Origin of the sequence: Corynebacterium stationis, from assembly GCF_001941345.1 — a bacterium.
GTDB lineage: Bacteria > Actinomycetota > Actinomycetes > Mycobacteriales > Mycobacteriaceae > Corynebacterium > Corynebacterium stationis.
The window spans coordinates 2298582-2355226 of sequence record NZ_CP009251.1; the positions used below are offsets into that span (position 1 = coordinate 2298582).

At 53.7% G+C, this 56645-nt stretch carries 52 protein-coding genes, 6 tRNA genes, 3 rRNA genes and 4 pseudogenes (2 of these 65 cut by a window edge); 21 read left to right on the forward strand and 44 right to left on the reverse strand.

What is annotated here, in order from left to right; all coding sequences use genetic code 11:
• Both ctaD and nrdF read right to left on the reverse strand, forming a co-directional pair.
• A protein-coding gene (ctaD, locus tag CSTAT_RS10675; RefSeq protein ID WP_075723470.1) for an aa3-type cytochrome oxidase subunit I crosses the window boundary here: on the reverse strand, positions 1 to 340 show its start. Its footprint begins 1358 nt before the window's first position; only the first 340 of its 1698 coding nucleotides appear in the window; it begins with the start codon at positions 338 to 340; its stop codon lies off the left edge, out of view.
• Between the two features lie 475 nt (positions 341 to 815).
• Positions 816 to 1805 carry a class 1b ribonucleoside-diphosphate reductase subunit beta gene (nrdF, locus tag CSTAT_RS10680; protein WP_066796064.1) on the reverse strand — a complete coding sequence of 330 codons (990 nt, stop codon included), beginning with the start codon at positions 1803 to 1805 and terminating at the stop codon, positions 816 to 818.
• A gap of 348 nt (positions 1806 to 2153) precedes the next feature.
• Here nrdF and CSTAT_RS10685 point away from each other — a divergent pair, with 348 nt between their 5' ends.
• Positions 2154 to 2867 (forward strand): FadR/GntR family transcriptional regulator, encoded by a 714-nt coding sequence (locus CSTAT_RS10685; protein ID WP_075723472.1) that lies wholly within the window; start codon positions 2154 to 2156, stop codon positions 2865 to 2867.
• Between the two features lie 109 nt (positions 2868 to 2976).
• On the opposite strand, the gene nrdE is transcribed toward CSTAT_RS10685, so the two are convergent.
• The 5 genes from nrdE to CSTAT_RS10710 form a co-directional block, all read right to left on the reverse strand.
• Positions 2977 to 5139 carry a class 1b ribonucleoside-diphosphate reductase subunit alpha gene (gene nrdE / locus CSTAT_RS10690; RefSeq protein WP_075723908.1) on the reverse strand — a complete coding sequence of 721 codons (2163 nt, stop codon included), beginning with the start codon at positions 5137 to 5139 and terminating at the stop codon, positions 2977 to 2979.
• 79 nt (positions 5140 to 5218) lie between these two features.
• On the reverse strand, positions 5219 to 5653 hold the full coding sequence (gene nrdI / locus CSTAT_RS10695; protein ID WP_066796069.1) for a class Ib ribonucleoside-diphosphate reductase assembly flavoprotein NrdI: 435 nt from the start codon (positions 5651 to 5653) through the stop codon (positions 5219 to 5221).
• 123 nt (positions 5654 to 5776) lie between these two features.
• A complete protein-coding gene (gene nrdH / locus CSTAT_RS10700; RefSeq protein ID WP_066796072.1) occupies positions 5777 to 6004 on the reverse strand; it encodes a glutaredoxin-like protein NrdH in 228 nt (75 codons plus the stop codon).
• Between the two features lie 560 nt (positions 6005 to 6564).
• Positions 6565 to 6687, reverse strand: a complete 123-nt coding sequence (gene ykgO / locus CSTAT_RS10705) for a type B 50S ribosomal protein L36 (protein ID WP_003847162.1) — start codon at positions 6685 to 6687, stop codon at positions 6565 to 6567.
• A gap of 233 nt (positions 6688 to 6920) precedes the next feature.
• Entirely contained in the window at positions 6921 to 8255 is a 1335-nt protein-coding gene (locus tag CSTAT_RS10710; protein ID WP_075723474.1) for a sugar porter family MFS transporter, read from the reverse strand.
• Positions 8256 to 8362: 107 nt separating this feature from the next.
• Here CSTAT_RS10710 and nadE point away from each other — a divergent pair, with 107 nt between their 5' ends.
• Entirely contained in the window at positions 8363 to 9175 is an 813-nt protein-coding gene (gene nadE, locus CSTAT_RS10715) for an ammonia-dependent NAD(+) synthetase (RefSeq protein WP_075723475.1), read from the forward strand.
• On the opposite strand, the gene CSTAT_RS10720 is transcribed toward nadE, so the two are convergent.
• The 7 genes and pseudogenes from CSTAT_RS10720 to CSTAT_RS10750 all read right to left on the reverse strand — a co-directional run.
• Positions 9172 to 9915: a fructosamine kinase family protein gene (locus CSTAT_RS10720; protein ID WP_075723476.1), complete on the reverse strand. Its 744-nt coding sequence runs from the start codon at positions 9913 to 9915 to the stop codon at positions 9172 to 9174. The two genes, nadE and CSTAT_RS10720, sit on opposite strands and share 4 nt — an antisense overlap.
• A 23-nt stretch (positions 9916 to 9938) precedes the next feature.
• Positions 9939 to 10529: a dihydrofolate reductase family protein gene (locus CSTAT_RS10725; RefSeq protein WP_075723478.1), complete on the reverse strand. Its 591-nt coding sequence runs from the start codon at positions 10527 to 10529 to the stop codon at positions 9939 to 9941.
• Between the two features lie 48 nt (positions 10530 to 10577).
• On the reverse strand, positions 10578 to 10904 hold the full coding sequence (locus CSTAT_RS10730; RefSeq protein ID WP_066796085.1) for a branched-chain amino acid transporter permease: 327 nt from the start codon (positions 10902 to 10904) through the stop codon (positions 10578 to 10580).
• Positions 10904 to 11467, reverse strand: a complete 564-nt coding sequence (locus CSTAT_RS10735) for an AzlC family ABC transporter permease (protein WP_244892841.1) — start codon at positions 11465 to 11467, stop codon at positions 10904 to 10906. The genes CSTAT_RS10730 and CSTAT_RS10735 overlap by 1 nt, the downstream gene beginning before the upstream one ends.
• Positions 11464 to 11634: a hypothetical protein gene (locus tag CSTAT_RS13870; RefSeq protein WP_228385263.1), complete on the reverse strand. Its 171-nt coding sequence runs from the start codon at positions 11632 to 11634 to the stop codon at positions 11464 to 11466. Before CSTAT_RS13870 ends, CSTAT_RS10735 begins: the two co-directional genes overlap by 4 nt.
• A gap of 179 nt (positions 11635 to 11813) precedes the next feature.
• Positions 11814 to 12466, reverse strand: a pseudogene (locus tag CSTAT_RS13335) (ABC transporter ATP-binding protein); the annotation flags it as partial.
• 35 nt (positions 12467 to 12501) lie between these two features.
• Positions 12502 to 12792 (reverse strand): annotated as a pseudogene (locus CSTAT_RS10750) (iron chelate uptake ABC transporter family permease subunit); the annotation flags it as partial.
• Between the two features lie 150 nt (positions 12793 to 12942).
• Between CSTAT_RS10750 and CSTAT_RS10755 the strand changes: the two are divergent.
• From CSTAT_RS10755 to CSTAT_RS10765, 3 genes are all read left to right on the forward strand, one after another.
• Positions 12943 to 13293, forward strand: coding sequence for a cupin domain-containing protein (locus tag CSTAT_RS10755; protein WP_075723484.1), 351 nt, complete (start codon positions 12943 to 12945; stop codon positions 13291 to 13293).
• Between the two features lie 104 nt (positions 13294 to 13397).
• On the forward strand, positions 13398 to 14624 hold the full coding sequence (locus CSTAT_RS10760; protein WP_075723485.1) for an NAD(P)/FAD-dependent oxidoreductase: 1227 nt from the start codon (positions 13398 to 13400) through the stop codon (positions 14622 to 14624).
• 132 nt (positions 14625 to 14756) lie between these two features.
• Positions 14757 to 15881, forward strand: coding sequence for an HNH endonuclease signature motif containing protein (locus tag CSTAT_RS10765; protein WP_075723486.1), 1125 nt, complete (start codon positions 14757 to 14759; stop codon positions 15879 to 15881).
• A gap of 102 nt (positions 15882 to 15983) precedes the next feature.
• Here the strand turns inward: CSTAT_RS10765 and CSTAT_RS10770 are convergent.
• A pseudogene (locus CSTAT_RS10770) lies at positions 15984 to 16172 on the reverse strand (SAM-dependent methyltransferase); the annotation flags it as partial.
• On the opposite strand from CSTAT_RS10770, the pseudogene CSTAT_RS10775 reads away from it, so the two are divergent.
• From CSTAT_RS10775 to CSTAT_RS10780, 3 genes and pseudogenes are all read left to right on the forward strand, one after another.
• Positions 16162 to 17218 (forward strand): annotated as a pseudogene (locus CSTAT_RS10775) (MmgE/PrpD family protein); the annotation flags it as partial. The pseudogenes CSTAT_RS10770 and CSTAT_RS10775 overlap by 11 nt on opposite strands.
• Before the next feature lie 96 nt (positions 17219 to 17314).
• A complete protein-coding gene (locus CSTAT_RS13945) occupies positions 17315 to 17617 on the forward strand; it encodes a phosphosulfolactate synthase (RefSeq protein ID WP_336469901.1) in 303 nt (100 codons plus the stop codon).
• On the forward strand, positions 17518 to 18069 hold the full coding sequence (locus tag CSTAT_RS10780; protein ID WP_336469889.1) for a phosphosulfolactate synthase: 552 nt from the start codon (positions 17518 to 17520) through the stop codon (positions 18067 to 18069). The genes CSTAT_RS13945 and CSTAT_RS10780 overlap by 100 nt, the downstream gene beginning before the upstream one ends.
• A 177-nt stretch (positions 18070 to 18246) precedes the next feature.
• On the opposite strand, the gene CSTAT_RS10785 is transcribed toward CSTAT_RS10780, so the two are convergent.
• The 4 genes from CSTAT_RS10785 to pgm all read right to left on the reverse strand — a co-directional run bounded on the left by CSTAT_RS10785 (position 18247) and on the right by pgm (position 21364).
• A tRNA-Ala gene (locus CSTAT_RS10785) sits at positions 18247 to 18322 on the reverse strand.
• A 108-nt stretch (positions 18323 to 18430) separates the two neighbouring features.
• The gene (locus CSTAT_RS10790) at positions 18431 to 19159 is read right to left on the reverse strand and encodes a thioredoxin domain-containing protein (protein WP_075723487.1); all 729 of its coding nucleotides are present in this window, start codon (positions 19157 to 19159) and stop codon (positions 18431 to 18433) included.
• Between the two features lie 104 nt (positions 19160 to 19263).
• Positions 19264 to 19752: a MauE/DoxX family redox-associated membrane protein gene (locus CSTAT_RS10795; protein ID WP_075723488.1), complete on the reverse strand. Its 489-nt coding sequence runs from the start codon at positions 19750 to 19752 to the stop codon at positions 19264 to 19266.
• A complete protein-coding gene (gene pgm, locus CSTAT_RS10800; RefSeq protein WP_075723489.1) occupies positions 19736 to 21364 on the reverse strand; it encodes a phosphoglucomutase (alpha-D-glucose-1,6-bisphosphate-dependent) in 1629 nt (542 codons plus the stop codon). The genes CSTAT_RS10795 and pgm overlap by 17 nt, the downstream gene beginning before the upstream one ends.
• 95 nt (positions 21365 to 21459) lie before the next feature.
• Between pgm and CSTAT_RS10805 the strand changes: the two genes are divergently transcribed.
• Together CSTAT_RS10805 and CSTAT_RS10810 are read left to right on the forward strand one after the other, a co-directional pair.
• Positions 21460 to 21843, forward strand: a complete 384-nt coding sequence (locus CSTAT_RS10805) for a CrcB family protein (RefSeq protein WP_075723490.1) — start codon at positions 21460 to 21462, stop codon at positions 21841 to 21843.
• Positions 21836 to 22219, forward strand: coding sequence for a FluC/FEX family fluoride channel (locus CSTAT_RS10810; RefSeq protein ID WP_075723491.1), 384 nt, complete (start codon positions 21836 to 21838; stop codon positions 22217 to 22219). Before CSTAT_RS10805 ends, CSTAT_RS10810 begins: the two co-directional genes overlap by 8 nt.
• Here the strand turns inward: CSTAT_RS10810 and CSTAT_RS10815 are convergent.
• The 7 genes from CSTAT_RS10815 to ramA all read right to left on the reverse strand — a co-directional run bounded on the left by CSTAT_RS10815 (position 22216) and on the right by ramA (position 33996).
• A complete protein-coding gene (locus tag CSTAT_RS10815; RefSeq protein ID WP_075723492.1) occupies positions 22216 to 24777 on the reverse strand; it encodes an ABC transporter permease in 2562 nt (853 codons plus the stop codon). The genes CSTAT_RS10810 and CSTAT_RS10815 overlap by 4 nt on opposite strands.
• Positions 24777 to 25559, reverse strand: coding sequence for an ABC transporter ATP-binding protein (locus CSTAT_RS10820; RefSeq protein ID WP_075723493.1), 783 nt, complete (start codon positions 25557 to 25559; stop codon positions 24777 to 24779). The genes CSTAT_RS10815 and CSTAT_RS10820 overlap by 1 nt, the downstream gene beginning before the upstream one ends.
• A gap of 281 nt (positions 25560 to 25840) precedes the next feature.
• Positions 25841 to 25959, reverse strand: a 5S ribosomal RNA gene (gene rrf / locus CSTAT_RS10825).
• Between the two features lie 158 nt (positions 25960 to 26117).
• A 23S ribosomal RNA gene (locus CSTAT_RS10830) occupies positions 26118 to 29193 on the reverse strand.
• A gap of 536 nt (positions 29194 to 29729) precedes the next feature.
• Positions 29730 to 31252: ribosomal RNA gene (locus CSTAT_RS10835) — 16S ribosomal RNA — on the reverse strand.
• Together the 16S, 23S and 5S rRNA genes form the textbook arrangement of a ribosomal RNA operon.
• A gap of 624 nt (positions 31253 to 31876) precedes the next feature.
• Complete coding sequence (gene murA / locus CSTAT_RS10840) at positions 31877 to 33145, reverse strand: UDP-N-acetylglucosamine 1-carboxyvinyltransferase (RefSeq protein WP_066796116.1); 1269 nt, start codon at positions 33143 to 33145, stop codon at positions 31877 to 31879.
• 11 nt (positions 33146 to 33156) lie between these two features.
• Entirely contained in the window at positions 33157 to 33996 is an 840-nt protein-coding gene (gene ramA / locus CSTAT_RS10845; RefSeq protein ID WP_075723494.1) for an acetate metabolism transcriptional regulator RamA, read from the reverse strand.
• A 296-nt stretch (positions 33997 to 34292) separates the two neighbouring features.
• On the opposite strand from ramA, the gene cysK reads away from it, so the two are divergent.
• Both cysK and epsC read left to right on the forward strand, forming a co-directional pair.
• The gene (gene cysK, locus CSTAT_RS10850; RefSeq protein WP_066796129.1) at positions 34293 to 35228 is read left to right on the forward strand and encodes a cysteine synthase A; all 936 of its coding nucleotides are present in this window, start codon (positions 34293 to 34295) and stop codon (positions 35226 to 35228) included.
• Positions 35229 to 35349: 121 nt separating this feature from the next.
• Positions 35350 to 35922, forward strand: a complete 573-nt coding sequence (gene epsC, locus CSTAT_RS10855) for a serine O-acetyltransferase EpsC (protein ID WP_066796132.1) — start codon at positions 35350 to 35352, stop codon at positions 35920 to 35922.
• A gap of 94 nt (positions 35923 to 36016) precedes the next feature.
• Here the strand turns inward: epsC and CSTAT_RS10860 are convergent, their stop codons facing one another.
• The 7 genes from CSTAT_RS10860 to CSTAT_RS10890 all read right to left on the reverse strand — a co-directional run bounded on the left by CSTAT_RS10860 (position 36017) and on the right by CSTAT_RS10890 (position 39371).
• Positions 36017 to 36340 carry a GNAT family N-acetyltransferase gene (locus CSTAT_RS10860; RefSeq protein WP_066839586.1) on the reverse strand — a complete coding sequence of 108 codons (324 nt, stop codon included), beginning with the start codon at positions 36338 to 36340 and terminating at the stop codon, positions 36017 to 36019.
• A 24-nt stretch (positions 36341 to 36364) separates the two neighbouring features.
• Positions 36365 to 36649 carry a GNAT family N-acetyltransferase gene (locus CSTAT_RS10865; protein WP_066796146.1) on the reverse strand — a complete coding sequence of 95 codons (285 nt, stop codon included), beginning with the start codon at positions 36647 to 36649 and terminating at the stop codon, positions 36365 to 36367.
• Between the two features lie 66 nt (positions 36650 to 36715).
• A tRNA-Phe gene (locus CSTAT_RS10870) sits at positions 36716 to 36788 on the reverse strand.
• A gap of 25 nt (positions 36789 to 36813) precedes the next feature.
• Positions 36814 to 36887, reverse strand: a tRNA-Asp gene (locus tag CSTAT_RS10875).
• A gap of 111 nt (positions 36888 to 36998) precedes the next feature.
• Complete coding sequence (locus CSTAT_RS10880) at positions 36999 to 38993, reverse strand: vWA domain-containing protein (protein ID WP_075723495.1); 1995 nt, start codon at positions 38991 to 38993, stop codon at positions 36999 to 37001.
• Between the two features lie 208 nt (positions 38994 to 39201).
• Positions 39202 to 39275, reverse strand: a tRNA-Asp gene (locus CSTAT_RS10885).
• Between the two features lie 23 nt (positions 39276 to 39298).
• Positions 39299 to 39371 (reverse strand) — tRNA-Glu (locus CSTAT_RS10890).
• A gap of 88 nt (positions 39372 to 39459) precedes the next feature.
• On the opposite strand from CSTAT_RS10890, the gene CSTAT_RS10895 reads away from it, so the two are divergent.
• The 6 genes from CSTAT_RS10895 (at position 39460) to CSTAT_RS10920 (ending at position 43071) form a co-directional block, all read left to right on the forward strand.
• Positions 39460 to 39792 carry a metal-sensitive transcriptional regulator gene (locus CSTAT_RS10895; protein WP_075723496.1) on the forward strand — a complete coding sequence of 111 codons (333 nt, stop codon included), beginning with the start codon at positions 39460 to 39462 and terminating at the stop codon, positions 39790 to 39792.
• Positions 39793 to 39877: 85 nt separating this feature from the next.
• Positions 39878 to 40393, forward strand: coding sequence for a methylated-DNA--[protein]-cysteine S-methyltransferase (locus CSTAT_RS10900; RefSeq protein WP_075723497.1), 516 nt, complete (start codon positions 39878 to 39880; stop codon positions 40391 to 40393).
• 36 nt (positions 40394 to 40429) lie between these two features.
• Positions 40430 to 40918, forward strand: coding sequence for an RNA polymerase sigma factor (locus CSTAT_RS10905; protein ID WP_075723498.1), 489 nt, complete (start codon positions 40430 to 40432; stop codon positions 40916 to 40918).
• Positions 40911 to 41501 carry a methylated-DNA--[protein]-cysteine S-methyltransferase gene (locus CSTAT_RS10910; RefSeq protein ID WP_075723499.1) on the forward strand — a complete coding sequence of 197 codons (591 nt, stop codon included), beginning with the start codon at positions 40911 to 40913 and terminating at the stop codon, positions 41499 to 41501. The genes CSTAT_RS10905 and CSTAT_RS10910 overlap by 8 nt, the downstream gene beginning before the upstream one ends.
• Positions 41498 to 42145 (forward strand): DNA-3-methyladenine glycosylase I, encoded by a 648-nt coding sequence (locus tag CSTAT_RS10915; protein WP_066797926.1) that lies wholly within the window; start codon positions 41498 to 41500, stop codon positions 42143 to 42145. Before CSTAT_RS10910 ends, CSTAT_RS10915 begins: the two co-directional genes overlap by 4 nt.
• The gene (locus tag CSTAT_RS10920; RefSeq protein ID WP_075723500.1) at positions 42142 to 43071 is read left to right on the forward strand and encodes a DNA-3-methyladenine glycosylase 2; all 930 of its coding nucleotides are present in this window, start codon (positions 42142 to 42144) and stop codon (positions 43069 to 43071) included. Before CSTAT_RS10915 ends, CSTAT_RS10920 begins: the two co-directional genes overlap by 4 nt.
• Here CSTAT_RS10920 and CSTAT_RS10925 read toward each other — a convergent pair.
• The 5 genes from CSTAT_RS10925 to CSTAT_RS10945 all read right to left on the reverse strand — a co-directional run bounded on the left by CSTAT_RS10925 (position 43056) and on the right by CSTAT_RS10945 (position 47064).
• Positions 43056 to 43523: an SgcJ/EcaC family oxidoreductase gene (locus CSTAT_RS10925; RefSeq protein WP_075723501.1), complete on the reverse strand. Its 468-nt coding sequence runs from the start codon at positions 43521 to 43523 to the stop codon at positions 43056 to 43058. The genes CSTAT_RS10920 and CSTAT_RS10925 overlap by 16 nt on opposite strands.
• Before the next feature lie 28 nt (positions 43524 to 43551).
• Positions 43552 to 44040 (reverse strand): hypothetical protein, encoded by a 489-nt coding sequence (locus tag CSTAT_RS10930; protein WP_066796186.1) that lies wholly within the window; start codon positions 44038 to 44040, stop codon positions 43552 to 43554.
• 40 nt (positions 44041 to 44080) lie between these two features.
• The gene (locus CSTAT_RS10935) at positions 44081 to 45193 is read right to left on the reverse strand and encodes a cytochrome P450 (RefSeq protein WP_075723502.1); all 1113 of its coding nucleotides are present in this window, start codon (positions 45191 to 45193) and stop codon (positions 44081 to 44083) included.
• A 105-nt stretch (positions 45194 to 45298) separates the two neighbouring features.
• A tRNA-Lys gene (locus CSTAT_RS10940) sits at positions 45299 to 45371 on the reverse strand.
• Between the two features lie 187 nt (positions 45372 to 45558).
• Positions 45559 to 47064, reverse strand: coding sequence for an acetyl-CoA hydrolase/transferase family protein (locus tag CSTAT_RS10945; protein WP_075723503.1), 1506 nt, complete (start codon positions 47062 to 47064; stop codon positions 45559 to 45561).
• A 234-nt stretch (positions 47065 to 47298) separates the two neighbouring features.
• Here CSTAT_RS10945 and dusB point away from each other — a divergent pair, with 234 nt between their 5' ends.
• Complete coding sequence (gene dusB / locus CSTAT_RS10950) at positions 47299 to 48444, forward strand: tRNA dihydrouridine synthase DusB (protein ID WP_075723504.1); 1146 nt, start codon at positions 47299 to 47301, stop codon at positions 48442 to 48444.
• A gap of 109 nt (positions 48445 to 48553) precedes the next feature.
• Positions 48554 to 49282, forward strand: coding sequence for a phosphate signaling complex protein PhoU (gene phoU / locus CSTAT_RS10955; RefSeq protein ID WP_075723505.1), 729 nt, complete (start codon positions 48554 to 48556; stop codon positions 49280 to 49282).
• A 137-nt stretch (positions 49283 to 49419) separates the two neighbouring features.
• Here phoU and pstB read toward each other — a convergent pair whose 3' ends face one another.
• The 5 genes from pstB to mshD all read right to left on the reverse strand — a co-directional run bounded on the left by pstB (position 49420) and on the right by mshD (position 54705).
• Entirely contained in the window at positions 49420 to 50193 is a 774-nt protein-coding gene (pstB, locus tag CSTAT_RS10960; RefSeq protein ID WP_066796200.1) for a phosphate ABC transporter ATP-binding protein PstB, read from the reverse strand.
• A gap of 39 nt (positions 50194 to 50232) precedes the next feature.
• On the reverse strand, positions 50233 to 51150 hold the full coding sequence (gene pstA / locus CSTAT_RS10965) for a phosphate ABC transporter permease PstA (protein WP_075723506.1): 918 nt from the start codon (positions 51148 to 51150) through the stop codon (positions 50233 to 50235).
• Between the two features lie 14 nt (positions 51151 to 51164).
• Positions 51165 to 52235 (reverse strand): phosphate ABC transporter permease subunit PstC, encoded by a 1071-nt coding sequence (pstC, locus tag CSTAT_RS10970; RefSeq protein ID WP_075723909.1) that lies wholly within the window; start codon positions 52233 to 52235, stop codon positions 51165 to 51167.
• Positions 52236 to 52419: 184 nt separating this feature from the next.
• Positions 52420 to 53538 carry a phosphate ABC transporter substrate-binding protein PstS gene (gene pstS / locus CSTAT_RS10975; RefSeq protein WP_066796206.1) on the reverse strand — a complete coding sequence of 373 codons (1119 nt, stop codon included), beginning with the start codon at positions 53536 to 53538 and terminating at the stop codon, positions 52420 to 52422.
• A 237-nt stretch (positions 53539 to 53775) separates the two neighbouring features.
• Complete coding sequence (mshD, locus tag CSTAT_RS10980) at positions 53776 to 54705, reverse strand: mycothiol synthase (RefSeq protein ID WP_075723507.1); 930 nt, start codon at positions 54703 to 54705, stop codon at positions 53776 to 53778.
• Between the two features lie 73 nt (positions 54706 to 54778).
• Between mshD and CSTAT_RS10985 the strand changes: the two genes are divergently transcribed.
• A complete protein-coding gene (locus CSTAT_RS10985; RefSeq protein ID WP_083640839.1) occupies positions 54779 to 55624 on the forward strand; it encodes an LmeA family phospholipid-binding protein in 846 nt (281 codons plus the stop codon).
• A 9-nt stretch (positions 55625 to 55633) separates the two neighbouring features.
• Here the strand turns inward: CSTAT_RS10985 and CSTAT_RS10990 are convergent, their stop codons facing one another.
• Positions 55634 to 56645 carry the 3' portion of a diacylglycerol/lipid kinase family protein gene (locus CSTAT_RS10990; protein WP_156845159.1) on the reverse strand. 14 nt of this gene lie beyond the right edge of the window, so 1012 of the gene's 1026 nt are visible here — the last part of the coding sequence; its start codon lies off the right edge, out of view — the gene reads right to left on this strand; its stop codon occupies positions 55634 to 55636.

Genomic DNA, 56645 nt, shown 5'->3' on the forward strand with positions numbered 1-56645 from the left:
CACCGATTTGCAGCGGAAGCACGAAGTTCGCAAAACCCCAAACGACTGGGGTTGAGAACAGCAACAGCATTACGGTGCCGTGCATGGTGAACAGCTGGTTGTACTGTTCATTGGAAAGGAACTGGAGACCCGGGGTGAAAAGCTCAGCGCGGATCAGCAGTGCCATCAAGCCACCGAGGAAGAAGAAGCCAAAGGACATGATGATGTACATGATGCCTAGCTGCTTGTGGTCGGTGGTGGTCAGCATCATCCAGGCCTTTGAACCGGGTTTTCCATTTCCGGAAGGCTCTGGACGAGTTGGCTGGACATAATCGTCTAGCCGTGGCGCCACAGCGGTCATTGTTTTCCTCCTGAATACAAAGCACGACAGAACCAAACCTGAAGTGCTTAAAGGTTTACCTGCCTTATATTAGGCACTATTTTCCCTTATTGCCAGCTCATCATAATCTTCCCTCCCCCGTCTGATTAGGGCTTTGTTACTAAAGTGACGCTGTTGTCCCAGTACGGACGGGGCGCACGAATGAGCCTTCAAAACGGTTCCATAAATTTAGGTGGGATACGCCACAGTTTTCCGTTGAATTCCCTGGCAAAACCTCCCCCAACTCCGCGCTTCAACCCCCCAGTTGTTGTCATCCAATAGAATGATGCGCGGCCATTAGCAAAGCTTGCCAAGAATAAATTCAGGGGCATTTTCGCCGATCACAAGCATTTTCGATACTTTGGGCAAGGCCCACGATCGCGAAAGCGGCGGAGGCTCACTACGTGAAGCATCCGCCGCTTATCAGGGAATAACCACCTATGCCTAGCAGGCTATCTTAGAAGTCCCAGTCATCATCGGTGGTGTCTTCAGCCTTACCAATAACGTAGGAAGAACCAGAACCAGAGAAGAAGTCGTGGTTTTCATCAGCATTCGGGCTCAGCGAAGACAAGATCGCTGGCGACACCTTGGTCTCATCAGTTGGGAAGAGTCCTTCGTAGCCCAAGTTGTTTAGCGCCTTATTAGCGTTGTAGCGCAGGAAACGCTTAACATCTTCGGTCCAGCCCAAGTCATCGTAGATGTCCTCGGTGTACTCAATCTCGTTTTCGTACAGATCGTACATAAGGTCGAAGGTGTATGCCTTGTATTCTTCCTGCTCAGCCTCAGAAAGCTTCTTCACACCCTGCTGGTACTTGTAGCCAATGTAGTAGCCGTGTACGGATTCATCACGAATAATGAGGCGAATAATATCAGCGGTATTAGTCAGCTTCGCGCGCGAGGACAGGTACATCGGCAGGTAGAAACCGGAGTAGAACAAGAAGGATTCCAAAAGTGTGGAAGCTACCTTCTTCTTCAGTGGGTCATCACCGTTGTAGTAAGACATGATGATCTTTGCCTTACGCTGAAGATTTTCGTTTTCTTCAGACCAGCGGAATGCTTCATTAATCTGCGGAGTCGATGCCAAGGTCATAAAGATATTGGAATAAGACTTCGCGTGTACGGATTCCATGAAGGCAATGTTGGTGTACACCGCTTCCTCATGCATGGTTTCAGCATCGGGCAGCAAAGAAATTGCGCCCACCGTGCCCTGGATGGTGTCCAAGAGAGTCAAGCCAGTAAACACACGCATGGTGGCCAGCTGTTCTTGCGGAGTCATCTTGTTCCAGCTCTGAATGTCATTGGATACTGGAATCTTTTCTGGCAACCAGAAGTTACCAGTCAGACGGTCCCAAACTTCCAAGTCTTTCTCGTCGGGAATGACGTTCCAGTTAATCGCTTTTACCGGATCTGTGTGGTTAGCGATGTACTCGTCATATTCATTCGACACGAAATCAACCTACCCTGCTCTACCTCGAAAGTTTTATTATTTCAGCCTCCCAGCATACCCAATAACTAACCCTTCAGCCGCCTCGGGTGCCGCATCTCAATGAGGCAGCTTCTTCCGGCTCATTTCATGAAGACCCTGGCGAACGAACCCGTGTTTACCTGCGGATAATGCGATTCTGCTTGCGCTTTGGCGCCTTCGTAAGCAAGCCACATTCGGCATACATTCGCTACGCTTTTCGCTTATCGATGAAGTTTGCTCGTTAGCTACTGAACCCAGTATCCACTCATGGCGCAAAATGAGCCATACTAGGTTTGTACAAACGCCGAATTACTGGGAGGTTAAACGTTTATGACTGATTCACAGCGTGTGCCTTTGGTGAACCCAGTTTTAGATTCTATTGGTACAGATATTGTGGCCGGCGTGATGGAAGTTGGGCAGACATTTACGTTGACAGATATTGAAAGAAAATTCGATGTCTCGCGCACGGTCGCCCGTGAAACTATGCGCACACTCGAGCACATGGGACTGGTTAAAACTTCGCCGCGCGTAGGCCTCACGGTTCTTCCCCAATCAAGTTGGGTCAGCTTCGATCCAACGGTGATTCGGTGGCGCTTAACCAACGATAAGGCTCGACAGGCACAGCAAAGATCACTCAATCAACTGCGCTTTGCCGTTGAGCCCATTGCGGCATCAGTTGCGGCGGGTGCGGCAACCAATGATGAGCGCGCGGAAATTCTGGCACTCGCTCACCGCTTGGTGGAATTAGAGGAGCGCCCATCATCGCGGGTAGGAGAAGCACTCGAAGTGGATCTCAAATTCCACACTCTGATTTTTACGGCTTCACATAATGAGATGTTTGTTTCCTTGGCGCCTTCGCTGCTCGCGATTTTGAAAGGTCGCTCAGTCTTCGGTTCCCAAAAGCGCAACCCCATTGGCAAGACCGCAGCCCTACACGTGGAATTGGCGGAAGCCATTAAAGCTGGAAACCACGTGGATGCGCAAAATATTTCGCGCCGCGTTCTTTTAGACAGCCGCGATGAAGCGGAGCAACTCTACCGCTAGCGCAGCAGTGAAAACGCTAAAAGCCTGAGGTAGCAACACATTATGTGAAGCTATCTCAGGCTTTCGGCTATCTTCGCGCGCTACTTATTGGCAGCGATGAAGAGCAGCTTTAGAGCATGCAGGAGACGCAACCTTCAATCTCGGTTCCAGCCAGCGCCATCTGACGCAAGCGGATGTAGTACAAGGTCTTAATGCCCTTGCGCCATGCGTAGATCTGCGCGCGGTTGATGTCACGGGTGGTCGCGGTGTCCTTGAAGAACAACGTCAAAGACAAGCCCTGGTCGACGTACTTCGTAGCAACTGCATAGGTGTCGATGATCTTTTCGTGACCGACTTCGTATGCATCCTGGAAGTAATCAAGGTTGTCGTTGTCCATGTGTGGAGCTGGGTAGTAGACACGACCAATCTTGCCTTCCTTGCGAATCTCAATCTTGGAAGCGATTGGGTGAATCGAGGAAGTGGAGTTGTTGATGTAGGAGATCGAACCGGTTGGTGGAACTGCCTGCAGGTTGCGGTTGTAGAGACCGTGCTCCATAACCTCAGCCTTTAGATCTGCCCAGTCTTCCGCACTTGGGGTGTGGATGGTGGAGTTAGCGAAAAGCTCCTTGACCTTATCGGTCTGTGGTGCAAACTCTGCTGGATCGTAGTTATCGAAGAATGCGCCGGAAGCGTAGTCGGAGTCCTTAAACTCACTAAAGGTCTCGCCGCGCTCCTTGGCAATCTTGTTGGAAGCACGCAGTGCTGCGTACAAAACTGCCGCGAAGTAAGCATTGGTAAAGTCCAAGCCTTCTTCAGAGCCGTAGTAGATGTGCTCGCGGCCCAAGTAGCCGTGGAGGTTCATCTGGCCCAGGCCGATGGCATGAGACTGGTCATTGCCGTGGCGGATCGATGGGACGGAATCGATAGCGGTCTTGTCCGCTACTGCGGTCAGGCCACGAATAGCAGCTTCGACCGTGCCGCCGAAGTCTGGAGAATCCATTGCCAAAGCAATGTTCATGGAGCCGAGGTTGCAGGAGATGTCACTGCCCATTTCCTCATAGCTCAAGTCATCGTTGAAAGAGGAAGGCGAATTAACCTGCAAAATCTCGGAGCACAGGTTCGACATGTTGATGCGACCAGTCTTTACTGGGTTCGCATTGTTTACGGTGTCCTCAAACATGATGTATGGGTAACCTGATTCGAACTGCAACTCAGCAACGGTCTGGAAGAAGTGACGTGCGTTGATCTTCTTCTTGGTAATGCGTGGGTCTTCGACCATTTCTGCGTAGTGCTCAGAAACGGAGATATCACCAAATGGCTTGCCGTAGACGCGCTCAACGTCATAAGGGCTAAACAGGTACATATCTTCATTGCGCTTAGCCAGGTCGAAGGTGATGTCTGGAATGACAATTCCCAAAGACAAGGTCTTGATACGGATCTTCTCGTCAGCGTTTTCGCGCTTGGTGTCGAGGAAGTTCAAGATATCTGGGTGGTGAGCGTTCAAGTACACTGCACCGGCGCCCTGACGCGCACCCAGCTGGTTAGCGTAAGAAAATGCGTCTTCCAGCATCTTCATGATCGGGATAATGCCCGAAGACTGGTTTTCAATGTGCTTAATTGGCGCACCGGATTCGCGGATGTTGCTCAGCAACAGTGCAACGCCACCGCCGCGCTTGGACAGCTGCAGGGAGGAGTTAATAGCGCGTCCGATGGATTCCATGTTGTCTTCGATGCGCAACAGGAAGCAGGAAACAAGCTCGCCACGCTGTGCCTTGCCAGCATTGAGGAAGGTTGGGGTTGCTGGCTGGAAGCGACCCGACATGATTTCATCAACCATGCTTTCGGCAACTGCGGTGTCACCGTCCGCGAGGAAAAGCGCAGTCATCGACACGCGATCTTCGAAGCGTTCCAAGTAACGACGACCGTCGAAGGTCTTTAGGGTGTAGGAAGTGTAGTACTTGTAGGCACCCAAAAATGACTTAAAGCGGAACTTGAAGCTGTAAGCGCGCTTAAACAGTGACTTAATGAATTCCCAGTCATAAGCTTCGATAACTTCTGGCTCGTAGTACTTGTTTTCAACTAAGTATTCAATCTTTTCTTCCAGGTCGTGGAAGTAGACCGTGTTTTGGTTAACGTGCTGCAAGAAGTACTGGTTGGCAGCTTCGCGGTCTTTATCGAACTGAATTTTGCCGTCTTCGTCATACAGGTTCAGCAGTGCGTTGAGAGCATGGAAGTCTAGCTTCTCGGAATTCTTTACCGGCTCGGCAACGGTTTTGCCCAATTGTTGAGTCACTTGAAGCACTCGGCCTTTCATTAGGTTTTGTCTAAGGTGTTGCGGTCGTAATACCTCATGGTAATCACGGCATTAAGTTTTAGCTGGCTTGTTTTTCAAGCCCCAGCTTGGCTGCGTTTTGTACTAGTCCCCCGCGGCAAATACGGACATCATCTTCGTTGCCCATCATCTCAAAGCGGTAAACATAAGGCACTTTGCACTTGGCGGAAATAACCTCACCAGCTTTTCCGAAATCAGCACCGAAGTTGCTGTTTCCTCCGGCCACTACTGCGCGGATAAAGCTGCGATTGTGCTCATTATTCAGAAATCGAATGACCTGTCGCGGAACAGGCCGGCTATTTTCACCAGTAAGTGAAACTCCGCCACCATAAGTTGGACACACCAAAACATAAGGCTCATTAACTATTAAAGGCTCGTCCTTTAACCGCAGCGGGATCCGCACATTCGGTAGGTCGAGCTTTTGCACAAAGCGATGGGTGTTGTCAGTGACGGAGGAAAAGTAGACGACCAGCACGGCCGACTCCCTCCTTTAAAACTTTCTAGATACTTCCAAGAATTACTTAGCCTCTGTGGAAGCAGTGCCGGGGTGCATTTTAGCGGGCGCTCACCCCGGGCTGCGCCCTTAAGTTGCGGCTATTTAAGCGGCCTGTAGCTGCTTGATGCGCTCTGGGCGGAAGCCGGACCAGTGCTCACCGTCTACCTCTACAACTGGAGCCTGAACGTAGCCCAGCGCCATAACGTAATCACGTGCTTCATCATCGAGGGAGATATCAACAGTGTTGTAAGCCAGACCAGCACGGTCAAGGGCTTTTTTAGTAGCGGTGCACTGGACGCAAGCTGGCTTGGTGTAAAGAGTGATAGACATTGTGCTGACCTAACCTTTGATATTCGTGCGAGCCGCTAAGTGGCCCTAGCGGAGGGATAAAGAACAATTCTCAAGCGGTGTTTGCTGCCCCGTTGAGCGATACCCACAACACTATACTTTGTGCCACTGACCTGCAACCATCACAACATGTAGTAGTTACACGCGTGGAATTACCAGGATGACCCCACATCACACCCCACATGTAGGCCGCCGGGCCAACGGGCAATCGCATCGATGAGAGTCTTTAAAAACTACATTCGCGAAACCACCTGCAGCTTTGCCGATTTTGCCAGTCTCAATGAGACAAACCTCACAGCACCCTCGCGCATGAAGCAACTTCTGCCCCATCTTCAACAGAGACCTCAGGGGTAACAGCTATTTAGTTTTGCGGCGAATTAATCTTAGCTGCCCGACTTCCCGCAGCTGCCATCAGGCGCAAGTGCCCCTCGCGACTGCTGCGGATCGGAGCAGCGGACATCGAAAAACTTGTGAAGGCAAAGCGAAGGCCACCCGAGTCATCACGAGGATAACTCGGGTGGCCTTTGCCTAAATCGCGTATCTTAGCCCTGACGAGCCTTGAAACGTGGATCCTTCTTGTTGATCACGAAGACCTTACCGTGGCGGCGAATAACCTGGGCGCCCGGCTTCTTCTTCAGCGACCGAAGCGACTTGCGAACCTTCATCGGGCGCTCCTTTCGTTATGCGCATCCTGATTCGCCGGGAGTGGCAAATCATCAGATTTACTGCGGTTAATACTGTTCAAGCACGCGCCGAAGTTTAAAGAAAACTCCGGTCATGACACGAGGGAAAATACTACCCTATAGCACCGTGAAGACAAAATAAGACAATCAACACGATGCTCGAATCTGTAGATCCCACTGCCCGCAAAGCCGGGGTCGAACCTATAAATTCAATGTCACTTATGAGCATAGCGGTTGTGCATCTCAGCCCCAACCTCGTCTAAAGACTTTCCCATCGTCTCTGGCACTAGTGCGCGGGTATAACCCATCGCAATAATGCCCAGCACGCCGAAAATGGCAAAGGCGACAGGTCCCGTAAGCCACTCAACCAGCGGTAGGAAGTACTGCGCCACAGCCCAGTTGGTCACCCACAAGCTTAAGCCAGCAATGCCCATGCCTAAGCCGCGGACTTGGGAGGGAACAAGCTCAGAAATGAGCAACCAGGTCGCAGGGGATACAGCTGCTTGTTGCGAGGCGATAAAAGTAGCCATGAAAAAGAGCGAGACCATGGCGAAAAAGACCGAGCCATTAGCAAAGGAATAGGCGCCCGCCAGGATAAATAGCGAGATGGTATTGCCGGCAAGACCAATGAGCAATAGTCGCTTGCGGCCGATGCGGTCTACTACCTTGATGCCGACCATGCAGGCGATAACGGAGACCACGCCGATCACAATGGAGGTATAGACCGAGTTCGTCGCAGAAATACCCACTTGGTTCATCATGATCGGCGCGAAGTAGACCACGGCATTAACTCCGGTGATTTGCTGGGTTAAGCCCATAAGCATCGCCAAAAGCACCGTGATGCGGATCCACCGCGTGGCTTTCAGGACCGACCATTCTGTTGAAGCGCCGCGGCTGCTTTCAGGCGGGGTGAGCTCTTCTAACCGCATGCCTAACCGTGCGGCGACTTTCTGCGCCTGGTCTACTCGTCCACGCGAGACCAGCCAGACGGGTGAATCGGGGACGAAGAGCATCCCCACAAATAGCATTGCGCCGGGTATTGCAGCTAGCCCAAGCATCCACTCCCAGCTGCCGGTTGTCGCAAGTGCGGAGTTAACCAAATAGGCGGCAAGCTGGCCGACCACGATCATCAAGGTATTAAGCGAGACCAGACGTCCGCGCATCGCCGGCGGCACTACCTCGGCAATGTACATCGGCGAAACAATGGAAACACCACCGACAGCTACACCTAGAAAGGTGCGTGCGGCGCCGAGGTCAAAGATGGATCCTGCCAGGGCGCACCACAATGAGCCGATGACGAAAATCGCTCCACCGATAAGCAAGGTTGTGCGCCTGCCCCAGGCATCGGCCGCACGACCGGCAATCAATGCGCCGACTGCGGCACCGACCAAGAGCATGGAGGTAACCCACCCTTCTTGGTGGGCGGTCATGGAAAAATCAGGGCTAATAAACAACAAAGCACCGGACATCACTCCAGTGTCATAGCCAAAGAGCAGGCCTCCCAATGCCGCGATTAGGGCAACTAGCTTTACGTATTTGTCGGTATTCACAACAGTCCATTAAAGCACCGCGTAAGGCTAAAACTTAGAGAGCAATCTGTACTGAATCCATCAAGATGACCACTAACAATAATTGCTGCTCGGGTTAGAATGACCACATGGATAATCTGCAGCGCACCATAATTAATACTTTAGGAACACAGCCCAGCATCGATCCGGCCGAAGAGGTTGCCCGACGCGTGGAGTTTTTGGTCGACTATCTCCGAACCACCGGCGCCGCAGGCTACGTTTTAGGCATTTCCGGGGGCCAGGATTCCACCTTGGCCGGCAAGCTTGCGCAAATCGCCGTCGATCAAGTTGAAGGCGCCGAGTTCTATGCATTGCGCCTGCCACATGGCGTGCAGATCGATGAAGATGACGCGCAGATGGCTCTCGAGTTCATCCAGCCGGACCACAGCCTCACCATCAATATCGAAGGCGCTACTGCCTCACTCAATGACCAGGTCGCGCACAGTTTAGGTGGGCAAGATTTAGGTGATTTCAACCGCGGCAATATCAAGGCACGCTTGCGCATGATTGCGCAGTATGCCGTAGCTGGCGAAAAGAATCTGCTGGTCATCGGCACCGATCATGCTGCCGAGAATGTCACAGGCTTTTTCACCAAATGGGGCGATGGCGCAGCAGACCTTCTCCCATTGGAGGGACTCAATAAACGCCAGGGCGCACAAATGTTGCAGCATCTTCAGGCCCCGGAGGACACCTGGCGCAAGGTTCCTACCGCAGATTTGGAAGATAACAAGCCAGGTTTGCCAGATGAGCAGGCACTTGGCGTTACTTATGCGCACATTGATGATTATTTAGAGGGCAAGCAGGTACCTCGTGAGTCCGCAGAGGTCATCGAAAAGCACTGGCGTCGCGGCGGGCACAAGCGCCATATGCCTGAAGGTCCGGTCAGCTTCGGCACCCTCTAATCCCCGTAACGTTGCACGACTTCTGCGGCGGCATCGGCTAGCGGGCGGTGATAAGCCGTGCCATGAGTCATCGCGTGTACGGCCAAGGGATGCAGCTGGTGCAGGGCAAAATCCACATCCGGGTTACCGTAGCCGGCAAGGATATCAACCAGGTGCGGGGTGCCAAAAAGCTCCAGCATCGCAAGGTCGGTGTGCGGGTGCCCGCCGTGCGCCGCCGGGTCAATCATCACCACGCCATCAGGGCTAAAAAGCACATTGCCTGCCCACAGGTCGCCATGGATACGCGCAGGTGGCACATCAAATTCGCTGGTATTCGCATGCTTGACGATGCTCTCACACGCCTTTTCCACCAACTGTTTAATTTCCGGCTGAAGACGTGCCCGGCGCGCGAACGGCAGCACACGTTGCTCGGTGTAAAACTCCGCCCAGTCATCCGTCGGGGTGCATGATTGCTCAACGCGGCCGATAAAGTTCTTTCCCGTCCAGCCTTTAGGCGGCGCGCCAAAGGCCTCTGCCCCGGCTTCATGGATGCCGCGCAAAATTCTGCCGAACTCAAATGCTGATTCTGGATCTGGGCGCACCGTCTCCACGCGCTGTTCCACAAGCGTTGTGCCGCTGACTTCCACGACCTTGACCACGGACTTTTCTGCTTCCGGCGTCGCCGCTGCCAACCACTTCAACCCTGCTGCTTCAGCGTGGGCTTGGTCAGGGGTATGCGTGGTTTTGGTAAAAGTTGCCATGAGACTTCACCCTCCTGTGTCTTTTACTTCTTTACGCGATAGATCATCTTTTGAATGCCGTTGGAATAGCGTGCGTGCTCTTCCAACTCCAGTTGCTGGGTGGGCAAGCTAACATCACTAAACATCCGCGTTCCCGCACCCAGCAGCAGCGGGAATACCAGCAGGTAATACTTATCGATGAGCCCCGCTTCCTGCAAAGCCCTCACCAACGTGGCACTTCCGTGGACCAGCAACGGGCCATCAAAGTCACGGTCAAAGTCTTTGCGACTTTGACCCGTCTTAAGGGCTTTCACCTCATCGAGTGAGCGCAGAATTGTTGCTGGCCAACGCTCATCATCGCCTTCTAAGGTCGTGGAGACAACAAAACGTGGCATGGCGTTATAGCCCGCAAATTCCTCCCGACTGGGCCAAATCGGAGCGAAGGCTTCATAGCTTTTACGCCCCAAGAGCAGAGCTCCCGCTTCCTCTTGCTCCGTGCCTTTTAACTCATAGGCAGCCGGGTCGAATTCCACATCGTTAAACGTCCACCCGGCGTTGCGGTATCCGGTTTCACCGCCTGGCGCTTCGATGACACCATCGAGGCTGAGCATCTCGGTCACTATTATCTCCCGCATGCCACCCCAGGGTACCTGCGAAAGGAATCTCGAATAGCTCGTAATTTTCTAGACGAGGTTGACCAATAAAAAGTACGTAGCTGTGCCCAGTCCAATGCTGAGCAAATTACGGCGGCCGAAGGCGAGGTGGGCGAAAATTGTCACGGCTCCTGCCACGAGCGCTTTCCAGACATTATCCAGATCACCGCCGATGCTGCTGCGAAATGTTGAGAGCGCCAAAATCAACAAGATGCCAGCGGGCATCCACACCGATATGAGGTTGATCGCCTTCGCGTTGCGCAGTGGCTTGAGCATCGCAAAAGGCACTGCGCGCAGAGCGAAGGTAATACAGAATACGATGGCGAGCACCGCCAAGATATAGCTCGTCTCTGGCATTACTTTCCCTTCCTTGCCACGAGTACATAACGAACTGCCAGCAGCACGATAAACCCGATCATCCCGAAAAATAGTGCTGGTTCTGAAACCACGACAAAAGCAACAGCAAAGCTGGCACTGGCAAGTAATACCGATGGAACTTGTTCTTTAGTCCGGCACGCATCTAGCGCTAGGGTGACGAACAAGGCACAGAGCGCGAATTCCAGCCCCTCCATCTTTCCGGGGATAACTCCCGCTAGGAGTACTCCGAGAATTCCGCTGCCGACCCAGTAGGTCTGGAAAGAAATCTGCAGCGCCAACAGTCGCCAGGAGGTCCAGCCCTTTGGTTCCGCTGCGGTGACGGCATAGGCTTCATCGATAAGCGCGTAGACCGAGTAGGTTTTAGCCACCGGATTTCGAACCACATGCAGTGGGAAAGTAAAGGCATAAAAGACGTGCCGGAAATTCACCAGCAAGGTGGTAACGCGATAGTCGCCAGTGGAGTAACAGCCACCATCATTCCCACCAGCAGCAGCTCGAGGGAGCCTGCGAAAGCGAATATCGACAGCGCGGATGCTACTCACCACGGCAAGCCCGATTGCACCACCAAAACACCAAAAGCGACGCCCAGCGAGATCATTCCAAGACCAGCGGCCAGGGACGCGCGTATCCCCTGGATTATCTCGCTGCGCTTGTCGATGTTTTCACCGTTAAGCTTCGTTTCTGTTTCCGTGAGGATTTCTCTATTCATAAGAAATAGTTTTGCAGGATCGGCGAGAAATTCGATTGCTTACTTCAATGTATGAGCACGCCGTATGCAATTGTTGAACTCGGATTGCCTATTTCGTGCAATATTGCACCACGGCAGTTTGAAGGTGAAGGAAAGTCGTAGGAAAGGCATGGACAAGGAACTGGATAAAATCGACCGCCGGATTCTGGGTCGGCAATGACTTTTAGAATCCACACCAAAACCGCGCGAACTAATTCTTCAGTGATCACATCAGTGGGGTTGCCGGTGGCTAAGACTTCGCCGCCTTTCATAACGATGATGTGATCGGCATAGCGGGCAGCCTGGTTCAAGTCATGCAGGACCGCCACCAAGGTATATTCGCGCTCGTGATTGAGCTTGCGGCACAATTCCAGCAGCTCAATTTGGTAGCTGACATCCAAAAAGGTGGTCGGTTCATCGAGAAGCAAGATTGGCGTTTGCTGCGCTAGCGCCATCCAGACGCGTTGGCGCTGGCCACCGGAGAGTTCATCGACACGCCTGCCTGACAGTTCCCTAATCCGCGTGGCATCCACGGCTTGAACAAGCTCTGGTGCGGGTAGCGCCCACGAGAAACCAAGTCGATGACTCGAATACCGTCCGATTCAACCGGTCCTTGCAGCAGCAAACCGACCTCGCGCGCAACTTCCTTCGTTGGCCGCGAATACAGCGACTGCCCATCCAGGCGAATCTGACCGTCTTGAGGTGCGATCAACCGCGTCAAGCTCTTGAGCAACGTGGACTTGCCGCACGCATTGGGACCGACAATAACGTTGAAACGACCATCGGGGATTTATAGATCAACCCCTGGACAAATGACTTTATCCGCGTATCCAAGCCGGGCGCTATCTACTAATAAACGTGTCGTTTACCTCGACCTTCTCTCATTAACAACCACAGGAAATACACGCCGCCGACGGATACAGTGACAATTCCTACTGGAAGTGGAGATTCAGGATCAATTCTTTGGGCCACCGTGTCCGCAAGGATTAACAGGAATGAGCCCACGGCTGCGGTGGGAGCCAGAGCCAGGCCATCCACGTGAACTAAGCGCCGGGCAATCTGTGGCGCGGCGAGTGCAGTAAAGGAAATCGGGCCAGCGGTGGCGGTAGCTAATGCCGTGAGGCCAACGTCAGCAACAAGATTTACTAACCTTAATTAGGCATGACTTGCCAACCAAAAGGCTTAGGACATTCCGCCCGTACCGTTACCAGTGCGAACAGTGATCATCGATGAGCGAATGCGTATAAACTCGAATTAAACCGTGTAAATACCTCGAGGCAAGGAGCTCCCATGGCTGATTCCAGCAATAACATTGTCAACCTTCGCGATTTAAGTGCCGAGTTGCTGGAAAAAGCAGCAACGGTCAAACATGGTCGCGCAACGCATTCTTTCCGGGCGGTACCAGGCGGTCATCTCACGCAGGTACTCCTTGCGCTCAAGGCCGGCAAGAGCCTGTCCGACCACGAAAATCCCGGTGAAGCGCTATTGCACGTCCTGCAGGGCACAGTCCAGGTCACGGTTGGCGAAGACGCGATTGAGGTGAAAGAGGATGAGCACGCCGTGGTTCCTCAACAACGCCACGGGCTAGTAGCTGTGGAAGACTCCGCGGTCTTGCTGACTGTCGTGCGTGATCTCTCCTGACTTAAATTCCAACTAAGCCCTGCTTACGCGCGTAGCATGGCGAATATGACCCACGCGGTCGACTTCGGAGCCGACCGCCCATTGTAAGTAATGAGGAGGATGGCATGAGTACCCCAAAAAATATTGTCATTATTGGTGGTGGCCTAGCCGGAGCCAAGACCGCCGAAGCACTGCGTGAGAAAGAATTCACGGGCTCGATTACGCTCGTCGCCGCAGAGGATCATCTGCCCTATGAGCGCCCACCACTGTCCAAGGAATACCTCGCCGGCAAGGGCTCTTTTGATGACGCAATTGTGAAACCAGCCGACTGGTATGAAGAAAATAATGTCACGCTGAAGCAGGGCGTTCGCGCAACCAAGGTTGATGCCGCAAACCATCAGGTCACCTTAGATGATGATTCGGTGCTTGACTACGACAAGTTGGTATTGGCAACCGGTTCAACGGTGCGCAAGCTTCCTATCCCGGGCGCGGATGCCGACAACGTCTACTACCTGCGCACTGTCGAGGATTCAGATGCCATTCGCGCTACCTTCGGCGACGATAAAAAGCTTGCAATTATCGGCGGCGGCTGGATTGGTCTGGAGGTCGCATCGGCGGCACGCGGGGCAGGTACCGCGGTTACAGTTCTGGAAGGCGCAAAGCTTCCGCTGCTGCGGATCCTCGGCGACACGGTCGCGCAGGTCTTCGCCGACTTGCACACCTCCAATGACGTCGATCTGCGCACGGAAGTAAAGGTCCAAGACATTGTGACCGAAGGTGGCCGTGCTGTGGGAGTTCGTCTTGAAGACGGCACGATTATTGAGGCAGACAATGTTGTCATCGGCGTCGGCGTTGCCCCGGCAGTGGATCTCGCCGAGGCAGCAGGTTTAGAGGTCGACAACGGCGTGCTTGTCGATGCCTCCCTACGCACCAGCGACCCAGACATCTTTGCGGTCGGCGATATTGCCAACCACGACCACCCAGTCCTAGGACATCGCATCCGCGTCGAGCACTGGGCGACAGCTCTTAACCAGCCGGCAACCGCGGCGGCGGCCGCATTGGGCGAAGATGTGCAGTACACCAACTTGCCTTATTTCTTTACCGACCAATTCGACTTGGGCTGCGAATACGTCGGCCACGCCACCGGTTCAGAGGAGCAGGTCTATATCCGTGGCGACCTTGAAAAGCGCGAGTTCGTTGCGTTTTGGGTCAATGATGACAACCAAATCCTCGCCGCGATGAACGTCAATATCTGGGATGTCCCCGATGAGGTCAAGCCACACATCGCGGAAGGCAAGAAGATCGATCCGGACAAGCTCGTCGATCCGAACGTGGCTTATTCCGACCTCTAACCCGCTCATTCGGGTCTAAAATACGGTGACTGTGGATAACTTCGCCTGTTGCGTGATGTGTCAACGTAGTTATCCACAGGTTTTTGACATTGCCCTAGCGCGGGCTTGTGTTTGCGTTTTAGTGTCGAAGGCATGGATAAATACGAAGAATTTATGGCTCTTACCAGCCAAGCAATAGGCATCTTAAAAGACATGTCTAAACGCTCGCCCTATGACATGGCAAGCGATGGCATGGCTCGCAAGACTGCAAAGAATTTCACCACGCTTGCCGATGTCCTTTTCGGCCCCACCGACTCACCTCGCCTACAACGCGAATCGGTAGCTCTCGCCGAAGAGCGAGGGTTAAGCCTTGAGTATTTAGAAATGGTGGAAAAGCACGCCAAGAAGCTGAAGAAGCGCGGTGCCGCGTGGCGCTTGCGTGCAGAACTTATCGCGTTTGAAGGCACCTTCGAAGAAGCCGAAGCCTACGCCAAGAAACGCGTGACTGAAGAAGGCGGCGACACCAAGAAGAAACCGGGTGTACGTCTTGGCCGCGTTGTAGACGGCCTGCGCACCATAAGTATTACCGATACCCAGCGCCGCATTACTGACTTAGAAAAGACGCTTGACGCCGCTATCAAAGACGATGACCAACCTCGCTCAGCGACGTTGCTCGAACCTTTCTGGGATTTAGTCGAAGGCACCGGCACTGGGCTTATCAAGCCGGAATACCGCACCGTGATTGCTATTGGTCTTGATGATTTCGCGAAAGTTTCCTGCGGCAAAGGCGAGGACGTCATTGTTGCTTTATCCGACGGCACGACCATGACGGGCGCTGAATTCATCAACGCTGCAATGGAAGGCGCACTCGGCGACAAACTCTACGTCGGGCTCTTCCACCCCACCGCCGGGCCTGTGAATCTCTACGAAGCCCGTTTCGCATCAGAGAAGCTGCGCACTCTCGCCATGGCAGAGAATCTCGTGTGCCCGTGGCCAGACTGCAATGTGCCGGCCGATAGATGCCAAGTCCACCACATCGACGCACACAAACACGGTGGGCATACCAAGCCATCGAATCTGACGATGCTGTGCAAGTATCACAACGGTGTCAATGACGATGACGGCCCGCGCAAGAAACGGAAGCAACCGAGTCCGGGTAAACCCAAGCGCGGCAGGATGCGCCGCCACCGCGGCAAAGTCCGCCTGCAGACCCCAGGCGGAAAGCTTGTGGGCAACACGCATGACCTGAGCTCAATGGGGGCGATGAACCTCATCTAAAACCAGGGCGATCCCCACAGCTAGCAAAAGCTAACTAGCCAACCGGGCTGGTTAGCCAATTCGGCGATCCCTTTTAAAAAAGCCGAGCGCATTTACCTGGGGCTATTTCCTGGTCGCGACGATAGCTACCGCATTCAGATGGTCACGGTAGGTGTTGAACGTCCGGCGCATCTGCAAAACGCGTTTGTGCGCGGCTGGGTTAAGCAGCAGGTTCTTCACAAAGCGCAGCGCTCCTACAAGCCCCTCGCCGGCGATGATGCGACGTGGCTGCAAAAGTGCCTTCGGCGCGGTACTCGCGGCGGCCGAAAGCTTCGGGGCTTCCGGCAAGCAGCTTCTCAGTGCGTTTGCCGTGGCCTACCAAGTGCACACTCGGCTTTCCGATGTCGCACCCGTTCGCGCCAAAGGTTTCGACCACACCACCCAGGGTGCGTTCGCCGCGGGTGCATCGGCAGCCAAGGCTCTTGGATTTCCAGCCGAGCAGATTGCCAACGCCTTAGCCATCGCCGGCACCGCGAATGTCGCGCTACGCGTGACCCGCACCGGCAACCTGAGCCACTGGAAAGGCCTTGCCTACGCATGTTTCCAAGGAAGGAACGTGGGCAGCGTTACTCGCCAGCCGCGGCATCACCGGCCCCGAGGAAGTCTTCGAAGGCAACAAGGGTTTCAAGGACTCTGTGTCCGGGCCTTTAGAAATCGACTGGTCGAAAGAAGACCTCGAAAGCGTTAAGCGCACCATCATTAAAAAGCACAACGCGGCGATTCACTCGCAGTCAGCTCTCGATGCAGCCTTAGAAATCCGCGCGCAGGAAGGCTTCAAGGCAGAAGATATCGACAAGATTCTCCTGACTACTTTTAATGTCGCCTACTCCATTATCGGCGGTGGTGAAGAAGGCGATAAGCAGCTCATTCGTACCAAGGAGGAAGCTGATCACTCACTGCCGTGGATGCTTGCGGTCGTGCTTCTCGATGGCCAGCTCAATCCTGAGCAGTACGAGCCCTCGCGCATCGCTGCCGATGACGTGCAAGCCCTGATGAAGAAGGTCGAAATTACTCCCTTGGATGAATTCTCCGACCGCTTCCCGGATCACATGCCCGCTGACCTCGAGGTCACGCTAAACGATGGCTCCGTGTTCACCGCCTCCCAAGATAGCTACCTCGGTTTCCACGACAATCCCCTGGATTGGGAGAACGCTCGCAAGAAGTTCGATGCCCTCGTGACTCCATTTACGGGCGAGGAGCTGCGCGAGGAAATCGCGACCATCATCCACGAACTCGATACCCGCCAAGTTTCGGACCTAACAGCAGCCTTGGCCAAAGTCTCACCCACCCGCAGCTAGAGAAAGGAACTCATCATGAGCAATGCAGTACCTCACAATGTATCTTTTAACTTCGTTCCCCGGGCATACCGTCCGGAAAAGCCACGCACCTTCGGCATGACCGAGATTCGTGCACCGTACTACTCCACCTTCGGCACGTGTCACCTTCAAGATGTCTTCGATGTCGCTGGCCAGTGGGTCGATGGCATCAAATGGGCTGGCGGTTCTTTCGCGCTTGTGCCCACTGAACAAGTCCGAGCTTTAGCGATATCGCGCATGAGAACAGCACTTATGTTTCTTCCGGCGGCTGGATTGAAACCGTGCTGCGCTACGGCGACGACGCGGTGGACCACTACCTCAAAGAAGCCAAGGAAGTCGGCTTCGATGTTATTGAGATTTCCACCGGATTTATCATGCTGAATACCTCTGGCCTGCAGCGCCTAGTCGAAAAAGTCGTGAAGGCAGGTCTTAAGGCGAAGCCTGAGCTGGGCCTACAGATTGGCTCTGGTGGTGACTCCGGTGAAGCCGAGCTCGCCGCCGAAGGTAAAAAGGACATCGGCGATTTGGTCGACCGCGGCAAGAAGGCCCTCGATGCCGGCGCTTCCATCATCATGATTGAATCCGAAGGTATTACCGAAAATGTTACCGAGTGGGATACTGGCGCTGCCGCTTCTATCATCAACGGACTTGGGCTAGAAAACGTCATGTTTGAAGCCGCCGATGGCCCGGTCTTTGAGTGGTACGTCAAAAACTACGGCAACGAGTGCAACCTTTTCGTTGACCACAGCCAAAACTTGCAGCTCGAAGGGCTGCGCCAAAACATCTGGGGCAATAAGAACACCTGGGGACGAGTAATTAACCCCGCACCTTAAAAAGCTAAGCCCTTTGCCTCAGATAACCCCGAAAGTGAGCTCATCTCACTTTCACGCTAACCCTTCTTTGCTGACGATGAGCAAGTTCCGTTGCCAGAGAGGGAAACGCGTTTTGCCCCAATTTTTTGCCGTCCCCCGGCACGAGAAAACCCGTTGACCTGTGCCAACGGGTTTATTTGGTGGAGCTAACGGGATTCGAACCCGTGACCCCCACACTGCCAGTGTGGTGCGCTACCAGCTGCGCCATAGCCCCGAGCGCTTAAATTTAAGCACTACGTACCTGATTAGGCACTTGTTACAAGATACACCGCCAGCGAAGAGTTATCCAAATCGCTGGCGGCGTTCAGCGGTGTTCACATGCTTAGGCGTTGTCTACTGCGTAGGCAACCCAGTTGTTGAGCTCGCCCTCAGGGATATCTTTGCCGTCGATGATTACGCGTGGCGAAGAAACCGAACCGGTCTGCTCTTCCAGCAGGTTGTAGTTCGCGGTAGCGATTTCCTGGCCGGTAGAAATCTCAGAGTTCTTAATCTCATCTACTACCTCGGAAGAAGCGCCTGCATCGGCTGCAGCATTTGCTACGTCTTCAGCGGACCAGTTGTTGTAAACCTTCTGCTGGTCAGCCATCAAGGTCTTGTGTACGTTCCACCAAGCCTTAGCCTCGCCTGCTTCAGCCAATGGGGTCACAGCTGCAACCGTCATGGTGGAGTGGCCTTCATTGGTGGTTGGGTCCTGGCCATCTAGGAAGTTGAGCTGGCGGATGTTGACGATCAAGTCGCCAGCCTCAACAGCATTTTTCATGTCTTCACCGGTATCTACCGACAGGTCGGAGCAGTGAGGGCAGGAGAAGTCTTCGTAGAGATCTACTTCCGGGGTATCTGCGGTTGCGTTATCAGAAGCCAGAACTACGGCATTATCTTCAAAGGAAACGTTAAAGGCTACGTCTTCAATCTCGGCGCCGCGGCTACGCTGCCCGTTGACCACGATGTAGATGATAACGACTGCGACAATAACAAGCAGAGCTACAATGCCCCACAGGAAACCGGCGCCGCTCTTCTTATTCGGATCTGTTACCTTGACAGGTTTTGCCATAAGTCTTCTCCAACTTTCTGGAACTAATTTTGGAAATTATTTTCGCACCTAAATGCTACTTTAAAGCCCCTTGAGGAGCCTTATTAAATGATGCAACTCACGGTTTAAGGGTAAATTGCGAGCTTCTTAAACGGACGGAAGATAGTCCAGCCGGATAGGAAGATATAGAAGAAGTCACGCAGGATCGTCATTGCGTAATTCATTGGGCCATCGGCAGCCGAAGGGTCTGCTTCAAAGCAACCGCAATCAATATTGAGACCGCGCAACCAGGCTTGTGCAATGCCGATGACAAACAGCGAAAGAACAATGATTGCGATCTTGTTTGCTGGTTTCAAAAACAGCCCGAGCAACAGCAAGACGCCACCCATGATCTCTAAAGGACCGATGAGCAGCGCTAAAAAATTGGACCATTCGCCGGTGAAAATATCGTAATTGCGGATGGACATCGCAACCGTGGCGTGTTGGTTCAGTTTGGATAAACCAGCTGTAATCCAGATATAAGCCATATAAAAGCGCGCGAAAGCACTCACGCAGTCCAGCAGGAACGCCTTGTTAAGATATTTCACCCCTGACACCTTAGTCGGTTGACGCATCCGCTAAAACCCGCGCCACGAGACTTTGAGCTTCTTCCTGCACTTTTATCAGGTGATTTTCATCAACAAAGGATTCTGCGTAAATCTTGTACTTATCCTCAGTGCCCGATGGCCGCGCCGCAAACCACGCATTGTCGGTGGTGACCTTCAACCCGCCAATGGCCGCGCTGTTGCCTTCTGCTTGAGTCAGCTTCGCGGTAATGGGCTCACCGGCAAGTTCCGTGGCCGAAATCTGTTCCGGCGACAGTGCTTTCAAGATGGCCTTTTGCTGACGGTTAGCTGGTGCATCCGTGCGTGCATAAACGGGCGCGCCGAATTCATCGGCAAGCTCGGCGTAGCGTTGCGATGGGCTCTTTCCCGTCACCGCGATGATTTCTGCCGCCAAAAGGTTCAAGATGATGCCGTCTTTATCGGCGGTCCACACAGAGCCATCGAAACGCAAGAAAGACGCCCCGGCAGATTCCTCACCGCCGAAGCCAATGCTGCCATCACTCAGACCATCCACAAACCATTTGAATCCAACGGGAACTTCCACCAGGTCCTTGCCCAAAGCTTCAACCACGCGGTCAATCATCGAGGAGGACACCAAGGTCTTGCCCACACCAGCATTGCCCCACTTGTCACGGTGGCTAAAGAGATAGTCAATCGCAACCGCCAAATAGTGATTAGGGTTCATCAAGCCGGCATCAGGGGTAACAATGCCGTGCCGGTCGGCATCAGCATCATTGCCGGTCGCTAAATCAAAGCTTGTCCGATTATCAATCAACGAGGCCATCGCGTGCTGGGAAGAACAATCCATGCGAATCTTGCCGTCGGTATCTAGGGTCATAAAACGAAAAGTCGCATCAACTTCCGGGTTCACCACCGTCAGGTTGAGGCCATAGTGCTTTGCGATGGCACCCCAGTAGTCCACGCTCGCCCCACCCATCGGATCCGCGCCAATGGAAATCTCGGACTTAGCAATTGCCTCCATGTCAATCACCGAGCCAAGGTCTGCCACGTAGTTATTCAGATAATCCCACGCGACGCAGCGGCTATCGAGCACACCGTCTACTGAGATGCGCTTGACCCCTGCCAGGTCTTGGCGCAAATAGTCATTCGCGCGCGCAGCAATCCAGTCGGTAGCATCCGCATCTGCTGGTCCGCCTGAAGGCGGGTTGTATTTGAATCCGCCATCACGCGGTGGGTTGTGCGACGGGGTAATGACAATGCCGTCGGTTCCTGGATTGGTCAAAATCGCATGGGAGACAGCTGGAGTTGGCGTATAGCGGCCATTATTATCCACGCGTACTTCCAAGTCATTGGCCAACAGCACTTCAAGGGCGGAGACCATCGCAGGTTCTGAGAGCGCGTGCGTATCCCGACCAATAAAAATAGCACCCTTGGTGCCCTGCGCAGCGCGGTAATCCACGATAGCTTGGGTAATCGCCAAAATATGGTCTTCATTAAACGCACAGTCCAAGGAACTGCCACGGTGGCCCGAAGTTCCAAAAGATACCGCCTGATCAGGGTCATCGACCTGCGGTTTGCGCGTGTAATACGCGCTCACCAGACTTGCGATATCAATGAGATCACTTGGTTTTGCTAATTGCCCTGCACGCTCATGCGCCATGGTTGCTCCTTAGTAGAAGTTCGTCTCCTACTAGTATTCCCTGTCCGGTCCGTCTTTGCAGTGCATCGGCATCAACCGGGTTTAGAATTGCGAGCATGAAAGAAGCACTCATCGTCGGCGCTGGGGCTGTTTTCGGTGCCTTTGCGCGCTGGGGTCTTAGCGTGGGGCTTGGTTCTCTCACGGCAGCAGCAGCGTGGCCGCATGCCGAGATTTGGCCCTTGCTGTTGATTAACTTCGTGGGCTCTGCCCTGTTGGGCTATTTGCAGCCGGGGATTTTTTGGGGCAAAGGTGTGCTGGGTGGATTCACCAGCTTTTCTACTTTCGCCACTGCTACGGTTGCGATGACAGCCTGGGGTGCACTCGGCCACGTCGCGCTTACGGTTGCAGGGTGCATCGCAAGCCATTTGCTGGGCGACGGCATCCGCACCCACCGCATTCGCCGCGCCGCGGACGGCTTCGAGGGAGAGCACAATGCTTGATACCGTTGTGCTCCTCGTAGCATTTGGCACAGCAGCTTTTATCGGCGGAACACTGCGTGGTCTCCTTGCCCAGTGGTTTCCACTTTATGTTGGGACCTTCGTGGCAAATATTTTGGCCGCTTTCGCTGCTGGCATGGCCATCGGCTTTTCGATGGCTCTCGACGATACCGGCGCTGCCAATTTCTTACAGCCGGTTATCGCCATGGGTTTCGCCGGAGCTTTATCGACGTGGTCAACACTGGCCTCCGAGCTTGCCTCCCTGATTAAAACCAAGCAGTGGCGCAAGCTCTCAATGTATCTGGGGCTTACCCTCGCACTCGGGCTCATCTTTGCCCACCGCGGAATCGTGTGGGCGCTGCGCATCTATAATGCTTAATCCGCGATGGCTTCGAGCGGCGGTGTTTTAGCCGCGCGTACTGATGGCCAAATAGCGGCCACCACGCCAACCACGGCGGATGCAACCAGCATGATGGCCAGCTGTGCCCATGGAACAACGGCGTTTTCTAGGCCTGTATCGGCAAGCACTTCGATAAATGCCCAGCCCAGGCCAAGACCGATCAGCATGCCCATGACCGCGCCGAAGACCGCAATTTGTACGGCTTCTAATGTAATCATGGTGCGGACCTGGCGGCGTTGGGTACCCACTGCGCGCAGCATACCGATTTCCTGGCGGCGTTCAATCACGCCCAAGGTCAAAGTATTGACGATACCGAGGATGGCGATGATAACGGCTAGTGCCAGCAAGGCGTAGAGAATCGAGAGCATCTGGTTGACCAAGTCAGCAGCCTGACCCGCGTATTCCTCACCAGTCATGACCTGGATGATGATGAGTTCCTTCATGGATTCTTCTAAGTTGGTGCGCAGCTGCATCAGGTCATAGCCTTCCTCAGCGTTGACGCCAACGAAAAGTAGTTGTGCAACACCAGAAGGAATAAGCTCTTCAAAGGCCGACTTCGAGACGGCAAATCCTTCAACAATGGGGTTCGGCTCGTAGATTCCGATGAGTTCGACTTCACCGGTTTCCACCGGATTCATCGGCGACGACAGCTCATAGGATTCGCCGACTTGCCAGCCATTAGTCTCAGCCACTGTGCGATTGGCGATGAATCCCGGATTGGCTTCCAAATCCATAGAGCCCTCCACTACATCAAAGGTCACCATTGATTCGGGGTTGCCTTCAATGAAGTTTGTCATCTGGAATTGGGGGCCGTAATCGAGCGCGGCTTTGGCATCGATAAGCACTGGCGTCATGCCGACCGCAACGGTGCTTTCCACGCCCTCTGTCTCGCGCGCCAATTCAGGCGTGTTCCCCGGGGCCGGGAAAGAACCATCCGTTGGTCCACTCAAGATGTAATCCGCTGACACATTATCTTCCATGAGATCTGCAATGGAAGAATTCATGGTCGCGCCAAGCATGCCAATCGCGGTCACCAGGGCAAGGCCCAAGGTGAGCGCAAAAGCCGTGGCCGATGTACGGCGTGGGTTACGCTGCGAGTTCGTGGCGGCCAATGCTCCAACTGCACCAAAAGGTGCACCGATGAGCTTGCCAAAGAGTGGAACAATTGGAAGGCTCAGCGCTGGGCCAGCCATGAAAAAGCCCACGATAACACCTAATGCTCCCACCCCAACCAGCGATGCACGGTTGCCCGTGGTGCCATCTGTCCACAAGGCTCCCCAGATTGCGAAGGCAATGCCTGCGCCCAAGATGACAAGGCCAATGATGGTGCGGACCTTCAACGAACTACCTGCGGCGGATTCTGTGGTGCGCATGGCTTCGACTGGCTCTACTGCGCCTGCACGCCGAGCTGGCGCCCATGCCGAAATAACCGTCACGATGGTGCCGAGGATGATTGGCACCACCACGGCGTTGACCGTGAGCCCCAGCCCGCCGCCCATCGGGAGATCCTGGGTGCTTAAGCCCAGCTTGATGAGCGCAACCAGGCCCATGCCGGCGACAACGCCGACAGCTGAGCCAATAATGCCGACGATGACTGATTCGGTAACCACCGAACGTGCAATTTGCCCGCGGGAGGCACCCAAGGCCCGCAACAAAGCGAATTCTTTGGTGCGCTGGGCAACGATCATCGAGAAGGTATTAGCAATGATGAAAGTACCCACCAACAGTGCAATCAGGCCGAAGGCGATGAGGAAGTAGTTAATAAACTGCATGCCTTCCGAAATCGCCTTGGTGATTTCTTCGGCAAGCTTCTCACCGGATTCAGCAGAGACCTCGTATTCGTTGTTGAGGTGTTCAACCAGCGCATCTGGAGACACGTTCTCAGCTGCAGAGACCGTCAGCGAACTTACGGATCCTGTAGACGTGAAACGTTCCAGGTAGCCGTCTTCAGCCATGAGCAGGCTAATCGATGACCCCATGCTCACCGGTGGTTCATAGATACCGGAGACTTCTACATTGACGTGCTCGCTCGGGGTGACTGCGATAAGTTCATCGCCAATAGCGATGCCATACTCATCAACCGCATCTTGGTTGATAACTACTTCATCAGGACCTTCAGGTGCATTGCCCTCTGCCATTGTGTAGGGCTCACCGACGTGGTCATCTTCAGGATAAAACGGGCCCAAAGAGGAGGCCCCGCCACCGGTTTGAAAAGCTTCGGAGTCTGCATCAGCAACAACTACTGTTTGGCTGCCGCCGACGTTGACAGCACCAACCTCTGGGTCCTCGGCAATTGCTTCACGGGTTTCAGCAGAGATGCCTTGGCCTTCGTTGGCAGGACTAACTGCTGCGTCCACTCCGTCGAACGATGATGAGATAGCAGAGTCGAAAGTATCCGACAAGGTCTTGGTGAACATGAAGGAACCAGCGATAAACGAGGTTCCTAAGACTACGGCCAAGACAGTTAGGGCGAGTCTGAGTTTATGTGCCAGAATATTGCGCAAAGATACCTTGCGCATGGTTTTACCGCTAGACATTAGCTCTCAATCTCCGCCATTACCTTGTGGATTTCTTCCATCGTGGGATCCTGCAATTCATTAACTAACTTGCCATCCGATAGAAAGACCACCCGGTCCGCATAGGCAGCTGCCTTGGCATCGTGAGTAACAATAACCACGGTCTGATTATCTTTATCCACCGCAGTACGCAGAATGTCTAGAACCTCGCGCGATGAGTTCGAATCCAAGTTACCGGTCGGTTCATCACCAAAGATGATTTCTGGACGTGACACGAGCGCGCGTGCACAGGCAACGCGCTGCTGCTGACCACCAGACAGCTCGGCGGGGCGGTGCTTGAGTCGATTCTTGATGCCTAGCCGAGTGGTGACTTCATCAAACCACGCACGGTCTACTTTCTTGCCGGCGATATCAGTTGGCAAGGTGATGTTTTCTTCTGCTGTCAGCGTCGGCACCAAGTTAAAGGATTGGAAAATAAAACCCAGGCGATCACGACGGATAGCAGTGGTTTCTTTGTCATTAAGACGCGATAAATCCGTATCTCCAATGAAAGCCCCACCTGAAGATACTCGGTCCAATCCGGCCATCGTGTGCATCAACGTGGATTTACCAGAGCCCGATGGCCCCATAATCGCGGTGAACTGGTTACGTGCGAATTCAATATTGATGTGGTCTAGTGCAACTACCGCGGTTTCCCCTTCACCGTATTGCTTGTGAAGATCAACAGCGCGGGCAGCAGCAACCACCGTGCCGGTGGGCTTCCCAGTCTCTGCTTCAGGGTAATCAGTGGGCTGGTTACTCATATATAAATTGCTTCTTTTAACTTCTAAGCGCCCACGTCTAGGGCCTCTGCCGAGCGTCTTTCGACATTTACCCTTGTAAATCTACCGGACGGTACCTGGTGGCGATATCAGGGAGTACCCCTATTTCTCCAGCGATGTCGGCACTGACAGAAAGGCCGTGGGAATTGCTCCCAAAAAAGGCACCTAGAATTCGAGGAAGATTGTAAAACGTCGAAAAGACCCGTGAAAAGAGGTTGTCTCTTCACGGGTCTTTTTTCGTATGTAGTTGTGTTTTGTTTAATTGTCGGCGGTAACTTACTCTCCCACACCCTCCCGGGTGCAGTACCATCAGCGCGGGCAGGCTTAGCTTCCGGGTTCGGAATGGGTAACCGGGCGTTTCCCTGCCGCTATCGCCACCGACAAATCATCGGAACAAACATGTTCTGATGCCTGGGGTGTTGTGTCAGATACTGCATAGTGGACGCGTACACACGGGCCTAGACCTGTGTGCTTGTTTTTTGTCTGTGCGACAAGAGTCTATTTTTCTCGTTACGTGTTACAAACCAACAAATGTGTTGGTTGTGTTTGTTTGTTGGTGTATTAGTACCAGTAGCCTTAACATCTTACAATGCGTACAGGTCTGGCCTATCAACCCTATAGTCTGTAGGGAACCTCAACAGAAACCTCATCTTAAAACAGGCTTCCCGCTTAGATGCTTTCAGCGGTTATCCCTTCCGTACGTAGCCAACCAGCCCTGCTCCTGGCGGAACAACTGGCACACCAGAGGTACGTCCGTCCCGGTCCTCTCGTACTAGGGACAGCCTTCTTCAAGTTTCAACGCGCGCGGCGGATAGAGACCGAACTGTCTCACGACGTTCTGAACCCAGCTCGCGTGCCGCTTTAATGGGCGAACAGCCCAACCCTTGGGACCTACTCCAGCCCCAGGATGCGACGAGCCGACATCGAGGTGCCAAACCATCCCGTCGATATGGACTCTTGGGGAAGATCAGCCTGTTATCCCCGGGGTACCTTTTATCCGTTGAGCGACACCACTTCCACAAGTAGGTGCCGGATCACTAGTCCCGACTTTCGTCCCTGCTCGACTTGTAAGTCTCACAGTCAAGCTCCCTTGTGCACTTACACTCACCACCTGATTGCCAACCAGGCTGAGGGAACCTTTGGGCGCCTCCGTTACATTTTAGGAGGCAACCGCCCCAGTTAAACTACCCACCAGGCACTGTCCCCAACCCAGATCATGGGCCAAGGTTCAGGTATCCAATCCGATCAGAGTGGTATTTCAACAACGACTCCACCACAACTAGCGTTGCAGCTTCACAGTCTCCCACCTATCCTACACAAACCGAACCGAACACCAATACCAAGCTATAGTGAAGGTCCCGGGGTCTTTTCGTCCTGCCGCGCGTAACGAGCATCTTTACTCGTAGTGCAATTTCACCGGGCCTGTGGTTGAGACAGCAGAGAAGTCGTTACGCCATTCGTGCAGGTCGGAACTTACCCGACAAGGAATTTCGCTACCTTAGGATGGTTATAGTTACCACCGCCGTTTACTGGGGCTTAAATTCTCAGCTTCGAAACCACAAGGTTTCTAACCGGTCCTCTTAACCTTCCAGCACCGGGCAGGCGTCAGTCCATATACCTCAACTTAACGTCTTCGCATGGACCTGTGTTTTTGATAAACAGTCGCTTCCCTCTATTCTCTGCGACCACCCCACGCTCCACCAGTAAATAGTATCACGTAGCATGGTCCCCCTTCTTCCGAAGTTACGGGGGCATTTTGCCGAATTCCTTAACCACAGTTATCCCGAACGCCTTAGTATTTTCAACCTGACTACCTGTGTCGGTTTGGGGTACGGGCCATATACACACATCGCTAGAGGCTTTTCTCGACAGTACAGGATCACCAACTTCACCAAAAAGGCTCCGCATCACGCCTTAGCCCTAAATAAGTGACGGATTTACCTATCACTTGGCCTACACGCTTACACCAACAATCCACTAAGTGGCATGGCTACCTCACTGTGTCACCCCATCGCTTGGACCACATATCAGGCCCCACGCACGCACACAAAACCAGTAACCCGAAGGCAACCAGAACATGCTTGTGGGTGGTTAGTATCAATGCTTTACCACGGGCGCGCATATACGGGTACCAGAATATCAACTGGTTGTCCATCGACTACGCCTGTCGGCCTCGCCTTAGGTCCCGACTCACCCTGGGAAGACGAACTTGACCCAGGAACCCTTAGTCATCCGGCGGGACAGATTCTCACTGTCCAATTCGTTACTCATGCCTGCATTCTCACTCGCACACAGTCCACAACTCCTTACAGTATTGCTTCAACCCATGCACGACGCTCCCCTACCCAAATATCAAAAATATTTGCCGCGGCTTCGGCGGTGTGCTTGAGCCCCACTACATTGTCGGCGCAAAACCACTCGACCAGTGAGCTATTACGCACTCTTTCAAGGATGGCTGCTTCTAAGCCAACCTCCTGGCTGTCTTCGCGATCTTACATCCTTTTCCACTTAGCACACCCTTAGGGGCCTTAACCGGCGATCTGGGCTGTTTCCCTCTCGACTATGAAGCTTATCCCCCACAGTCTCACTGCCGTAGAACACAACTGGCGGCATTCGGAGTTTGGCTGATGTTGCTAAGATGATAGTCCCGCTCAACCAACCAGTAGCTCTACCTCCACCAGGCTACTACGACGCTGCACCTAAATGCATTTCGGGGAGAACCAGCTATCACGGAGTTTGATTGGCCTTTCACCCCTACCCACAACTCATCCCCGCAGTTTTCAACCTACGTGGGTTCGCGCCTCCACGACGTCTTACCATCGCTTCACACTGGCCATGGGTAGATCACCCCGCTTCGGGTCCAGAACATGCCACTTGCCACCCTAGTTAGGATTCGGTTTCCCTACGGCTACCCCACACGGGTTAACCTCGCGACATGCCGCTGACTCGCAGGCTCATTCTTCAAAAGGCACGCCATCACCCACACAAGGGGCTCTGACGGATTGTAGACACATGGTTTCAGGAACTATTTCACTCCCCTCCCGGGGTACTTTTCACCATTCCCTCACGGTACTCATACACTATCGGTCACACTGAGTATTTAGGCTTACCGGGTGGTCCCGGCAGATTCACAGCAGATTCCACGAGCCCGCTGCTACTCGGGCACCACAACACACACCACACATCGTCTTCACCTACAGGGCTCTCACCTTCTACGGCCGGGCATTCCAACCCACTTCACCTAACAACACATAGCGCGCTCTGCTCTGGTAGAAACAGAAAATCATGGCCCCACAACACCGCATGCACAACCCCTACCAAGTATCACATACACACGGTTTAGCCTCATCCACGTTCGCTCGCCGCTACTAGCAGAATCATTATTATTTTCTCCTCCTGCAGGTACTAAGATGTTTCACTTCCCCACGTATAACCCCCACACTGACTATGAATTCATCAGCAGGTACCTACCCATAACGGCAGGCGGGTTTCCCCATTCGGACATCCTCGGATCAACGCTTAATTGACAACTCCCCGAGGCTTAACGCAGCCTTACACGTCCTTCATCGGCCCAGTATGCCAAGGCATCCACCATGCGCCCTTAAATAACGAACACACACCCCACAACCACCCAGCCAAAAGACCAAGCAACTGCAAGGGTGAACAACCGTAACTAAAAAAATAACTAAACACACAAACAACCAAGCATTAACACCCGATGTTCATGCGCGTTCTCACAGAAAAAATAAGAAAAAATTACACACACCACACAAACCAATGACCAAAGCCAAAACATTCATGCGGTGGATGCTCGCGTCCACTATACAGTTCTCACACAACACCCCACACCACCCTGGGCAAACCACTGCTAAACAGCAACAGTTTGCCTTGACCTGGCGTGAGCATCAGGACCAATCCACAAAAATGGATTGTTGTCCCAGACACCCAACAGTGCACCAACGATTTACCTAGAAAAATTATGTCCCTGTATAAGTGTTTTAAAGAATTCCTGTTACCAACCCTTATATGGTTGGCGGTGTGTTTCCACTCCGATTCAAACCGGTGGCATGACCACATCCGGGCCATCAACCACCAACCCAACAACACGATGGTTACTACCACGTGGTGGGTTATATAAATAATGCTCCTTAGAAAGGAGGTGATCCAGCCGCACCTTCCGGTACGGCTACCTTGTTACGACTTCGTCCCAATCGCCGATCCCACCTTCGACAGCTCCCTAACAAGTTTAGGCCACTGGCTTCGGGTGTTACCAACTTTCATGACGTGACGGGCGGTGTGTACAAGGCCCGGGAACGTATTCACCGCAGCGTTGCTGATCTGCGATTACTAGCGACTCCGACTTCATGGGGTCGAGTTGCAGACCCCAATCCGAACTAAGGCCGACTTTCAGGGATTCGCTCCACCTTACGATGTCGCTGCCCACTGTATCGACCATTGTAGCATGTGTGAAGCCCTGGACATAAGGGGCATGATGATTTGACGTCATCCCCACCTTCCTCCGAGTTAACCCCGGCAGTCTCTCATGAGTTCCCACCATAACGTGCTGGCAACATAAGACAAGGGTTGCGCTCGTTGCGGGACTTAACCCAACATCTCACGACACGAGCTGACGACAACCATGCACCACCTGTATACAGACCACAAGGGAAAGACTATCTCTAGCCCGATCCTGTATATGTCAAGCCCAGGTAAGGTTCTTCGCGTTGCATCGAATTAATCCACATGCTCCGCCGCTTGTGCGGGCCCCCGTCAATTCCTTTGAGTTTTAGCCTTGCGGCCGTACTCCCCAGGCGGGGCGCTTAATGCGTTAGCTACGGCACAGAAGACGTGGAAGCCCCCTACACCTAGCGCCCACCGTTTACGGCATGGACTACCAGGGTATCTAATCCTGTTCGCTACCCATGCTTTCGCTCCTCAGCGTCAGTAACTGCCCAGAGACCTGCCTTCGCCATCGGTGTTCCTCCTGATATCTGCGCATTTCACCGCTACACCAGGAATTCCAGTCTCCCCTACAGCACTCAAGTTATGCCCGTATCGCCTGCACGCCCGAAGTTAAGCCCCGGGATTTCACAGACGACGCGACAAACCACCTACGAGCTCTTTACGCCCAGTAATTCCGGACAACGCTTGCACCCTACGTATTACCGCGGCTGCTGGCACGTAGTTAGCCGGTGCTTCTTATCTACCTACCGTCACCCGAAGGCTTCGTCGATAGCGAAAGGAGTTTACAACCCGAAGGCCTTCATCCCCCACGCGGCGTCGCTGCATCAGGCTTGCGCCCATTGTGCAATATTCCCCACTGCTGCCTCCCGTAGGAGTCTGGGCCGTATCTCAGTCCCAATGTGTCCGTACACCCTCTCAGGCCGGATACCCGTCGCCGCCTTGGTAGGCCATTACCCCACCAACAAGCTGATAGGCCGCAGGCTCATCCCACACCGCAAAAGCTTTCCACCACACCATCCAAGATGCGGTCCTATATGGTATTAGACCCAGTTTCCCAGGCTTATCCCACAGTGCAGGGCAGATCACCCACGTGTTACTCACCCGTTCGCCACTCGAGTACCTTGTGCAAGCACAAGGCCTTTCCGTTCGACTTGCATGTGTTAAGCACGCCGCCAGCGTTCATCCTGAGCCAGGATCAAACTCTCCACAAAAAAATAAGGCGTGAAAAGCCCAAAACCTAACAAAATAAGACAAACAACACACAAAGCATCTCTACTCCATGTGAAGCTGACCAAAAATTACTACATAAAGAAATCAACAAACCCAACCAAAAATGATTGAGCAAGGTAAAAGTGTTTTATCTCCGTATTAAATACAGACAACAATTACATCGATTCAATATGTACCGTTAAAAAAGTTTAACTATTTTCAATGACACTTAATAACGACAAGTGACATCCGGTACACACCAACAACCAAACACTAATCAAAGTATCTAGTCCAACATAATCCTCATCCACACAACACAGACAAAAATATAAAATCTAGTACATTGGTACACTATTGAGTTCTCAGACAACAACCACACCACACACTGCAAACCACATCCAAGACGCGTCACAGAAAAAGTGAATGGAAAGTCGAAAAATAATTTTGATTCTCGCCAGCGGCTGTTTTCCTACCGCCATTCTCACCAGAGCCTAATGTTCTGTGCGGGGCGTTGTCGGTCTCGCTGACTCACATAAAGTTACACGGCACCTAGAACGTTGACAAATCCCCAGGCAAACACGCATAAATGCGATTTACTCTGAGGACTGTTTTGAATCAACATGAACCTATTGGTTGGTTTCTTCCTGGCCGCGCTCAATTGTGGCGCCTAAAGCCTGAAGGTTTTCTACAAAGTGCGGATATCCGCGGTCGATGTGGAAGACATCGTGCACTGTGGTTTGTTCATCTGCACAGAAGGCGGACAATACTAAACCTGCCCCTGCTCGAATGTCAGAAGACCAGACGTCTGTAGAGGAAAGCTTTTCTTGTCCACGGATAACAACGTGGTGCCCATCTACTTGCGCGTCGGCTCCGAGGCGCAGCATTTCATCAACGAAGCGGAATCGAGACTCAAAGACATTCTCAGTAATGACGGCTGTTCCATCCGCGATGGCGGAAAGACCAATCGCCATGGGTTGCAAGTCAGTTGGGAAACCCGGGAAAGGCAGCGTTTGGTAATCAACAGACTTTGGACGTTCATTCATGCGTACTCGGAAACCATTTTCGTAGGTCTCAATGTCTGCACCTGCGGAACGCAACTTAGATAGTGGTAGGTGCAAGTGGCGTGGAGCAATACCGCTAACGGTGATATCTCCTTGAGTCATCACGGCAGCATAAGCCCATGTACCGGCAACAATGCGGTCACCAATAACTTCATGGTTAGTTGGGCTTAGCTTGTCCACACCGTTAATGGTGATGGTTGACGTTCCTGCACCTGAGATATCTGCGCCCATTTCTAGGAGCATGCTGCAGAGGTCAACAATTTCTGGCTCGCGGGCAGCATTGTCTAGCACGGTGGTGCCTTTGGCCAGCACCGCAGCGGTCAAGATATTCTCGGTCGCGCCCACTGAAGGAAAATCCAACTTAATATTGGCGCCAACAAGCTCGGCGGCCTCAGTTACAACTGCGCCGTGTTCTATATGAGTAGTTGCGCCCAGCTTTTCCAGGCCAGACTGGTGCATATCTAAAGGACGCGAACCAATGGCGTCCCCACCAGGAAGTGCTACGCGGGCTTTGCCACAGCGTGCAGTCAACGGGCCAAGGACACAAACAGATGCGCGGAATTGACGTACTGCATCAAAGTCCGCATCGCTGCTTGGTACGGCTGGGGTATCAATGGTGACGGTTGTACCGTCGATAACAACAGAACAGCCCAGGCCCTCGAGTACCTTTTGCATCAAAGGGACATCGAGGATCTCTGGGCAATTAGTCAGCGTTGTAGATCCTTCAGCGAGCAATGCAGCAGCCATCAGTTTTAGAACTGAGTTCTTGGCGCCGTCAACTTTCACAGCGCCTTGCAGGCGCGCTCCACCGGAAACTTTAAATAGATCTTTCACGCCTAACTATCTTACGGCAAAGCACCAATCCGGCGCGCAGCGTTCACAGCCTCGTAGCGAGTGTGTGCCCCGAGCTTGCGCATTACCGAACGAAGATAGGATTTCACGGTTTCAGCACCGATGCCCATCTCTTCTGCAGCTTCCACATTGGTATGTCCCAAAGCCACACAGCTGAGAACATCCAATTCACGGGCAGACAGTTTAGTCGACTGCTTTACTCGCACTGGAGAGACCATCTGATCGCACAGTGCTTCTAGTTCCTTGCGCAAAGATTCGTCTTCAACACGGTTAGCAAGCATGCGCAGCTTTGAGTGAGTGGAACGAACCTGCTCCCATTCAGCACCGTTCATAACATGCCCGCGGCCAGCGCCAGCCTTGTTCCCGTCAGTGCGACGAAGAGCAGAGTTAACCGCTAAGTCTTGCTCCAGACTGCGTGCAGTCATAGTGACTTCTTCAATGACCTTGTCACCTAAGCGCACTGGAGAGTGAACACCAACATAAATAACGCCGCGAATTTCTCGCTGGACGATGACTGGCACGGCAACAATAGAGTGCAGACCTTCATCCTGGATAAAACGGTCGTTTTCATGAGAGATCGTGTTCGCACGAATGTAATCAGAAACGCCGACAGCACGTCGCGTCGAAACCACACGCCCACCGACACCAGAACCTGGTTCAATGATTAGATTCTGCAGCGCCGGAGTGCGCAAGCCAACCCACTGCGTAATCTGCAGGCGATTATCCGGCAACAGAGTTCCGTACATCGTGACCGGAATGCCAGTAGCAGTCTTCAGAGAAGACAGCGCGGTGCGGACGGCTTCATCGTCGTCTTTGATCCGATGCGAGTCCATTAACCCAAACTCCTTAAAGCCCGTAAAACGGGGGTATTCCAACACGGTTTTCCACAGTTTAACCGTTATTCGGGGGTAATCCTAACCCAAATCATTACGGAAACTCCAATCTGGCTCACAATGTCCTCCATGATTCTAGGGACACCCAATCAGGTGCACCCGCTTCCTGCGACAACGAGTCAAACTCGGCAAAGCCCTCAACCTGTCGGTCTAGAATATATATACCGCCCGGTCTAGTGTTGTGGTGTACACTAACGATAAACCAACAAAGTTGTCTATTAAGAGGAGGCCATTTCATGGCTAAGATTCACGATTCAATTCTTGACACCATCGGTGGAACCCCACTGGTTCGACTCAACAGCCTGACCAAGGACCTCGGTGCAGAGGTGCTGGTCAAGGTGGAATCTTTCAACCCAGCAAACTCCGTCAAAGACCGCATCGGTAAGGCAATCATCGACGCTGCTGAAGCATCCGGTGAACTCAAGCCTGGTGGCACCGTCGTGGAGGCAACTTCCGGCAACACCGGTATTGCACTGGCACTTGTCGGCGCAGCTCGTGGCTACAAGGTCATCTTGACCATGCCAGAGACCATGTCCGCTGAGCGTCGCGTTCTGCTTCGCGCATACGGTGCAGAAATCGTTCTGACCCCAGGTGCAGCTGGCATGCAGGGTGCAGTCGACAAGGCGAATGAAATCTTGGCACAGCAGGAAAACGCAGTTCTGGCTCGTCAGTTCTCCAACGAGGCAAACGCCAAGATCCACTACGAGACCACCGGTGTAGAGATCTGGGAAGACTCCGGCCAAAAGGTTGACGCATTCGTAGCTGGTGTAGGCACCGGCGGTACCGTCACCGGTGCTGGTCGCTACTTGAAAGAAAAGAATGCGGATCTTCACCTGGTTGCTGTTGAGCCTGCAGACTCCCCAATCTTGACCGAGGGCAAGGCTGGTCCACACAAGATTCAGGGCTTGGGCGCAAACTTCATCCCAGAGGTTTTGGATCGTGAATTGCTTGATGAAGTTATCACCGCAACCAACGAAGAGTCCATTGCTTTGGCGCGTAAGCTTGCTACCGATGAAGGCCTTTTGGTTGGTATCTCCTCCGGCGCTAACGTTTCTGCAGCACTTAAGCTCGCGGCTCGTGATGAGTACAAGGGCAAGACCATCGTCGTAGTTGCTCCAGACTTCGGTGAGCGTTACGTCTCCACCGTTCTGTTCGAAGACATCCGCGACTAGTAATTCCAGGGCTGCGGTGCATCTTTAAATTCACCGCGTCATTCCCGGCTATCCAATGTTATTGGTAGCCGGGTATTTTTATGTGGTGGCGACTTAAAGGTTTAACGGTAGGATTTCGGCTATGAACCCTTTGACAATCATCTCTCGGATTCGCGAAGATCTGAAAAATGCTCGTGAGCACGATCCTGCGGCTCGCGGAGACCTAGAAAACGCCATTGTTTACTCAGGTCTACACGCAATTTGGACACACCGCGTGTGCCATTGGCTCTGGAAGCGCAACATTAAAGGGCCAGCGCGCATTTTATCGCAGCTCAATCGCTTCCTCACTGGCATTGAGATTCACCCTGGCGCCACCATTGGTCGCCGCTTCTTCATTGACCACGGGATGGGCATTGTTATCGGTGAAACCGCCGAAATTGGCGATGGCGTCATGCTGTACCACGGCGTGACCTTAGGCGGACAAGTATTAACTCAAACCAAGCGCCACCCGACTTTAAAAGACAACGTCGTGGTCGGCGCCGGCGCAAAAATCTTAGGTCCAGTCACCATTGGCGAAGGCTCTGCGGTTGGCGCCAACGCTGTAGTTACCAAGGACGTCCCTGATCACCACACGGCTACTGGTATCCCTTCGAAGAATCGCCCTCGCAAAAAGGACCAGCAAATCAAGCTGGTCGACCCCGATTACTTTATTTAATCACTGTATATTTCAAAGACAAGGGAGCCGCGGCACGTTAGTTTTCGTGCCGCGGCTCCCTTGAAGTTTTCGTGCTTTACAGGAGTCTTAAGCTTTAGTTGTCCTGTTCAAGGTCTGAAGCCTTGATAATGATGTCTTTGTACGCGCCTGTGGTGCGCACGAGCTTTCGCACTGCTGGACAGGTAGCAATAACTTTGACGCCGTCCTCGCGCGATTGGTCTAATGCGCTGGAAATCAGCGGCTTTGATAGGCCTTGTCCGCGGAAAGCATCGTCGACAACGGTGTGGTTGAAGTCGCGCACCCCGTCAGCAACATTTACATAGTGCGCGGCGCCCGCTTCTTGCCCATCCACGGTAAGCACGTATTTGGTGTTTTCTGCATCGTGCGTAACTTGAATGTTCTTCTCTTCGCTACTCATTGCTTCCTCCTTGGCTCGCTGTGCTTAGCGACGAATGAGGTCTTCGTATTCGGGATTCTTAGAAACAAAATGCTGAACAGCAGAGCACGAAGCAACGGCTTTCAGCCCAGCTTCGCGGGTCTCATCTAAAGCTGCCTTAATCAGCGGCGAGGATAGCCCCTGGCCACGGAAATCAGGGTTGATAACAGTGTGGTTGAAATCCCGGACATCATCCGTTGGAGTGACGTAATCAGCGAATCCAGCGGTTTCTCCGTCAACGGTGATGACGAAACGCTTGCGGTCAGTATTGTGGGTTACTTCATTAGCCATGTGGCTAGTCTACACTTGCCAATACAACAAAGCTCCTAATGTTTTCACACTAGGAGCTTTTGGTTGTGGCCAGAGCCAGGATCGAACTGGCGACCCCACACTTTTCAGGCGTGTGCTCTACCGACTGAGCTATCTGGCCAAAGATTGCCGCAAGGACAATCTTGCGACCCTGACGGGACTTGAACCCGCGACCTCCGCCGTGACAGGGCGGCGCGCTAACCAACTGCGCCACAGGGCCTTATTTAATTGATGTGCCCCTCAGGCACGAATAGTTACTTTACAGAATGCCTGAGCAGCAACACAAATCAGCAGTACAAACACTAAATTAGCTGTCCAATGAGCTGCTCGCCTACTGTTTCTTCCGCAGTTTGAAAACTAGCACACCAATAATCGCAATCAATCCGAGGATTAAGACGCCAACGGTGCCCCAAATGAGGCCAGTAAACCCACTTTCAGAGTTTCCTTCCGCTGCAGCATTGGCGATGTCCGAATCATCGTCTGCATGTGCAGCCGTAGTAGTTTCTGTTGCCTCATCCGAGGCGGCATCGAAAGTCGGCGGAGTATCCGATGGCTCAGGACCAGGCTCAAAACTCGGGCGCCACGCGCTTCCTTCATCAACTGCGCCCCTGACATCGACGGCTAGCTCATAGTCTTGCTCAATGCGGTCCAGGCTTTCTTCTTGGCGCGGTACTGACATCGACACGGCGATGAAATAGTCACCGGCCATAGACTGCGGGTGACCGCCCCAGTTCGCATTGCGGTTGTTGTAGCGCAGCGGGCGGTCCGCCATCACCTGCGTAACGTTCGTCTTATCGGAAGAGGAACTGGTTGTGTTGTTATCAGCAATCACCGCACGCACTGGGTTAAGGAGCTGAGCAGTCATCCACGCGTGGTCAATGTTCTCATTCACTCGGTTGCGTAGAGCTACCTGCGGAACTTGACCCCACTCCACCGGAACCCGGTAGTACTGCACTTCACCAGCAACAATAGAATTCGCATAGGTTCCGGGCTCGACCTCAACGGCGTTGTTGAAGCTGGTTCCAGCCTCGATATCCTGGGCGTCTGAGAACTTAACTTCTGGTTCTTCCTGCGTCAGTGAGCCTATGTCGCCTTCAAGCTGGACTTGGTTTTCTGGAGGTATTTCTTCGTAGGTGACGTTGACTTCAACAGAGATTTCCTCTCCTACTAGGCTGCGCTTGCCATCACCGTAGAAGGAATGGCCAACAATCCATTCGTTCATGTCGCAATTGCCGGGCTTGTCACCTTCGATGGTAGAAACACGCGGTTCGGTGGGAGCGTAGTTGCTCAGATCAATCTTTCCGCCTCTGATGGTCATCAAATCTTCTGAACGACAATCGGAACCATCATCATGGTTGGAGACTTCTTCAACGCCTACGAAAACTGCTCCCTCGCGGCCTGCGGAAGTCTGCCCCGAGGCATCACGGTCTGGAATTCCAGTTACAGAGATATGCGCATGATGCCCTTCTGGGACAGCAACGCGGAAGTAGCGCACGTCATCTTCGGTTTCCGTTACTTCAACGCGGGTTTGGTATTGACCTTCATCGAGCCACTTGGCGTCTTCTACCGTGTCGGCATATTCGAACTCGGTGCCTTCGACTTGGTAGCCCTGCGCATCACGCTGCGCAAGGAATTCCAACTGGTTGCCAAGTTCTTCAGCGTTATCTGCTTCCACGAACGTGCCGCCCGAAACGTTCGAGACACACTTTAGCTCTTCCTGTGCTGCAGCATCAGCCTTGAAGCCAACAGTGTGGATGGCTAGGTCAAAACCATCGCCAGCAAGCTCTTCTGCAACCTCGCATACCGGTGGCGGCGCACACGTGTCTATGCCATCAGAAACCAAGATAATCGAGCGCTCCCCCGCACCGCCCAACTCATCGGCAGCTGCTTTTAAAGCATTACCCATTGGCGTATAGCCCTGTGCCTTGAGAGCATCTATTTCAGCGTTTAATTCGTCTTTATTGATGCGCTCAACTGGGGCCAGCACATCAATGTCCTGACAGCCACGCTCCCGGTTATCCGGCGCATTAGATTCTGAGGCTCCATAGGCCAGCATGCCCAACTGCGCTGTCTCCGGCATCGAGTCCACCAATTGCTGCGATGCACGCTTTGCCGCGTCTAAACGCGTGCCACCATCGACGTCTTCCTCACTCATGGAATCCGAGGCGTCCATAATCAGCGCAATCTTGGAGCCCTCAGTTGCCGCCTCCGCAGATTCTGAACTGTCCTGGGCTAACGCTGGCCACGCAGTCCATCCAATGGCCAGCGCCATGGCCATCATGAGGGCAAGCGGGCGGAAAATCGTTCTTCGTGGCACCTTGGCCATACCGGGGGTTCCTTCACATGAGATTCAGCCACCCGGGAATAGGCAACTCGAAGCGCCACAGTATTTAGATAAGGTTAACTTTAGTGAAACAAACTACAACAGCTCGGTATCGGCTAGAAGGCTGAGCCTTTACCCGATACCGAGCTTTCAGAAGAAGGGCAAAACGAAAGAAGCGCCAGCTTTCGCTGACGCTTTCCATTTCCCAATGCGACCCTGACGGGACTTGAACCCGCGACCTCCGCCGTGACAGGGCGGCGCGCTAACCAACTGCGCCACAGGGCCATTTAGCGGTGGAATTACTTCCGTACCCCCAACGGGATTCGAACCCGTGCCGCCGCCGTGAAAGGGCGGTGTCCTAGGCCGCTAGACGATGGGGGCCTGTCGCTCTTGGCGACGTACAAAAATATACTTGAAGTAGACTGTTAAAACAAAATCGTCTCCCCCTCAATAAAGAAAAGAGCAGGTCATGACCGAAAAAGATAGTACGTGCAGTTGCCATGCACCAGGTCAGCACGGCTATAACGCTGATGATGATTCGAAGAAAAAATACCTTGCGCGCCTGAAGCGTATTGAGGGACAAACGCGCGGGATTCACCGCATGATTGATGAAGACCAATATTGCATCGACATCATTACCCAAATATCGGCAGTGAAATCTGCTTTAGAAAATGTTTCGCTGGCCCTTTTAGAAGATCACATTGCGCATTGTGTCGCGGGAGCATCGAAAGCCGATGGCACCGTCGACCAGGACATGCTCGATGAAGCAATGCGCGCCATAAAGAAACTTCTCAAAAGCTGATCTCACGTTTTCTGCTACCCAAGCGTCTACTAGTTAAGGCCCGGGTTAAGACCCAGGAGAAATTCCCACCATGGAGGAAAGTCTTATGCCCGATTTAAGACACGGCACCATCGACACGGTGCTGGGTGAGCTGACCCTGGTGGCTAACGGCGATAACCTGCGGGCGCTGTATTTCCCCGGGCACTGGCATCTGCCGGACTCCTCCACGTTTGGCGCGGACATCGACGCGACAAACGACGAGTACTTTCAAACAGTAAAGGTGGAACTCGATGAGTATTTAGCTGGTCAGCGCACGCAATCTACCATTGCGGTGCAGCCACAGGGCAATGATTTTTCGCAAGAAGTGTGGGCGCTGCTGCAAGAGATTCCCTACGGCGAAACCATGACCTATGGCGAGATTGCCCAGCAGCTAGGAAACAAACATTTAGCGCAGCGTGTAGGTCAGGTCGTAGGCCGCAATCCGGTAAGCATCATCATCCCGTGTCACCGCGTTATTGGCTCGGATGGCTCCTTGACCGGCTACGCAGGCGGACTCGACCGCAAGCGCTTCCTCTTAGAATTGGAAGAGCCCGCAGAAGTCACCGAGACCCGGTTGTTTTAGACTCCAGCGAGTTTAAAACCTTAGAAGGTATAGCTGATGAATCTTCCTTTTGAACAGGCAGTAGCAACCCACGGTGAGACCGTACTGTGGGTATGTCGGGCAGTGTTGCGCCCTGGCAGCGATGCTGATGGTGCTTGGTCAGAAACCTTCCTTGCAGCGCTCAAAGCCTGGCCGGAATTGGATGAGAACACCAATGTTGAGGCCTGGCTGGTGCGCGTGGCCCACCGCAAAGCAATAGACATCACTCGCCAACTTTCCCGGCGCGCTCGTATGGTCTCTCCTACCCCACCAGAAGAACTTCCAGAGTGTGAAAATGGGGTGGAGGGGGCATCGATAAGCAACTGCGATATCTGGCAGCTGGTTGCCGCCTTGCCGCTCAGACAACGGCAAGCAATTGCCTATCACTACCTCGGCGGGTTGAGTTACCGGGAAGCGGCGGAGCTGATTGGCTCTAATGCGGATGCGGTACGCCGCGCGGCGGCAGACGGAATGAAGAAACTACGAAAGAGCTACCGACATGATTGATAAATCGCACTTTGCCGTGGAGACTGGGGCAACGGACAAGCTCCATGCCCAACTGGTGGAAAATGCCCAACGCCTAGGGCTTTTGGACGTGGCTTACCGCTATGTGGACACCCCGGTGGGCACCTTGCTGCTTGCTGCGACCGACAAAGGCCTGGTGCGTGTGGCTTTTGAGTGCGAAGGTTTCGATGCTGTGTTGGAAACGCTTGCGGCACAAATCAGCCCGCGCATTTTAAAGGCTCCGGACAGATTGGACGTTGTGGCGAGCGCGCTGGATGAATACTTCGCGGGGACCCGGCACAGCTTTGAACTTCCCGTGGATTATGCGCTGTCGACGGGGTTTCGCCAGACCGTGCAGCAATACCTGCCGCTGATTGCCTATGGCCATACTCGCTCTTACAAGGAGGTTGCCGAATCCGTGGGCAATCCGAAGGCGGTGCGCGCTGTGGGCACGGCGTGCGCGACCAACCCGCTGCCTGTCGTGGTTCCGTGCCATCGCGTGCTGCGTAGCGATGGCTCCCTGGGCGGCTACATTGGCGGGTTAGAAGCGAAAACAGCACTGTTGGGACTGGAGCAGGGAGCATGAGCAGCATGAGCAAGGAATCCCACCCGCAAAAATTAGATTCCGGGATTGTACTCGGTGAGGACGGCTTGGCGCGGCCTAAGTGGGCGAGTGTGGATCCCATGCTGCGCGAGTATTACGACACCGAGTGGGGCATGCCTATTCGCGATGAGCAGGGTCTTTATGAACGCTTGAGTTTGGAAGCTTTCCAAGCAGGGCTGTCGTGGGCGACCATTTTGCGCAAGCGCCCGGCTTTCCGCACTGCTTTTGCCGACTTTGATCCGGAAAAGGTCGCCCGCTTTGACGATTCGGACGTAGAACGCCTGTTGAATGATGCGAGCATTGTTCGCAACCAGAGGAAAATCCTTGCCACCATCAATAACGCCCACGCCACCATCAAGCTGCGCGACAAAGGCGGATTAGCTGACTTCATCTGGTCTTTCCAGCCAGACAAGACACCGCGCCCGCGCACTATCGAAGAAATCCCCACCAAATCTGCGGAATCCCTGGCCTTATCGAAGGCTCTGCGCAAGGAGGGTTTCAACTTCGTTGGCCCCACCACCATGTACGCGTTGATGGAAGCCGTCGGGATCGTGGATACTCACCTTCTAGATTCCCACCGGCGCGGCAGCTCCGGGGTGTGGCCAGCAGATTCAGCATCATCATGAGTACTCCAACCACCATTGAGCTACAGGCCAACGGCGCGTTAGATCACGCCGCGGTCATCGCCAACTTAAAGTCGCATACGGTCGCGGGCTTGCAGGACTTCAACCCGGAGACTAAGCAGCTCTCGCGCTGGATTGAGGTTTCCGGCACCCAGCAATTTGTGCAAGCACAGCTTATCGATGCCCACCTTCGCCTCACCACCTACTCGCAGGACCCGCTAATTAATGACGCCATTGCCCTGCGCGTAAAGCATTGGTTCGATTTGGATACTGACCTTGCCCCCATCAACGCGCACTTGGCCCAAGACCCGCTTTTTGCGACACAGGTAAGCCAACGCCCTGGCATTCGCATTACGCGCCACCACGTGCCCTTTGAAGGCACTATTTTGGCTGTCCTAGGTCAACAGGTAACCCTGTCCACCGGCCGGCTTTTCGCGGCGCGCCTCGTGGAAGCTTTTGGCGCGGCTCCGTCAGCAGAGACTGCCGAAGCAAAACCGCCGAGAAGCTTAGCTGCTTCTCGGCTGCGCATGTTCCCCGCCGCACAAAAGCTTGCTGCAACACCTGTCGATGAGCTTCGCGCCGCGGTAAAGCTCACCAACTCGCGGGCGCGCACTGTGTCTGAAGTCGCGAAGTTCTTTGCCGAGCGTGGCCCTCATTCTGAACATGTTGAGCTTCCTCCCCGCGAGGAACTAGCAACCGTCTATGGCATCGGCCCGTGGACGCTTGATGTTTTAGCTATCCGCGCAGCATGCGAGAAGGACGCGTTTCCGGCTTCCGATGCAGTCTTGCGCCGCATTTTGACTGCGGCCGAGCCAGGATTCGGCTTAGAGAAGAACCATGACGCCGTGCGTGTTGCGTCGTGGAGCCCTTATCGCAGCTACGCCGCCCAACGTCTGTGGGCGCGATTAAATGATCAGGCGTCGGGTTGATTGCCATAGTGCGCGGGGTTGAGTCTGCCTTCTGCTGCAATATGGGTTTCTGCACCGTTAATGCGGTCAGTATTGTGCGCGGAAACCGCCAACCACCCGCCACCCGCTTGGCGCTGCACGGTAAAGCTGATGACCCCGCGGCGTTTACCGGCTTCGCGGTTTTCATGTGATTCTTGGCCTGTCAGTGTCCAGGCTGCGTGCACGACCGCGACGTCCGCGCCCAGGTCCCGCACCGCTGTTCTGCCTAGTTTCATATGCGAGTTGCGAAAAATTTTGCGGAAGCCATAAGCATGTGCCTGGCGAATATGTTCGCGGTCATGCCACCAGAGTCCAACCACGTTGACGAATTCGGCATCCTCCACAAAGAGCCCGGCTAACGCTTCCGCATCATAGTCATTCCAAGCTGCGGCGAATGCTTCCGCGACAGCAAGCGGGGTGTCTCTAATTTCCATACCGGATCCGCCTCTAAGCTAGATTTTTCTAGGCCCGCAGGTGCGCTAATACCAAGCCAACGGGGATGCTGAAGAGCATAATCACCAGCGCCGCGATAAGCAGCCAACGCGCAATAACTGCTGCCCTACTGCTGTCCTCCACTGTGATTTTTCGTTGCAACGCAATCCACAGCAGATACACCAACGGTATGAGAAGAACGATTCCACCGACATCCACCAGTAGTGGCAAAGACAGCAGCGAACCAACGATGACCGCGGCATTGCCCAGGTTCCACCCAATCAACAGTGCCCAACCGCCACGGCCTGCTAACCAGTGCGCGATGAACTGCCCCACCAAATACACCGGAACGCCTGCCACGAGCACGAGATAGGCTGCGAGCCAGCTGCCTTTTTCAATGCCCAGCGGTGAAGTCACTGCTGCGACCGCTCCGCCAAGAAGCACAAAGACGCCCCCGATAATCATCAACCACTGCTGCAACAACGCCTGTGAAACATTAGCCCCAGTCTCGTAGCTCATCGTGCCGTCACTTCCTCAAATCGTCTTTTGCCATAGGGTTTTATTCTCCACCTGTTTTACGCCGAACCAGCCGCGCAGGTGATCTTTCCCAGCCTCCAATGGCACTGCGCACGCCCTCGAGTTTCGCACCGGCTTCATTCACCGCAACTACTTCGCAGCGCGCGAGTGCCTCAGTCCAAAAGGCTCGCAATTCCGCCATAGATAGTGCTTTTCCTGGACAACAGTGCGGCCCAGTCCCCCACACTAGGTTGTCCTTCGCATGCCCTTGGGGGTCAAAGCCTTCAAAGACCTTCGGGTCGCGGTTGGCACCGGTCCAATGAATGTGTACGCGAGTGCCCTGCGGAATATGAGTTTGCCCGATATCGACCGGGCACGTGGTCACACGCCGATTGCTGACGAAAGGATTATCGATTCGCAAGATTTCATCAGCGATGGCCTCAAACTCACGCTGACCCCCATGCTCGCCTGGCTTCAAGATGACTCGCACTCTGTCCTGCAGCTCAGGCGCGTTCGCGAAAGCCACTGCAATAACTTCAATGCACCGAGCCATCGAACCTAAATCACCTGCCGTCCAGTTGCGCAGGATGGAAACAACTTCCTCATGCGAGAGCCCATGCCCAGTTGCAAGCAGATGGGTTTCTGACCCAACAGGGGCCTCTGCTACAGCGATACGGATGATGGCATCGAATTCTTCTGCCACTCTCTTGGTCCATTGCCTGTCCCCGCTCACGCGAGCGCGGTCATTGTCTTGAATCCAATCCAAGAGACGCTGCGTGAGATGCTCCGGCCACTGCAACCAGCCCTGCATAGCGAGCACTGCATACAACCGAGCTAAAGCACCTATGTCAGTGACAGCGCCATCGGAGAGCGCATCGCCCACAACTTGGTCCGCGGCTGCGTGAAACTGCGGCACAAACGTCTCTACTCGCCCTGGCGCTAAGTAACTATCGACGAGCGCTCGTGCCTCGGCGTGCGCTTTTCCATCGAGCCCGTTCGGGATTTGCAGATGCGCTGAAACGCGGGAAGAAAACCGCCCAGGATCATTTGCTGCCGCAACAGCTTCAGCGTGAGCAACAATGACCAATTCGTCGCCCTGGGGAACAATTGCTCGACCTTCAAGATGGGCTTTATCGGCAAAATCTCTCGGATACACACCCCAAATCTTATCATTAAACGAAAAAAGCCGTGTTTAATGATGGGGGAAGAGAAGACATAAAGAAAAACACCGCTGAACTGTATCAGCGGTGTTTTTCTTTTGTGGGCCCTGCGGGGATCGAACCCGCGACCTGCGGATTAAAAGTCCGTAGCTCTACCAACTGAGCTAAAGGCCCAACGAGAAACTATCTTAATGCCCCAAGGTAGAAATTTGAAAACCGGGGGCACTTAAACACAAAAAAGCAGCTTAAAGAGATAAGTTTTAAGGCCCATAACAAAGGACCTGCCGGAGAATTTCTTCGGCAGGTCCTCAGCTATGCCCGCGAGTACCGCGGGTTCATCGATAAGCGATGCGTGCTTTTCTTACTTCTGCTCGCCGCGCATATCGCCGTACTCAGCGAAGTTGCGCTGGAACTCGAACGCGGTAGCCAAGTCGTGTGGAGTGTGAACGAACTTGTTCTGCATTGCACGATCGAAGTAGTCCTGCAGCATTGGACGGTAATCAGGGTGTGCAACCGCAATGATGCGCTCAACACGCTCACGTGGAGCCAGGCCACGCAGGTCAGCTACACCGTACTCGGTGATGATGACCATGGTGTCGTGCTCAGTGTGGTCAATGTGGGAAGCGAAAGGAACAATCGCAGAAATAGCGCCGTCCTTAGCAACCGATGGGGACACGAAGGTGGTGATGTAGCCGTTACGGGTGAAGTCACCAGAACCACCGGTGCCGTTCATGATGCGGGAGCCGCCAACGTTGGTCGAGTTGATGTTGCCGTAAATATCGGCCTCAATCATGCCGTTGGAAGAAATCAGACCGACACGACGGATAACCTCTGGGTGGTTAGAGATCTGCTGCGGACGCAGGATGATGCTTTCCTTGTAGCGGTCAGCGTTCTCGTTCATCTTGTCTGCGTACTCAGGAGACAAAGCGAAAGAGGTAGCGGAAGCAACGGTCATCTTGCCCGCGTCGATCAGGTCCAGCATGCCGTCCTGGATAACCTCGGTGTAGGCCTTAATGTTTTCGAACTTGGAGTCCAAAAGACCAGCCATCACAGCGTTAGGAACGTTGCCCACGCCGGACTGCATGATGAAGCCGTCGTACTCTAGGCGGCCAGCTTCAACTTCGCCCTCTAGGAAGTGGATGAAGTTCTGAGCAATCTTTTCCGAGACCTCATCTGGTGCGCGGAAAGGAGCGTTGCGGTCTGGCGCGTTAGTTTCAACAACTGCGACAACCTTCTCCGAAGGCAGCTCGATGAAGGTTTCACCAATACGGTCTTCAACCTTGGTGATTGGAATTGGCTGACGGTTAGGAAGCTTGGCAACACGGTAGATATCGTGCATGCCCTCAAGGTTCTCCGACTGCCAAGAGTTAACTTCCAAGATGATCTTGTCAGCAGCTTCGATGTACTCGAGGTTGTTACCAACCGCGGAGGAAGGAACGATGTTGCCGTCCTCAAGAATGCGAACTACCTCAATAATCGCAACCTGGAAGTCACCATTGAAGCCCTCTTCAACCTGCTGACCAGAGTGAGAAAGGTGAATATCCTGGTACAGGATCTCGCCAGCGTTAGCCTTGTTACGCAGAATTGGATCGGAGTTGTAAGGGGAACGGAAACGCAGTGCGTTTGCTTCCGCCAATACACCGTCACAATCAGGAGCGGTAGATGCGCCAGAGTACAAGTCAATCTGGAACTCTTCGCCCTTTTCATGCGCAGCCTTAGCCTTTTCCGCGATAGCGGTTGGCAAAGCCTTTGGGTAGCCAGCACCGGTAAAGCCGGAGATGCCTACAACGTCGCCGTGGTTGACGAACTGTGCTGCTTCTTCAGCAGACATGACCAGATCCTTGTAATTACCAATCCTGTCAGACAAATTAATTACCTCCTTGTAATGGCACGCTGCCGCAACACGTGACGGTTTTACCTTTACATGTGAAATTTCAGCAGTGGCACTGTTTTAAGTTACATAGCCCACAATAGCTAACATTTACATTGTATGCCCAATCGTTTGCACTCGCTGTAATCACTCCCTGCCACATCCTGAGCTGGGATGGGTACATGTCACTCACATTTGCCAAACAGCCCGGGTAAAGAGGACAATAGCGGCGTGTCTTTAGAAATTGGAAACATCGCCCTTTCCTCCCCTGTCATCCTCGCCCCGATGGCCGGGGTAACTAACGTTGCTTTCCGCTCGCTATGCCGTGAGCAGGAAGTTCGGCGTACTGGAACCGTCTCCGGACTTTATGTCTGTGAGATGGTTACTGCGCGTGCTCTGGTTGAGCGCAACGAAAAGACTATGAAGATGACCACTTTCGCGCCCGATGAGGACCCGCGTTCTTTGCAGCTGTACACCGTCGACCCGGAGTACACCTACAAGGCCGCGAAAATGATCGTCGATGAAAATCTCGCGGATCACATCGATATGAACTTCGGCTGCCCGGTGCCGAAAATCACCCGCCGCGGCGGCGGTTCAGCCTTGCCATATAAGCGCCGTTTATTCGGCAATATTGTGGCTGCAGCGGTCAAAGCGACCGAAGGCACCGATATTCCCGTCACCGTGAAATTCCGCGTCGGCATTGACGATGAGCACCACACGCACCTGGACGCTGGACGCATCGCGGTAGAAGAAGGCGCAGCCGCCGTAGCTTTGCACGCACGTACCGCTGCGCAGCGTTACTCCGGCGAAGCCAACTGGAATGAAATCAAGCGCTTGAAAGAACACCTCGCGCACACCGGAATTCCGGTGTTGGGCAATGGCGATATCTTTAAAGCCACCGATGCCCACCGAATGATGGAGGAAACCGGCTGCGACGGCGTTGTAGTCGGCCGCGGTTGCCTGGGTCGCCCGTGGCTTTTCGCTGAGCTTTCGGCACAGCTGCGCGGCGAGGACATCCCTTCGGAGCCGACTTTGGGAGAAGTTGCACAGATCATCGTGCGCCACGCAGAGCTTATGGCTCATTACGACGGCGAGGCTCACGCTACCCGCGATATCCGCAAGCACATTGGCTGGTACCTGCGTGGCTTCCCCGTCGGCGGTGAGGTTCGCTCTGAACTAGCGCGCGTGGAGTCTCTGCAGCAGTTGCGCGATCTGCTTGCCCCTTGGGCCGATTCGCCAGCGCTTGCCGATGACGCCGATGGCCCACGTGGCCGTCAAGGCTCCCCGGGCAAGGTCGTGCTGCCAGAAGGCTGGCTCGATGACCCTGAAGATGAATCCGTACCTGAGGGTGCCGAGCTCATGCACTCTGGCGGATAGTCTCAGATTCAAATAAAAATCATTGATATTACCCACATTTAGGGCAGACCCACGGGAATCTCTTTGCCCTCGCCGCGCGTAGTGGGGATGAATGTCATAGACTACCGGTATGCGTAACGCTTATCGGGATGAATTGAACGCCTTCGCACACGACCTAATCGTGATGTGCGATGGTGTTTCGGCGATCATGCACAAGGCTTCCCAGGCGCTATTGACAGCTGCGCTGCAACCCGCGGAAGAAGCCATCTCACTCTCAGATGAATTAGATGAAGTCCGGATCCGCTCAGAAGAACGCGCGGTAGAACTGCTCGCTTTGGAAAATCCGGTTGCCAAGGATCTCCGTCAGGTCGTGTCTTCGATTTACATCGTCGAAGATTTACAGCGCATGGGTGGACTAGCCAAGCACATTGCTAATGCCGCACGCCGGCGCCACCCCGAGCCGGTCATTCCGGATGCCTACCTAGGTTATTTCAAGGAAATGGCACGCCTAGTAGAAGATATGGTCACGTTAACCCGTGACGTTTTGGTGGATCCAGACGCCGATGTTGCGCTGCGGCTAACCAGTGAGGATGACGCCGTTGATGACATCAATGAGCATCTGCTCAATGTTTTAACCCGCCGCGAGTGGACGGAGACCACGCGTGCTGCAGTCGATATTGCGCTGCTATCACGCTTTTACGAACGCTATGCCGATCACTGTGTAAACGTTGCCGCCCGCGTCGTATTTCTTATAACGGGGCTCACCCCAGAAGAGTACCTAGCAGAGCGCGAGAGCAAGCAGGAACGTGCAGATGCGGAAGCTCGCTTCCAAGCGCTAGAGCGCCAATTCCGCCGCTAGGAAAGCAGCGCTAGGGCAACAGCACCGAGCAGCTCCCCTTCCCACAGGCATAGAAAAGTCCAGCCACACTCTCTGACTCGAAAAGAGTGTGGCTGGACTTTATGCTCGGACAATCAAATCTGTAGGGAGATGTCCTTTTAGCCGAAGCGGCCGGAGATGTAGTCTTCGGTTTCCTTCTTATCTGGGTTTTCGAAGATCTTCTTGGTCTCGTTGAATTCCACAAGGTGTCCAGGGCGGCCAGTTGCTTCCAAGGAGAAGAAACCAGTCTTATCGGATACACGTGCAGCCTGCTGCATGTTGTGGGTAACGATCACGATGGTGAAGTTTTCCTTCAGCTCGTGGATCAAATCTTCCACAGCAAGGGTCGAAATTGGGTCCAGTGCCGAGCATGGCTCATCCATGAGCAGAACTTCTGGCTCCACAGCGATCGCGCGAGCGATGCACAGACGCTGCTGCTGACCACCGGAGAGGCCGCCGCCTGGCTTATCCAGACGGTCCTTGACCTCATCCCACAGGTTTGCGCCGCGAAGAGACTTCTCAGCTACTTCCTTGAGCTTCTTCTTGTCCTTGACGCCGGACAGCTTCAGGCCCGCCACCACGTTGTCCTCGATGGACATGGTTGGAAATGGGTTAGCTTTCTGGAAGACCATGCCGATGGTGTTGCGTACGGAGACTGGGTCAATCTTTGAGCCGTAGATGTTTTCACCGTCGAGCAGGATTTCACCCTTGACATATGCGCCAGGGATAACTTCGTGCATGCGGTTGATACTGCGCAGAACTGTGGACTTACCACAGCCGGATGGGCCAATGAACGCGGTCACTGCCTGAGCCGGGATGTGCATATTGACATTTTGCACAGCGTGGAAATCACCGTAGAAGATGTCCACGTCATTGAGTTCGAGCTTTGACATTAATACTCCTGGAAGAAATAAAGGTGGTGGAAAGGCGCGCTACTGTTTGATGGAGAATTTCGCGGAAATTACGCGAGCACCAATATTTAAAATTGCGATGATCAGAACCAGCGTGAATGCTGCGCCCCACATCTTGTCAAGAACATTCGGGTTCAAACCGGCCTTGAACATATCGAGCATCATCAACGGCAAGGAAGACATTGGGCCACCGGTGGGGTCCCACTTCAGCGCCGGGGTGGTACCAACCAGAATCAGAACTGGTGCAGACTCACCCATGATGCGGGCAATCGCCAGCATGATGCCGGTTGCAATACCGGACAATGCAGTTGGAAGAACAATGCGCGCGATAGTCTTCCACTTTGGAACGCCAAGAGCGTAGGCAGCTTCGCGCAAGTCCATTGGAACAACGCGCAGCATTTCTTCGGTGTTGCGAACCACAATTGGAATCATCAGCAGCAACAGGGACCAAGCCACGGCCAAGCCGGAGCGGTCGAAACCTAGGACCGTAATCCAGGCCGCGTAGACGAACAGTGCTGCAACGATCGAAGGCACACCGGACAAGATATCCACCATGAAGGTTGTGGTGCGTCCGAGCCAGCCGCCACGGGAGTACTCAACCAAGTAGATTGCGGTGAAGATACCGATAGGGATAGCGATGATAGATGCTAGAACCGACTGCACCAAGGTACCGATAATCGCATGGATCGCGCCGCCTCCTTCTTGGGCGTAGCGGGTACCCAGCATGTCATCGGTCCACCATTCAGCGTTGAGCACTGGTGGAAGGCCCTTAGAAATCAGTTCCCACAGAACGAGAATCAAAGGAATTACTGCTAAGCCCATGCAGAAGTAGATGAGATACTTAGCGATATTATCGGTGGCCTTGCGGCGAGCCGAGATTTGCAAGAACGCGGAGGTTTTACCGACTCCGGTTTGTGCAGGAGCTGTAATGCTAGTCATTTTTTACAACCTCCCTATTTCTTGCCCGCAACAATCGAGCGGGCAATCGCGTTGACCACGAAGGTCAAGAGGAACAGGACTAGGCCGGCAGCAATATAAGCGCCTGCCTTGATGTCGTTATTAAATTCCGGTGCCGCGTTCGCAATCGCGGTTGCAAATGTCGTACCACCGTCAAATAACGAACCGCGGAATGCGGTCGATGGGGAAACCACCATGTATAGCGCCATGGTTTCACCAAGGGCGCGCCCCAAGCCGAGCATCGAACCGGAGATGTAGCCGGACATACCGAAAGGCAGCACGGTCATGCGTACAACTTCCCAGCGGGTAGCGCCGAGAGCCAATGCGGATTCGACCTGGCCTTTAGGCGTCTGCACGAAGATTTCGCGTGTGGTTGCGGCAATGATTGGCAAAATCATGATTGCTAGAACAATGCCACCGGTAAACAGGTTACGGCCGGTTTCAAACGATGGGCTGTTGCTGTAGGTCGCAAACAGGAAGAAGCCGCTCCCCCAGCTTTCAATCCACTTGTAGAAGCCAGATAGGAATGGGCCAAGCACCAGCCAGCCCCACAGGCCGTAAACGATGGAAGGAACTGCAGCTAGCATGTCGACCAAGTAGCCCATTGGCTTAACGATGGACTTTGGTGCGTAGTTGGACAAGAAGATCGCAACGCCCAAAGCAATTGGCATAGCGATGATCAACGCCAAGACTGACATCATGACGGTTGCTGCGAACAGGTTCGGAATGCCGAAGTACATGTTCTCAACATCGGAGGTATTCCACGTATCGGTGTACGTAAAGAATCCTAGGAATCCGTTGGCGTTTCGGTTAAGTGCAGGAATTGCACGGAGGACAAGGAAGATACCGATGGCGGCAATGAATACCGTAATCAGTGTTGCGGATGCAGTGGATAGCGTTTCGAAAACGCGGTCGCCGATGCGACGAACGGCTTTCGGAGTGGCACCGTTATCTACACCTGCAGGTGCCGCGGCACCGCTGGAGTTTACGGTCACCGGATGGGTATCAACGATTCGGTTATCTTCCAGTTTGACGTGGTCGCCCGAGGTCGAGTTGTAGTCAGCCATATGGCGCAGCCCTTCAACTTCATGGATTTTATTATTGGTCACATTCACCGCCTACGCGGCGCGACGCCCCCGGGAGGCATTCAGGAGTGTCGTAAGCACACCATACAAGCCAGCGGGGGCGTTGCACTTTCCCAAGTTCCTGAGAATTTAAGAAGTACACGTTGTTCGTAGAACAACCATTAGATTAGCTGTTGATTGCTTCAACAGCCTCAACGAGGCGGTCATAATGGCCACCGGTTACTGGAATGTGGCCAGCCTCAGACAGGCCCTCATCCTGGTAAGCCAGTGCGGTCATCAGGAAGTCCTTGACCAAGTTTGCCTCATCTTCGCTGTATCCACCGGAGCAAACAATCTCGTAGGTGGTCAGGATAAGTGGGTAACCTGCATCGGAAGCGAAGAGTGCATCGGAGTCGACAACCATGTCGTTGCCCTCGGTGGTGAACTCCATAGCCTCAAGTGCCGCACCCACGGACTCTTCGTTCAGCTCGGTTGGGCCGTTGCCGAAGTCGATGTTCGCAATGTCCAGACCGGAGTCTGCTGCGTGAGAGTGCTCGACGTAGGTGATGCCACCGTTGATCTGCTGAACCTGGGTAGCAACACCGGAAGAACCGTTTGCGCCTTCACCAACTGCGGTTGGGAAGTTGGTGCCTTCGCCTTCCCAGTCACCGGTGGAAGCGCTCAGGAACTTCTGGAAGTTGTCCGAGGTACCGGACTCGTCGGAACGGTAAACCACGGAGATGTCAGTATCTGGCAGTTCAACGCCTTCGTTCTCAGAAGCGATTGCGTCATCGTTCCACTTGGTGATGTCGCCAGCGAAAATCTTACCCAGGGTTTCGGTGCTCAGGTTGATGGACTCTTCAACGCCCTCAAGGTTGTAGGCGATTGCAACTGGGCCAATAACGAATGGCAGGTGCCATGCATCGTTGCCGCCACAGCGCTCTGCAGCTGCCTCTACCTGGTCCTCCTCCAGAGGGGAGTCAGAACCTGCAAAGACTACCTGGCCAGCGACGAAGTTGGTACGGCCGGAACCGGAACCAGTTGGGTTGTACTCCAAGTAAGCGTCGCCACCAGTGGCTTCCTGGTACATCGCACCGAAGTAGTCCATGGCGTTTTGCTGAGAGGACGCACCTTCAGCAACTAGGCCGCCGGTTGCGCCAGAGAGTGCGTAACCGCCAGGCAGCTCTGCTGCTGCTTCGCCGCCGTTTGCAGAATCATCTGCGGAATCAGAGCAAGCTACCAGTGCGACAGAGGAAGCTGCGACGGCACCGATGATGGCAGCGGAGCGCTTAAAGTTGCGAATCACGGGGAAACCTTTCCGGTTAATTTCAGGGGAATTTCATTGATTGTCCGAGCACATCTACGCCCTCTTACTGCCTCGCTTCTGCGTAGATTTTTGGGAAATCTTTCAAAAGTTTTAAGCAGCCGAATCTCAGGCTGTTGTGCTCACGAGTTGCTAACCTATCTGCCGAGGGTTAACCGCAATAGTGCCTTCTGGTTAACAAATGGTTAACTTAGACAATTTCCGCCGTGAATCTCATCACTACATCTCTTCCGCTATATCGGAGATCTCATAAACCACGTGATTTTCCGCGATTTCGAAACCCAAACGCTCATAAGCTTTGACCGCTGGCTCATTATCAGCCTCGACGTACAAAATGACGCGTGTGGCACCTTTTTCCACCATGCGCTGCAAACCAGCATTAAGCAATGGCCCACCTAAACGGCGTCCGCGGTAGTCATCTGACAAGCCCACCACGTATACCTCGCCAAAGCTTGGCGATACTTCATCGTGCCACTTCGTCCAGTGAAAACCAGCCATTTCCGGCAATTGCTGAGCAGAATCTGCTGGCACGTCCCAGAAGAAGATGACATCTTCTTCATCAAACCAATCAGGCTCCATGCCGCGGTGCAGGCGTTCAATATCCCAGCCACCTTGTTCTGGGTGCCAAGAAAATGCCTGGTTATTGGATTTCAACCACTGCTTCTCCACGTGTTCTTTGCCAAAACGTTCAACGGATCGTGCATAGTTTGCTACCACTAATTCTGTTTGTGGTTTCTGTGCCGCAGCCTTTAGCGCATCCTCTTCGATGGCCATCACCAGTAAGTGCCGGGTAATGCGCAAGCCCTTTGCCTGCGCCAATGCTTGTGCACCGTCGAAGTTGCCATGTGCCCACACCGGCGTCGGCAAAACAGCTTCCAACAACGCTATACCGCGGCCTTGCTGGCGTGCGTCAGGAACAACAAATAGCTCTGCGCTGCTGCCATCGCTTGCGGCAACTGCTTCAACTTTTCCTGCAGACTCAATAACCCAATGTTGGTGGTTTAGCCGCGCATCTCGCAGTCCAAAAAGAAACTGTTCTGAAAATGGGTCAATGCCATCATGCTTGCTGGTTTCTGCAGCTGCGGCCTCAACTGCTGCGGCAAGCTCAAGATTGTCAGAAATAGAAATGTTTTGCACGTTAAAAGTCATATCCCCACCCTAGTGATTCGCTCGTGGGTTAGTAAGCTCTTAATTATTGCACCATCTAGCTAAGGATTTCATTGTGAGCGAAGCTCTACCTGTCTCGAATGCCCCTGACCCAGACGCCTTGGTCAGCAGCACTACGAAGGCAACCGTGACCATCCCGGCACGCTTTGCTCGGCCATTGAAAGTCGGCGCAGGCATAGTGGCCGCAGCGGTGGTACTCGGCGCAATTGATACCGGATTCGCCATGTATGCAGAGCACACCTTGGCGCAACAGGTGAAGTCCGAAGCTCAGCTAGAAAATACCCCGCAGGTCTATATCGGCGGAATGCCGTACTTGGGCGCTGCAGTTTTACCCGACCACGAGATCCCTCTGATGGAGGTCAACGCGCTTGACATTGAGGTTCCGCGGCTAGGTCTGGTGAATGCTTCAACTACTTTGCGGGATGTACAAGTTACTTCCGAGCAGCTATTTAGCGGCATTTTCACTGGCGCAAAAGTCTCTACGTGGTCACGGGCTATTTCCGTGGATGCTGTTTCTTTGGGCCGGTTGATGGGAATAAATGACTTGCAGATTGCCAATCCCAAAAACATCTCGCCCACCTCAGGCACGTCAGCGGAAGCGGTGTTAGAAGGCACCTTGCCTGGCGATGAAGAGTCGACGTCAGTAGAAGTTGCGCTTCGGCTTATCGACGAAAAGTTCATCATGACTCCCGTCAATCCTGAAAATGACAAGGTCGCCCAGGCGTTTAGCTACAGCCTAGATACCCGTCAATTGCCGCTTTCAGCGCAAGCGACCGCGGTACGGCTGCAGGGTGGGTCAATTACTTTTGAAACCCAGCACCGCAACACCACGCTGGAAGTCTCCCAGCTATCTCCTGTCGAAATTGATGGCCGCTATGACAGTGAAGGGCGCGAGAACTAACCACGTGAATTAGAAGACGCGGATGAAGTCGCGCACCATCTCGCGTAATGAGCGCTCATGGACCGCACGAGCTGAGCGTGGTGCATAGATCTCGATCGCATCGGGTACAGATCGCAACACGACTTTCGTTAGCTTGCCTTCGGATTCTCCGTCAGCTTGGAAGCGATGTGGAGTGGGGCAGCTTAAAGTTGCGGTGCTGGCGGAATCGAAGTTAATGATTCGAGCGCTCGAGATACGGCTGAGGACTTTCTGGTTGTCCACACCGAAAAGGCGCAAGACTCCGATTAGCCCGCCGAAGCCGGAGATATCAGTAACTCCGAAAAGGCTCAAGCCCTCGTCGAAAGAGTTCGCGGGGTTGGTTCCTACAGGCAGCGGCCCTAGGAATGTCCACGGGTTGGTATTCGATGCCAACAAAACCGGTACCTCATCAAGGAGAATTTCTTCGCCCTGGCGAGAAGTCGCGGAAACGTTGATCTTCGGCGGGTTCTTCCGAGCACGCAATGCTGCGCGCGCGGTGACCATCATGTAGCGAAAGGGCGTGGCGGCAAATCCTTGCTCACGTACACGGTCTACTTGCGCCAGCACATCAGCATCAAGTCCAAAGCCCGCGTTGACCCCAAACCACCGCTTATTCCACGTGCCTAGGCATATCGTGCGTGAGATATCTTTTTCAATGAGGCGGGCAAGCACGTGCACGGCTTCTACTGGGTCCGCCGAAAAGCCGAGTGCGCGTGCCAAGACATTGGCCGAGCCAGTAGGAATCACAGCCAACTTGGGCAAAGTCGCAGGATGCGGGTTTTCGGTCTCCGCAGAACCTAAAAGCCCATTGATGACTTCGTTGACTGTTCCATCCCCACCTAACACGATGATCAAGTCAAAGTCTGTGCGCGTTAGCCCCGAAACCATCTCCTCAGCATGTTTGGGATGCTGGGTAAAGCGCACAAATAAACTCAACCGCTCAATTGCGAAAAGAGCAGGCAGGATTTCGCGGAGCAATTCGCTAGATTGAGTCGTTGAGTTC

Bases quoted from the DNA above. Each gene is read 5' to 3' on its own strand.
- CSTAT_RS10685 (WP_075723472.1), top strand. From the start codon at position 2,154: ATGACTGATTCACAGCGTGTGCCTTTGGTGAACCCAGTTTTAGATTCT.
- nrdH (WP_066796072.1), bottom strand. From the start codon at position 6,004: ATGTCTATCACTCTTTACACCAAGCCAGCTTGCGTCCAGTGCACCGCT.
- ykgO (WP_003847162.1), bottom strand. From the start codon at position 6,687: ATGAAGGTTCGCAAGTCGCTTCGGTCGCTGAAGAAGAAGCCGGGCGCC.
- nadE (WP_075723475.1), top strand. From the start codon at position 8,363: ATGGATAATCTGCAGCGCACCATAATTAATACTTTAGGAACACAGCCC.
- CSTAT_RS10720 (WP_075723476.1), bottom strand. From the start codon at position 9,915: ATGGCAACTTTTACCAAAACCACGCATACCCCTGACCAAGCCCACGCT.
- CSTAT_RS10725 (WP_075723478.1), bottom strand. From the start codon at position 10,529: ATGCGGGAGATAATAGTGACCGAGATGCTCAGCCTCGATGGTGTCATC.
- CSTAT_RS10730 (WP_066796085.1), bottom strand. From the start codon at position 10,904: ATGCCAGAGACGAGCTATATCTTGGCGGTGCTCGCCATCGTATTCTGT.
- CSTAT_RS13870 (WP_228385263.1), bottom strand. From the start codon at position 11,634: ATGAATAGAGAAATCCTCACGGAAACAGAAACGAAGCTTAACGGTGAA.
- CSTAT_RS10755 (WP_075723484.1), top strand. From the start codon at position 12,943: ATGGCTGATTCCAGCAATAACATTGTCAACCTTCGCGATTTAAGTGCC.
- CSTAT_RS10760 (WP_075723485.1), top strand. From the start codon at position 13,398: ATGAGTACCCCAAAAAATATTGTCATTATTGGTGGTGGCCTAGCCGGA.
- CSTAT_RS10765 (WP_075723486.1), top strand. From the start codon at position 14,757: ATGGATAAATACGAAGAATTTATGGCTCTTACCAGCCAAGCAATAGGC.
- CSTAT_RS13945 (WP_336469901.1), top strand. From the start codon at position 17,315: ATGACCGAGATTCGTGCACCGTACTACTCCACCTTCGGCACGTGTCAC.
- CSTAT_RS10790 (WP_075723487.1), bottom strand. From the start codon at position 19,159: ATGGCAAAACCTGTCAAGGTAACAGATCCGAATAAGAAGAGCGGCGCC.
- CSTAT_RS10795 (WP_075723488.1), bottom strand. From the start codon at position 19,752: ATGCGTCAACCGACTAAGGTGTCAGGGGTGAAATATCTTAACAAGGCG.
- pgm (WP_075723489.1), bottom strand. From the start codon at position 21,364: ATGGCGCATGAGCGTGCAGGGCAATTAGCAAAACCAAGTGATCTCATT.
- CSTAT_RS10805 (WP_075723490.1), top strand. From the start codon at position 21,460: ATGAAAGAAGCACTCATCGTCGGCGCTGGGGCTGTTTTCGGTGCCTTT.
- CSTAT_RS10810 (WP_075723491.1), top strand. From the start codon at position 21,836: ATGCTTGATACCGTTGTGCTCCTCGTAGCATTTGGCACAGCAGCTTTT.
- CSTAT_RS10815 (WP_075723492.1), bottom strand. From the start codon at position 24,777: ATGTCTAGCGGTAAAACCATGCGCAAGGTATCTTTGCGCAATATTCTG.
- CSTAT_RS10820 (WP_075723493.1), bottom strand. From the start codon at position 25,559: ATGAGTAACCAGCCCACTGATTACCCTGAAGCAGAGACTGGGAAGCCC.
- ramA (WP_075723494.1), bottom strand. From the start codon at position 33,996: ATGGACTCGCATCGGATCAAAGACGACGATGAAGCCGTCCGCACCGCG.
- cysK (WP_066796129.1), top strand. From the start codon at position 34,293: ATGGCTAAGATTCACGATTCAATTCTTGACACCATCGGTGGAACCCCA.
- epsC (WP_066796132.1), top strand. From the start codon at position 35,350: ATGAACCCTTTGACAATCATCTCTCGGATTCGCGAAGATCTGAAAAAT.
- CSTAT_RS10860 (WP_066839586.1), bottom strand. From the start codon at position 36,340: ATGAGTAGCGAAGAGAAGAACATTCAAGTTACGCACGATGCAGAAAAC.
- CSTAT_RS10865 (WP_066796146.1), bottom strand. From the start codon at position 36,649: ATGGCTAATGAAGTAACCCACAATACTGACCGCAAGCGTTTCGTCATC.
- CSTAT_RS10880 (WP_075723495.1), bottom strand. From the start codon at position 38,993: ATGGCCAAGGTGCCACGAAGAACGATTTTCCGCCCGCTTGCCCTCATG.
- CSTAT_RS10895 (WP_075723496.1), top strand. From the start codon at position 39,460: ATGACCGAAAAAGATAGTACGTGCAGTTGCCATGCACCAGGTCAGCAC.
- CSTAT_RS10900 (WP_075723497.1), top strand. From the start codon at position 39,878: ATGCCCGATTTAAGACACGGCACCATCGACACGGTGCTGGGTGAGCTG.
- CSTAT_RS10905 (WP_075723498.1), top strand. From the start codon at position 40,430: ATGAATCTTCCTTTTGAACAGGCAGTAGCAACCCACGGTGAGACCGTA.
- CSTAT_RS10910 (WP_075723499.1), top strand. From the start codon at position 40,911: ATGATTGATAAATCGCACTTTGCCGTGGAGACTGGGGCAACGGACAAG.
- CSTAT_RS10915 (WP_066797926.1), top strand. From the start codon at position 41,498: ATGAGCAGCATGAGCAAGGAATCCCACCCGCAAAAATTAGATTCCGGG.
- CSTAT_RS10920 (WP_075723500.1), top strand. From the start codon at position 42,142: ATGAGTACTCCAACCACCATTGAGCTACAGGCCAACGGCGCGTTAGAT.
- CSTAT_RS10925 (WP_075723501.1), bottom strand. From the start codon at position 43,523: ATGGAAATTAGAGACACCCCGCTTGCTGTCGCGGAAGCATTCGCCGCA.
- CSTAT_RS10930 (WP_066796186.1), bottom strand. From the start codon at position 44,040: ATGAGCTACGAGACTGGGGCTAATGTTTCACAGGCGTTGTTGCAGCAG.
- phoU (WP_075723505.1), top strand. From the start codon at position 48,554: ATGCGTAACGCTTATCGGGATGAATTGAACGCCTTCGCACACGACCTA.
- pstB (WP_066796200.1), bottom strand. From the start codon at position 50,193: ATGTCAAAGCTCGAACTCAATGACGTGGACATCTTCTACGGTGATTTC.
- pstA (WP_075723506.1), bottom strand. From the start codon at position 51,150: ATGACTAGCATTACAGCTCCTGCACAAACCGGAGTCGGTAAAACCTCC.
- pstC (WP_075723909.1), bottom strand. From the start codon at position 52,235: ATGGCTGACTACAACTCGACCTCGGGCGACCACGTCAAACTGGAAGAT.
- mshD (WP_075723507.1), bottom strand. From the start codon at position 54,705: ATGACTTTTAACGTGCAAAACATTTCTATTTCTGACAATCTTGAGCTT.